Below are 55,774 nucleotides of genomic sequence, written 5' to 3'. Positions count from 1 at the left end.
TCGTCGTGCCCGGGTTCGCGATCGCCGTCACGGCCGCGCTGTGGATGACGCGGATGACGCCGCAGGTCGGCGAAGCCGCGCTGATCGTCCCGCTGCTGCTGCGCGGATTGCTGCTGCTGTTCATCGTGCTGCCGGTCGCGAACCTCACGTTCCGGATCTTCGCGATCGACGAATACACGCACGGCTACCGGCTGAAGAACATCGTGCGGCAACTGACGATCTCGTTCGCGACGTCGTCGGTGATCATCGTCGAGCAGCATCGCGTCGCCGTGCACCAGACGCGGCTCGTCGAGCGCGCGAACCTGTTCGACCCGCTGTTCCAGCAGACCGTCGACGCGCTGACGCGCAGCTACGCGGCAGCCGGCCACGCGCTGAACGACGCGCATGGCCTCGCGATCGCGTCGATCGCGCGAATGGTCGCGCAACAGGCGTCGTTCCTCGCGTCGCTCGACGGCTTTTACTTCCTCGCGGGCGTGGCGCTCGTCGGCGGCCTCTTCGCGGCATGGCAAAAACAGATCGATTGAGTTAAAAGACAGGCTTTGGATTTTCGTCCGCAGCCTCCATGCTTTCGAAACTGACCCGCTGGTTCGACGACCGCCGCCGCGACCGCGCGCTGCGCAGCCATCCGATTCCCGATCCGCTGTGGCAGGAAACGGTCGAACGCCTGCCGTTCCTCGCCGCCCTGCCGCCCGACGCGCTCGGGCGGCTGCGCGAGCTGACGAGCCTGTTCGTCGCGAAAAAATCGTTTTCGACCGCGCACGGGCTCGAACTGACCGACGCGATGATCGTCGCGATCGCCGCGCAGGCCTGCCTGCCGGTGCTGAATCTGGACCTGTCGCTGTACGACGGCTGGGTCGGCGTCGTCGTGTACCCGGGCGAATTCGTGATCCGCAAGACCGTGCAGGACGAGGACGGCGTCGTCCACGAAGTCGAGCAGGATGCGAGCGGCGAGGCCTGGGAAGGCGGCCCGGTGATCCTGTCGTGGGAAGACGCGCAGATGACGGACGGCCGGGACGCGTACAACGTCGTGATCCACGAGTTCGCGCACAAGATCGACATGGTCAACGGCGCGGCCGACGGCTATCCGCCCCTGTTTCGCCGCTGGCATGCGCCGCACCTCGACGCGCAGGCGTGGGCCGACGTGTTCGAACATGCGTACGACCAGTTCTGCGCGCGCGTCGACGCGGTGCCGGATCGCGCATGGGCGCGCTTCGAGCGGGATTCGCTGATCGATCCCTATGCGGCCGATCACCCGTCGGAATTCTTCGCGGTATGCAGCGAGGCGCTGTTCGTGCGACCGAAAGCGTTCGAGTCCGAATTTCCGGAGCTGTACCGGCTCCTCGCGCGCTACTACCGACAGGATCCGGCCGGCACCGGCGCGCTCGACGCACCGTGAAAATTATTCGTCAACCGTCTGATTTTCTGGCATAATCGCCGTTTTTCGACCTTAGGCAAGTGGCTCGCGCCGGGCTTGACGTCAGCCGAATCGCTCCATCGGGGCGGCTCGACACGGCAAGCGGCGGGTTGGCTACCGCTATCACCAAGGAAAATCATGAAACCTGGCATTCACCCGGACTACCGCGAAGTCGTCTTCCAAGACATGTCGAACGGCTTCAAGTTCATCACGCGCTCGACGATCCAGACGCGCGAAAACATCGAACTCGACGGCAAGACCTACCCGCTCGCCAAGATCGAAGTGTCGTCGGAATCGCACTCGTTCTACACGGGTCAGCAAAAGATCATGGACACGGCAGGCCGTGTCGAGAAGTTCAAGAACAAGTTCGGCGTACGCGCCAACGGCAAGGCGAAGTAAGCTTCGTACCGTATCCGGTGGTTGCAACGTACCGGTATCGCACAAAAGGGCAGCCCAGGCTGCCCTTTTTTGTCTCTGCTCGCCCGACGACGCGCCGCCCGGCGCCCGGGCAACGACCTGACGCACAACAGCGGGCGCGACTACAATGCCGGATGCTCGAAACCGGCTCGACCGCGCGCAACCGCGCTGGCCGCCCGCCCATAACAAATCGCTCATCTGCATGAAGCCTGTCGTCCGTCTCACCGCCTCCGCCACGCGTGCGCTGCCGCGCTGGCTGCTGCTCACGCTCTGCCTCGTCTACGCGGCGTTCGGCCTGTTCGGCCGCGACCCGTGGAAAAACGAGGACGCGGCAGGCTTCGGCGTGATGTGGACGATGGCCAAGGGCGGCTGGCACGACTGGCTGCTGCCGAACCTGGTCGGCAAGTTCATCACGACCGACGGGCCGCTCGGCTACTGGCTCGGCGCGCTGTCGATCCGCGGCCTCGGCCCGTGGGTCGACGCGAGCAACGCGTCGCGCGTCGCGACCGGCGTGCTGTTCTGCGTCGCATGCGCGTTCGTCTGGTATGCGGCCTACCTGCTCGGCCGGCGCGCCGAGGTCCAACCGTTCAAGTACGCGTTCGGCGGCGAGCCCGAGCCGCGCGACTACGGCCGCACGCTCGCGGACGGTGCGCTGCTGGTGCTCGTCGCCTGCTTCGGCCTCGCGGAACGCGGGCACGAAACGACGCCGCAGCTCGCGCAGTTCGCGTGGATCGCGATGCTCGTGTACGGGATCGTGCGCGGCATCGACAAGCCGCTGCAGGGCGCCCTGTGGTGGGGCCTCGCGATCGGCCTCGTCGCGCTGTCCGGCAACCCGGTGCTGGTCGTCGCGCTGCTCGCGGGCACGGCCGCGCTGTGGCTCGTCACGCCCGAGATGCGCAACCTGCACCTGCCGCTGCTCGGCGTGCCGCTCGCGGCCGCGATCTTCGCGCTGTGGCCGCTCGCCGCCATCGTCGCGGCGCCCGACGACGCCGCGTGGTTCTTCAACCAGTGGATCCACGGCAGCCTGATGCGCTTTTCGGGCCCGCCGACGGCCGTGCTCGGCTATGCGGCGAAAAACCTGCCGCTGTTCACGTGGCCCGCGTGGCCGCTCGCGATCTGGGCGTGGTGGAGCTGGGCCGGCATGCGCCGTCGCGCGCACATCGCGATTCCGCTGTCGGTCGCCGTGCCGCTCGTCGCGCTCGTGATCCTGCAAAGCCAGCAGTCGAACCGCATGTACATGCTGCTGCTGCCGCCGCTCGCGGTGCTCGCGACGTTCGCGCTGCCGACCCTCAAGCGCGGCGCGATCAACGCGATCGATTGGTTCGCGGTGCTGAGCTTCACGATCCTCGGCACCTTCGTGTGGCTCGTGTGGCTCGCGTCGCTCACCGGCTTCCCGCATCCGCTCGCGCGCAACCTCGCGCGCCTCGTGCCCGGCTACGAGCCGCATTTCAAGATCCTGTCGTTCATCTGCGCGGTGATCGTCACCGTGTGCTGGTGCTTCCTCGTGCGCTGGCGTGTGTCGCGCCAGCCGAAGGTGCTGTGGCGCAGCGTCGTGCTGTCGAGCGCGGGCACCACGTTGATGTGGGTGCTGCTGATGACGCTGTGGCTGCCGATCGTCAACTACGGCCGGACCTATCGCGATGTCGCGCAACAGATCGCCGTGCACCTGCCGTCCGACTACGAGTGCATCTCGCCCGTGCGGCTCGGCGACGCGCAGATCGCGACCTTCGCGTACTTCGGCGACATGCACTTCGATTTCTCCGGCGACTGCGACGTGATCCTGCGCCAGGACCGCGCCGACTTCGGCGAGCCGAGCGCGATGTCGCAATACGTGTGGCGTCTCGTCTGGGAAGGCCGGCGCGTCGCCGACCGCGACGAGCGCTTCCGCCTGTACGAGCGCATCGAACGGCCGAAAGCGCCCGTCAAGCGGCGTCCGCCGCGCCGCCCGACGGCCGATTGACGATGCTCGGCGACATCCGCCGGATCGTCGGTCTCGCGTGGCCGGTGCTGGTCGGCCAGCTCGCGATCATCGCGTTCGGCGTGATCGACACCGCGATGGTCGGCCGCTACTCGGCCGTCGATCTCGCCGCGCTCGGGCTCGGCTCGTCGATCTACGTATCGATCTACATCGGCCTGACGGGCATCCTGTCCGCGCTGCAGCCGATCACCGGGCAACTGTACGGCGCGCGGCGTTATGCGGAGATCGGCGAGGAAGTGCGCCAGGCGCTGTGGCTCGCGCTGCTGCTCGCGATTCCCGGCTTCCTGCTGCTGCATTTTCCCGAGCCGCTGCTGCGCGTCGCGCATGCGCCCGCCGCGCTGCACGACCGCACCGTCGACTACCTGCGCATCCTGTCGTACGGGCTGCCCGCCAGCCTCGTATTCCGCATCTACAACGCGCTGACCAACGCGGCCGGCAAGCCGCGGCTCGCGATGATCCTGCAGATCGGCGCGCTGCTGCTCAAGTTCCCGCTGAACGTGTGGTTCATCTTCGGCGGCTTCGGCGTACCGGCGCTCGGTGGCCCCGGCTGCGGGCTGGCCAGCACGCTGATCAACTGGGCGCTCGCGCTGATCGGCTACACGCTGCTCGCGAAGCTCGACGTGTTCGCGCCGCTCGCGATCTTCTCGCGCTTCTGCTGGCCCGTCTGGGAACGCCAGAAGGCGATCCTGAAGCTCGGCGTGCCGATGGGCCTGTCGTACCTGATCGAGGTCACGTCGTACACGTGCATGGCGCTGTTCATCGCGCAGTTCGGCACGACGACGCTCGCCGGCCACCAGATCGCCGGCAACATCGGCGCCGTGCTGTACATGACGCCGCTGTCGATCGGCGTGGCGGCGTCGACGCTGGTCGCGCGCGCGCTCGGCGCCGGACGCGCCGAGGAAGCCCGGCTGCTCGGCCGACACAGCGTGATCTTCGCGTGCGGCGTGGCGGCCGCCTACGGCCTGCTCGTGTTCGCGCTGCGCCCGCTCATCATCGGCGGCTACACGCCGAACCCCGCCGTCGCCGCGGCCGCGATGCCGCTCGTCGCGATCGTCGCGTGCTATCACGTGTTCGATGCGCTGCAGGTCACGTCGGCGTTCGTGCTGCGCGCGTACAAGGTGGCGGTCGTGCCGACCGTGATCTATGCGGTCGCGCTGTGGGGCGTCGGACTCAGCGGCGGCTACGTGCTCGGCTTCGACGTCGGCGGCATCGCACCCGCATGGCTGACCGGCGCGCGCGGCTTCTGGTTCGCGAACACGGTCAGCCTGATGCTGGCGGGCGCGGGGCTCGTGCTGTACCTGCGCCGCATCGGTCGCGCGCACGCCACCGCGGCTGCGTGATGCGCTACGCGTCCTCCAGCACGTCAGCCGCGTGATATGACGAGCGCACGAGCGGGCCGGCGACGACTTCCCTGAAACCGAGCGCAAGCGCCTCGTCGTGCCACGCGGCGAACGCCTCCGGGCTCACGTAGCGCCGCACCGGCAAATGATGCGCGGACGGCGCGAGATACTGGCCGAGTGTCAGCACGTCGACCTCGTGCGCGCGCAGGTCGCGCAGCGTGTCGCGCACCTCGTCGTCGCGCTCGCCCAGCCCGAGCATCAACCCCGATTTCGTCACGAGCGTCGGCCGCGCGGCCTTCGCCTGCGCGAGCAGCTCGAGCGAGCCGCGATAGTCGGCGCCCGGCCGCGCCGCCCGGTACAGCGACGGCACCGTCTCGATGTTGTGGTTGAACACGTCGGGCCACGCCGACGACAGCGCGTCGAGCGCGCGGACCGCGCGGCCGCGAAAGTCCGGCGTCAGCACCTCGACCCCGATGCCCGGCACGCTCGCGCGCACCGCCGCGATGCACGCGGCGAAATGCGCGGCGCCGCCGTCGCGCAGATCGTCGCGGTCGACCGACGTGATCACGACGTAGCGCAACCCGAGCGCCGCGGCCGCGTCGGCCAGCCGCGCCGGCTCGTCGGGATCGAGCGGTTCGGGACGGCCGTGCGCGACATCGCAGAACGGGCAACGCCGCGTACACAGCCCGCCCATGATCATGAAAGTCGCGGTGCGCTGCGCGAAGCATTCGCCGATGTTCGGACACATTGCCTCCTCGCAGACGGAATGCAGCCGATGCTCGCGCAGCACGGCGGCCATGTCGGCCACCGCCGCGCTCATCATCGGCCGCGCGCGCAGCCACGGCGGCTTCGGCAGCGCCGTGCCGGCCGCCGGCTCGACGCGCACCGGAATGCGCGCGAGCTTGTCGCGACTTCTGGCGCCGGGCTGGCCGAGCGCCGTGAGGCTGGGTCGTTCGAGCGCGGCGGCCATCGTCAGTCTCCGAGGAACGCGACGATCAGGCGGTTCACGTCGGCGGCCGCCTCCATCTGCACCATGTGCCCGCTGCCGGCGATCACCTCGGCACGCACGCCGTCCGGCAAACCCTGCGCATGTTGCGCGGGAATCACCTCGTCGCGCTCACCCCAGATCACCAGCGTGCGCGGCGCAAGCGTCGCGAGCCGGTCGCGGAACACGCGCCGCTGTGCGGCGCCGTCGAACGCGGCATCCGCGATCTTCTCCAGTGCGGCCTGCACGCCTTCGAGCCGCTTGTACTTGACGAGATCCTCGACGAGCTGCCGCGTGACCAGCGCGTGGTCCGCGAACAGCGCGCCGAGGTGCGGCTTCAGCGTGTTGCGGCTGTTGCCGGCGACGAAGCCGTCGATGTACGCGCGATTGATGTCGGTGCCGAGCCCCGCGCTCGCGATCAGCGTGAGCGACGCGACGCATTGCGGCGCGCGCTCGGCCACCGTCATCGCGACCGCGCCGCCCATCGAATGGCTGATCAGGTGCGCGCGCTCGATGTGCTGCGCATCGAGCAGCGCGAGCACCGCGTCGGCCAGTTCGTCGAGGCTGCCGTTCTCGACCGCCTTGCCCGATTCGCCGTGGCCCGGCAGATCGAGCGCCCACACCGGCCGGTGCGCGGCGAGCTCCGCGTGATTGAACAGCCAGTTGTTCAGGTCGCCGCCGAAGCCGTGGATCAGCACGGCCGGCGTGCCCGAACCGTCGCCCAGCTTCAGGAAGCGGATTGTGCGTCCGCCGATCTGCGCCTTCTCGGGCTGCGGGCCGGCCGCCTCGTCGGACGCCGCGCTCGGCACGAAATCGCGCTGGAAGTCGGCGATCGCCGCGTCGATGTCGACATCGCTTGCATCGGCCGCCGCGACCACACCGAGCAGCGCGCCGACCGGCAGCGTCTCGCCCTCCTGCGCGACCTGCCGGCGCAGCGTGCCGTCGAACGCGCATTCGACGCCCGACGAGATCTTGTCGGTCTCGACGTCGAGCACCTCGTCGCCCTTCGTCACGCGCTCGCCGACCGCCTTCAGCCAGCCGTTGACCTGCCCCTGCTCCATCGACAGCCCCCACTTGGGCATCGTGATCATGTGAATCGACATCGTGTCAGCTCCTCGTCTTCAGGACCGCCTGCGCAATTGCATCGGCGGACGGGATATACAGGTCTTCCAGCACGCCGGCGAACGGCGCGGGCGTATGCGGCGCGGTGACGAGCTCGATCGGCGCCTTCAGCGACCGGAACGCGCGCTGCGCGACGAGCGCGGCGATGTCGGTCGCGATCGAGCAGCGCGGATTCGCTTCGTCGACGACCACCACGCGCCCGGTACGCTCGGCGCTGTCGAGGATCGTTTCCTCATCGAGCGGCGACGTCGTGCGCAGGTCGATCACCTCGCACTGGATGCCGTCCTTCGCGAGCTTGGCGGCCGCGTCCATCGCGAGATGCACCATCCGGCCGTACGTGACGATCGTCGCGTCGTCGCCGTCGCGCATCACGTTCGCCTCGCCGAACGGAATCGCATAGGATTCCTCCGGGACGTCGCCCTCGCGCGTGTAGAGCAGCTTGTGTTCGAGGAAGATCACGGGATCGTTGTCGCGGATCGCCTGGATCAGGAGCCCCTTCGCGTCGTACGGCGTCGACGGGCACACGACCTTCAGCCCCGGGATGTGCGTGAACAACGACGTGAGCATCTGCGAGTGCTGCGCGGCCGCGCGCAAGCCGGCGCCGTACATCGCGCGGATCACGACCGGCGTCACGGCCTTGCCGCCGAACATGTAGCGGAATTTCGCGGCCTGGTTGAAGATCTGGTCGAAGCACACACCCATGAAATCGATGAACATCAGTTCCGCGACGGGCCGCATCCCGCACGCGGCGGCGCCGACCGCCGCGCCGATGTAGCCGCCCTCCGACAGCGGCGTATCGAGCACGCGGCCCGGAAACTTGTGGAACAGCCCCTTCGTCACGCCGAGCACGCCGCCCCATGCGTCGTCCTCGCCCGGCGCGCCCGCGCCGCCCGCGTTGTCCTCGCCCATCACGATCACGCTGTCGTCGCGCGCCATTTCCTGCGCGAGCGCCTCGTTGATCGCCTGCGAATAAGTGATCTTCCTTGCCATGTCTGTCTCCTGGAATGTTCGGTTCGCCGTGCCGGCTGCTGGGTCAGGCCGCGCTCACGGATACGACACGTAGACGTCGGCCAGCAGGTCGGCGGCATCCGGCAGCGGCGCCGCCTTCGCCTGCGCGACCGCGTCGTCGATCAGCGCCTTCACCTGTGCGTCGACCGCGCGCAGGTCGTCGGTCGTCAGCGCTTCGGCGCGCACGACGCGCGTTTCGAAATGTTTCAGGCAATCCTTCTCGTCGCGCAGCTTCTGCACTTCGCCCGGCGCCCGGTAGGTTTGCGCATCGCCCTCGAAGTGGCCGAAATAGCGCGTGAACTTCACCTCGACGAGCGTCGGGCCGCCGCCGTTGCGCGCACGCTCGACGGCCTCGCCGAGCGCCTCGTGCACCGCGAAGAAGTCGAAGCCGTCGACGATCACGCCCGGCATCCCGAACCCGTTCGCGCGATCGGCGATGTTGTCGGTCGCGACCGACCAGCTCGACGACGTCGCTTCCGCATAGCCGTTGTTTTCGGCGACGAAGATCGCGGGCAGCCGCCACACCGACGCGAGGTTCATCGATTCGAAGATCACGCCCTGGTTCGACGCGCCGTCGCCGAAGAAGCACACGCCGACGCCGCCCGTCTTCTTGTGCTTGGCCGCGAGCGCCGCGCCGCACACGAGCGGGCCGCCCGCGCCGACGATGCCGTTCGCACCGAGCATCCCCATCGACAGGTCGGCGATGTGCATCGAGCCGCCCTTGCCGTGGCAGACGCCCGTCTTCTTGCCGTAGATCTCCGCCATCATCCCGTGCACGTCGACGCCCTTCGCGATGCAATGGCCGTGGCCGCGGTGCGTGGTGGCCACGTAGTCGTCGAGGCCGAGATGCAGCATCGTGCCGACGGCGGACGCCTCCTCGCCCGCATACAGGTGAACGAAGCCGGGTATCTCGCCGGTCGCGAATTCGACGTGCAGGCGCTCCTCGAATTCGCGGATCGTGCGCATCAGCCGATAGGCGTCCAGCAGCGTGTCCCTGCTGAGCTGTGTCGAAGCGGTCATGTGTGTCTCCTGGGTGGGTCTGACTGCGAATGCCGCCCCGGCCATGCCGTGGCGGCGGATTGCACGGCCTGCGGCCGTCAGTGGAACGTGAAGCCGCCGTCGACGTTCACGGCCTGGCCCGTCACGTTGTCCATCGTCGCGAAGAACAGCGCGAGCCGGCCCATGTCCTCCGGCGTCTGCGCGCGGCCCTGCGGAATCAGCGTCAACTGGTGCCGCTGCCACGACTGCTCGACCGATTCGCCGTCGGTCTTCCATTCGTCGGACAGCCGGTCCCACATGTAGGTACGGACGATGCCGGGGCAGATCGCGTTGACGGTCACGCCGTCGCGCGCGAGCTCCTTCGCCAGCGCGTTGGTGAAGCCGACGACCGCGAATTTCGATGCGCTGTAATGCGCGAGATTCGGAAAGCCTTCCTTGCCCGCGATCGACGCGACGTTGATGATCCGGCCGCGCCCCTGCGCCTTCAGGTGGGCAAGCGCCGCCCGGCAGCCGAGGAACGTGCCCTTCGCGTTCACGTTCATCACGAAATCCCAGTCGCGCTCAGTCAGCTCGGCGACCGGATGAATGCTGATCACGCCCGCGCAGTTCACGAGGATGTCGAGCCCGCCGAGGTCGGCGAGCGCCTGCGCGACCATCGCGTCGACCTGCGCGGCCTGCGTGACGTCGACCTTCGCGATCGCCGCGCGGCGGCCGAGCGCACGCACCTCGCGCGCGGTGGCGTCGAGCGCGTCGTCGAGCAGGTCGGCCAGCAGGATGTCGGCGCCGGCGCCGGCGAGCGTCAGCGCGATGCCGCGGCCGATGCCGCGCGCGCCGCCGGTGACGATGGCGACCTGTCCTTCGAGAGGGGCTGTCATGGCGATGTCTCCTTGTTGATCGTGATGGATGGCGAAATGCCGTTGCGTACCGCGAAGCGTTAGTCGTGCCATGCACCGGCGTCGCGCAGCAGTTGCCGCGACGACGCGTAGCGCAGCGTGCGGCCGACGTCGACCGTCAACGGTCCGCGCCAGTCGAGCGCAATCTCGTAGCGATCGCCGCGCGCGACCTCGATCTCGCGCTCGCCGTCGAACGCGAGCGTGCCGCGCTCGAACGGAATCGCGTGCCACGAACCCGGTTCGAGCCGCTCGCAACTGCGCATCACGACACGGTCGACGCGCCCCGGCGCGATCGGCGCGACGAGCGGCGTGCCGGCCGTCCTGCCGGCTTCCGCGAAGCGCATCGCGAGCCCGTGCGGCGCGCTGCGTTCAAGCGGCGCCCATGCGCCGCCGAGCGCGGACAGGCCGATGCCGTCCGGTTCCGCGAACGTCAGGTAGAGCGAATCGATGTCGTCGGAGCCGGAAATCGCGCGTGCGCCGATGAAGCGTTGCCGCGCGGCGCACACGTCGACGAGCGCGATCTCCTCGCGCCCCGGCTGCGCGCCCGCGACGCAGCGCACGACGAGCCGCTTGTTGCGCACGAACGCGACCTCGGCCGGCACGGCGCCGGTTGCAGCAAGCCCGGCCGCGACGCCGGCGACGGTCGCCTCGCGATGTTCGGGAAACGCGTTGTTGGTGCCGGTGGACAGCGCGACGAGCGGCGTCGCGCCGCAATGCGCGGCCACCGCGCGATGGGTGCCGTCGCCGCCGAGCACGACGATCAGCGACACTTCCATCCGGTGCAGATAGGCCGCGCCGGCTTGCGTGTCGGCGACGGTATCGGTGATCGGCAGGTCGACGAATTCGACCTCGGGCCAGCGCTCGTGCGGCGCGACCGCGCGATGCGTGTCGATCGCGCGCAGCAGCAGCGTCGCGATGCCCGTGCGGTCGCGCAGCGTCAGCACGCGCTCGACGCCCATCGCGCCAAGGCCGGCCAGGAGGCGCACGATCATGTTCGCCTTCTCCGCGGTCGGGAACACGGATGCATGCGTCGTGAGGCGGCGGATGTCGCGCCCCGATGCGGGGTTCGCGATCACACCGACGGTAACGGGCGTCGTCACGGGTTTGTCTCCATCCAGTCGGCGGGGCCGGCGCATTGGCGCGTGCGTCGGCTCCACCTGTTTCGTCCGCTGCCATCGACGGGCGGCGGATCGTCGTCGCCGACACGATCGCGCCGGCTTGCCCGTGATCTCTGCAAGCGGCGTGCCATCGTGCGTGCGATAGCCGTGAAACCCGCGTGCACGCTGGCGTGGCGGGTGGGTGCCTGTTCCGGATGGGCGGCCGGGACGACGCCGCGCGCGGCGAATTCATCGGTGCGTCTCACGTCGTCGATACGTCGACGCGATCATCGCGGCCCCCGCGCAAGCCCGGCGTTCCACCCGCAAACCCCTGCATTTGCGCGGCGTCACGCAGGCGATGCGTGGCCGAACCAGCGCCGCACGCCACGCACGGGGTCGTCTCAACTGCGCGAGACATGGCGCGATACCGGTGAGACGACCGTCTCACGCGCGCCGCGTGCTGCGATGCAATGTGATCTGCCGGAACGGATGTGCTACAAGAACAGCGACATCCCCGCCGTACGGAACCGGAGCCGACCATGCCCTACGCCGTCCCCCAGGCCCAGCACGCCGACCGTGTCCTCGGCGCGCTCGCCGGGCGCCTGCCCGCGCCGGCCGATTCCGCGCGCCTCGTGTCGTCGTGGCAACGATCGCTGGAGCGCTACCGTCTCGACCCCGCTTCGTCGATCGGCCCGCGCGTGCTGACCGCGGCCGAACTGCGCGAAGTGCGCGACAAGGAGGAAGCCTTCCTGCGCGCGTCGGGCCAGTGCCTGACGCGGCTGCACGACATGATCCGCGTCGCCGACTACTGCGTGATGCTGACCGACGCGCACGGCGTGACGATCGACTACCGGATCGACCGCGAACGCCGCAACGACTTCCGTCACGCGGGGCTGCACATCGGCTCGTGCTGGTCGGAAAGCGAGGAAGGAACCTGCGGCGTCGCGAGCGTGCTGACCGATCTCGCGCCGATCACCGTGCACAAGACCGATCACTTTCGCGCGGCGTTCACGACGCTCACGTGCAGCGCGGCGCCGATCTTCTCGCCGGGCGGCGAACTGATCGGCGTGCTCGACGCGTCGGCCGTGCATTCGCCCGACGGCCGCGACAGCCAGCGCCTCGTCTACCAGCTCGTACGGCAGAGCGCGGCGTTGATCGAGGACGGCTACTTCGTGCACAGCACCGCGCAGCACTGGATATTGTTCGGGCATCCGAATCGTCACTACGTCGAGGCGCAACCGGAGTGGCTGATCGCGTTCGACGAATGCGGCAACATCGTCGCCGCGAACCGGCACGCGCGCGACGCGCTGCCGGCGCTGCGCGAGCCGCGTCATATCGACGAGATCTTCGACGCGACCGAGATGCCGCTGCGCGACGCCGCGCGGCTCGATGCGATCGTCGCGCTGCGGCTGCGCGCGACCGGCGCGCCGCTCTACGCGCGGCTGCGTGCGCCGCTACGGCGCGCCGGCCGCGAGCCCGGCGCGGCATCGCGCCGCCCGGGCAGCGCCGCGCCGCGTCACGTCGGCGCGCTGACGCCGTTCCTGCACAGCAGCGACCCGCGCATCGCGCAACAGGCCGAACTCGCGCTGCGCGTCGCGAGCAAGCGGCTGCCGATTCTCGTGCTCGGCGAGACCGGCGCCGGCAAGGAAGTATTCGCGCGCGCGATCCACGACGCCGGCGCGCGGCGCGCGCGGCCGTTCGTCGCCGTCAACTGCGGCGCGCTGCCCGAAGCGCTGATCGAGAGCGAACTGTTCGGTTACGCAGCCGGCGCATTCACCGGCGCACGCAAGCACGGCGCGCGCGGCAAGATCGCGCTCGCCGACGGCGGCACGCTGTTTCTCGATGAAATCGGCGACATGCCGCTCGCGCTGCAGACGCGCCTGTTGCGCGTGCTGGCCGACGGCGAGGTCGTGCCGCTCGGCAGCGATACGCCCGTGCGCGTCGATCTCGACGTGATCTGCGCGACGCACCGCGATCTCGCGCGGATGGTGGCCGACGGTACGTTCCGCGAGGATCTGTACTACCGGTTGAGCGGCGCGACGTTCGACCTGCCGCCGCTGCGCGAACGCGCGGACGTGCGCGACGTGATCGCCGCCGTGTTCGCCGAGGAAGCGCAGGCGACCGGCCACGTGCTCACGCTCGACGCGACGCTCGCCGAACAGCTCGCCGCCTACCCATGGCCGGGCAACGTGCGGCAACTGCGCAACGTGCTGCGCTATGCGTGCGCGGTGTGCGACGCCGCGCGCGTGACGCGGCGCGACCTGCCGGCCGACCTCGCCGCGCAACTCGGCGGCGCGCCGGCGGGCGCGCTGCCCGACGATGAACGCAGCCGCATCGTCGCCGCGCTCACCGCGCATCGCTGGCGGCCCGACGCGGCCGCCCGGGCGCTCGGCATCTCGCGCGCGACGCTGTACCGGCGCATCGCGAAGCACCGGATCGTCGCGCCGCACCGCGCGTGACGCACCGGCGCACGCGCCGTCATGCGGACTGCCCGGCCGCTTCGTTCGCGTCGTCTGCCACGCCGGCCGCTGCGTCGCGCCGCGTGAACACCTCGTGCGCGGCGAACAGCGCGTTGAGCGCAGCCGGCATCCCCGCATACACGGCCATCTGCATGAACACCTCGACGATCTCGTCGCGCGTGCAGCCGACGTTCAGCGCGGCCTCGATATGCACCTTCAGTTGCGGCTGTGCGTTGCCGAGCGCGGCCAGCGCCGCGATCGTCGCGATTTCGCGCGCCTTCAGGTCGAGCTGCGGCCGGCTGTAAATGTCGCCGAAGCTGAATTCGACCAGCAGCCGTCCGAAGTCCGGTGCGATCGGCGCAAGCGCCGCGATCACGCGCTCGCCCACTTCGCCGTCGATTTCCTTCAGCTTGTTCCAGCCGCGCGTGTAGCGATCCTCAACGAGTCGTTCCATCGTGTCCGTCCTGTTCCGGTAAAGAGTGAGAAGGATTCGCCCGTCGTTCCATTTCCCGTTCCTGCGCCTCGTAGTACGCGATCTTGTCGCCGATCGCGTCGAGGCTCGCCTGCAGTTCCGCGATATGCGCGCGCACCGCGTCGCGATGCGCGACCAGCAAGTCGCGCCGCGCGCCGAACGTCGACTCGCCCTGCTCGCGCAGCACCGCGAACGCCTGCATCTGCGCGATCGGCATGCCGGTCGCCTTCAGGCGCATCACGAAAGCCAGCCAGTCAAGGTCGGCCGGCGCATAGAGCCGGTGCCCGGCCGCCGTGCGCGAGATCGCGCGCAGCAGCCCAGCCTGCTCGTAATACCGCAACGTATGCGTCGACACGCCCGTCAGTTCGGCGACTTGCCCGATCGTCAGCGGACCGGCGGCGGAGGGTTGGGATACGGTTTTCGACATGGCAGGAACGAGGTTAGGAGTTAGAGTTCACTCTAAGTCAAGCCCTGTCTGACGGCCAGCGCGACGTTCTCCCGGGACACACCCTCGGACACCGTAAAGAATGGTCAAAATCGGCCCCCGGCACCGGTTTCGGCCTTTACAGCACCGCAAGCCTTCAGCAAGATTCGGTCAGCCTGTCTTAAAAAGGGCACGCATTTGTCCTATGCTTAACGGCGACGCCCGGCCACCTCGCGCGTCGTCATCCGTTGCAACAGCCATTCATCCGTCAGAACCAGGGAGCCTTTGCCATGCTGAAAAAGCTGCTGATGCTGTTCGTCGCGCTATCGCTGTCGCTCGCCGCCGGCCTTGCCGCGGCCGTCGAAGTCAACACGGCTGACCAGGCCGCGCTCGAATCCGTGAAGGGGCTCGGGCCCGTGAAGTCGAAGGCGATCATCGACGAACGCACCAAGAACGGCCCGTTCAAGGACGCCGACGATCTCGCGAACCGCGTGAAGGGCCTCGGCACGAAGTCGGTCGGGCATCTCGAGGAAAACGGCCTGACGATCGGCGGCGCATCGACGCCGCCGAAGGGCGTGAAGCTGTCGAAGCCGGCCGCGACGACGTCCGCGACCACGTCGACCACGACGTCGGCAGGCACCGCGTCGACGTCCACGACCGCGACGGCCGGCACGACGACCGCGGCGCCGGCGCCGACGGCAAGCGCACCGGAAGCGGCCGCCAAGCCGGCCAAGACCAAGCGTGCGTCGAAGAAGGAAAAAGCGGCAGCGGCGGCGGCGGCATCCGCCGACGCGGGTGCGAGCGCACCGGCGGCCGCGTCGTCCACGAAGGCGACGAAGGGTTCGAAGAAGAAGAGCAAGAAGGACAAGGCAGCCTCCGCCGCCGCGGCGTCGGGCGCCTGATGTGCGCCGCGCGCGCGACGGCGTGCGCGCGGCATTCGTTCAACGGGCGCCGTCGTCACGGCGCCCTTTTCAGTGAAGGTGAAGAACCATGGGTCTCCTCGACATCGTTGGCGGTCTGATCGGCGGCCAGGCCGGCGGCAACTCCCAAAGCGCGCTGATCACGACCGCGCTCGAATTCATCAACAACCAGCCGGGCGGCCTGAACGGGCTGATCGAGAAGTTCAAGGCCGGCGGCGCCGGCGAGATCATCGGTTCGTGGGTCGGCACCGGCGAAAACCAGCCGATCTCGGCCGATACGCTGCAGAACGTGCTCGGCTCGGACGTCGTCGGCTCGCTCGCGAGCAAGGTCGGCATCGATCCGTCGCAGGCGTCGTCGATCCTCGCGCAGGTGCTGCCGCACGTCGTCAACGGCGCGACGCCGAACGGCGAAGTGCCGGCCGGCGGCCAGGTCGACACGTCGAACGTGCTCGGCACGCTCACGCAACTCGCCGGCATGTTCGGCGGCAACAAGCAGGCGTAAGCCCGCCGCGCAGCGCGCCGACATCCCGCGCAGCGGTTTCGGTCGCTCCATATGCAAACACCCCGCCGAGGCGGGGTGTTTGTTTTTGCGCGCCCGGCGCGAACCGGGGACGCTGCCGATGGCAGGCGATCAGTGCACGACGCGGTCGAACACGAACTGGCCGTCGTTGACGTCGACCGGGATCACGTCCTTCGGACCGAAGCGACCCGCGAGGATCAGCTTCGCGACCGGGTTCTCGATCTCCTGCTGGATCGCGCGCTTCAGCGGCCGCGCACCGAACACCGGATCGTAGCCGACCTTCGCGATCTGTTCGAGCGCAGCGGGCGACACGTCGAGCGCCATGTCCAGCTTCGCAAGCCGGTCGTGCAGGCGCGCCAGCTGGATCTTCGCGATCGACTCGATGTTGCTGCGGTCGAGCGCATGGAACACGACGACGTCGTCGATCCGGTTCAGGAACTCGGGGCGGAAATGCTGCTTCACCTCGAGCCACACGGCGTCCTTGATCTCGTCCTGCGGCGAGCCGGTCATGGCCTGGATCACCTGCGAGCCGAGGTTCGACGTCATCACGATGACCGTGTTCTTGAAGTCGACCGTGCGCCCCTGCCCGTCCGTCATGCGGCCGTCGTCGAGCACCTGCAGCAGCACGTTGAACACGTCCGGATGCGCCTTCTCGATCTCGTCGAGCAGGATCACGCTGTACGGCTTGCGGCGCACGGCTTCCGTCAGGTAGCCGCCTTCCTCGTAGCCGACATAGCCGGGCGGCGCGCCGATCAGGCGCGCGACGCTGTGCTTCTCCATGAACTCGCTCATGTCGATGCGGATCAGGTGCTCTTCCGAATCGAACAGGAACGACGCCAGCGCCTTGCACAGCTCGGTCTTGCCGACCCCCGTCGGGCCGAGGAACAGGAACGAGCCGTACGGACGGTTCGGATCGGCGAGACCCGCGCGCGACCGACGGATCGCATCGGCCACCGCGCTGATCGCCTCGTCCTGGCCGACCACGCGCTCATGCAGCTTTTCCTCGATGTGCAGCAGCTTCTCGCGTTCGCCCTGCATCATCCGCGACACGGGAATCCCCGTCGAACGCGACACGACTTCCGCGATTTCCTCGGCGCCGACCTGCGTGCGCAGCAGGCGCGGGCGCGTCGGGTTGTGCTGCTCCTGCTCTTCGGCCTGCGTGACCTGCTTCAGTTGCGACTCGAGCTGCGGCAGCTTGCCGTACTGCAGCTCGGCGACCTTCTCGAGCTTGCCTTCACGCTGCAGGCGCGCGATGTCCGCCCGCACCTTCTCGATCTCTTCCTTGAGCTGCGCGCTGCCCTGCACCGCGGCCTTCTCGGCGGTCCAGATCTCTTCCAGGTCCGCATATTCGCGGCCGAGGCGTTCGATCTCTTCCTCGATCAGCTGCAGGCGCTTCTGCGACGCTTCGTCCTGCTCCTTCTTCACGGCTTCGCGCTCGATCTTCAGCTGGATCAGACGACGGTCGAGCTTGTCCATCTCTTCGGGCTTCGAATCGATTTCCATCTTGATCTTCGAAGCGGCTTCGTCGATCAGGTCGATCGCCTTGTCGGGCAGGAAGCGGTCGGTGATGTAGCGGTGCGACAGCTCGGCCGCGGCGACGATCGCCGGGTCGGTGATGTCGACGCCGTGGTGCAGTTCGTACTTCTCCTGCAGCCCGCGCAGGATCGCGATCGTCGCCTCGACGCTCGGCTCGTCGACGAGCACCTTCTGGAAGCGGCGCTCGAGCGCGGCGTCCTTCTCGATGTACTTGCGGTATTCGTCGAGCGTGGTCGCGCCGATGCAGTGCAGCTCGCCGCGCGACAGCGCCGGCTTCAGCATGTTGCCCGCGTCCATCGCGCCTTCGGCCTTGCCCGCGCCGACCATCGTGTGGATCTCGTCGATGAAGACGATCGTCTGGCCTTCGTCCTTCGCGATGTCGTTGAGCACCGCCTTCAGGCGCTCCTCGAACTCGCCGCGATACTTCGCGCCGGCGAGCAGCGCGGCCATGTCGAGCGACAGCACGCGCTTGCCCTTCAGCGTCTCGGGCACTTCGCCGTTGACGATCCGCTGCGCGAGCCCTTCGACGATCGCCGTCTTGCCGACGCCCGGCTCGCCGATCAGCACCGGGTTGTTCTTGGTGCGGCGCTGCAGGATCTGGATCGAGCGGCGGATTTCGTCGTCGCGGCCGATCACCGGATCGAGCTTGCCCGCGCGGGCGCGCTCGGTCAGGTCGACCGTGTATTTCTTCAGCGCCTCGCGCTGGCTTTCCGCATCCTGGCTGTGCACCTGCGAGCCGCCGCGCACCGCGGCGATCGCGGCTTCCAGCGCCTTGCGCGTGAGGCCGTGCTGACGCGCGAGCTTGCCGGCATCGCCCTTGTCGTCCGACACCGCGAGCAGGAACATCTCGCTCGCGATGAACGTGTCGTTGAGCTTCTGCGCTTCCTTGTCGGCCTGGTTCAGCAGCCCGGCCAACTCACGGCCGATCTGGATGTCGCCGCCCGTGCCCGTCACCTGCGGCAGGCGCGAGATGGCTTCGTTCAGCGCGCCTTGCAGCGCCTGCACGTGCACGCCCGCACGCGACATCAGCGAGCGGGCCGAGCCGTCCTGTTGCGCGACCAGCGCCGCGAGGACGTGAACGGGTTCGATGTATTGATTGTCGCGGCCTGCCGCGAGGCTTTGCGCGTCCGCGAGTGCTTCCTGGAACTTGGTGGTGAGCTTGTCGATTCTCATTTAGTCGAGACCTCCAATTTTCGATTAACACCAAGATGAGGATGGTTATGCGGCTTTCAAGCGAAATTCGGGTTGATTCAGCGCAAAAAATGCCGGATCGCCTGATAACGGCCGGCGGCGTGACGGGATGGGGGGCGCCCGCGTGTCAGTGGGCCTTGGACGACGGCTCGGCGGCCGCCGACACCTCGTCCGGCTCCGGCGCCGCACGCACGAGCGCGACCGGGCGAATGCCGAGCAGCGCCACGAGCGGCGACGCAGGCTCGGCCAGTTCGCCGATCGTGTGACGATCGAGCTCCGCGAAGAAGGCATCGCGCGCGGCCGCGAGCACACCCTTCAGCCGGCACTGCGGCTCGATCACGCAGCCGCGCGATTCGCTGTCGTCGGGCGAAAAGCAACCGACCAGCGCGAAGTCGTTTTCGGTCGCCCGCACCACCTGGCCGACCGTCAGTTGCAGCGAATCGGCGAACAGCCGCAACCCGCCGTTACGGCCCCGAACGGTGTCGACCCAGCCCAGCTCGCCGAGCTGCTGCACCACTTTCATCAGATGGTTCTTCGAGATGCCGTAGGCGTCCGAGATCTCCTGGATCGTCGCGAGCCCCTCGCCGCGCACGGCCAGGTACAGCATCACGCGCAGCGAATAGTCGGTGTAGTCGGTGAGTCTCATGAGCGAATACGGAAAAGATCGATCGTGCCCCGATTACCTGAACCGAGCCGATCGCGATGCGTGCAGGGGCCGATCGATGGTGCCGTTGCGCGGCCCCGGGTTGCCGGGATCGCGTGCGCGCAATAAGATGCGTGACATCTACACGTTTTCCAGGGGTTATTGGACGCTATTTTGCGTCAAAATCCGGCCGGCGTCCTGCTCGTCACCCGTGCCGCCGCGCCGTCGCTGCCCCGATCCACCGGCCATTTTCGTCATGACTGCCCTGCCCGCCTCGCCCGAATCCGCACCGGCCCGCCCCCGCGACGCCGAGCCGACCGAAGACAACATCCGCGATCTCGTCTACGCGTTCTACGACCGCGTGCGCGCCGATCCGCTGCTCGGACCCGTGTTCGACGCGAAGCTGGCCGGCCGCTGGGACGATCATCTGCCGAAGATGATGACGTTCTGGTCGAGCCTCGTGCTCGGCACCAAGGGCTATCGCGGCAACGTGCAGCAGGCGCACCAGCCGCTCGACGGGATCGAGCCGGCCCACTTCAGCCGCTGGCTGTCGCTGTTCCTGAAAACCGTCGAAGCGCGCTACGCGCCGCCGGCGGCGCTCCGTTTCATGGAGCCCGCGCTGCGGATCGCGCAGAGCCTGCAGTTGAGTCGGTTCGGCTGGGATTACCAGATTCCGCCCGAGCAGCAGGCGCTGCTCGACGCGATCGCGCCGCGCCGTCGCGACGCGGGCGACGATCCGCACGCGTTGCCGTCGCGGGCCCGCGGCGAGCCGTTTCCGACCAAGATCATCGGGCGCAGCGTCGACCCGGACGCGTAACGCCCGTCACCCGCGGCGCTCGCGCGCATGCGGCACATCGCCGCATCGTTCGCGCGCCGCGCTCAGCGCCGCGTGTTGCCCGACTCGACGCCCCAGCGCGCGAGCGCGGCGTCGTCGGTGCTGCGCGCATCGACCCAGCGCTCGCCGTCGGGCGTCGTTTCCTTCTTCCAGAACGGCGCTTCGGTCTTCAGGTAATCCATCACGAATTCGCACGATGCAAACGCATCGCCGCGGTGCGACGCGACCGTCGCGACCATCACGATCTGGTCGAGCGGCAACAGCCTGCCGACGCGATGCACGATCGCGACGTCGATGCCCGGCCAGCGCCGGCCGGCCTCGGCCGCGATCTTCTCGAGCGCCTTCTCGGTCATTCCGGGATAGTGCTCGAGCTCCATCGCGGCGACCGACTCGCCTTCGTTCAGGTCGCGCACCGTGCCGACGAAGCACGCGACCGCACCGATCTTCGGGTTGCGCGCCCGCAATGCCGCCACTTCGGCATTCAGATCGAAATCGTCGGTCTGGACTCGTACCGTTGCCATCGCCCGGCCCTCAACCGCCCGTCACCGGCGGAAAGAACGCGACCTCGCAGCCTTCGGTGAGCCGCGTGTCGGGATCGGTCATCTCGTGGTTGCACGCCATGCGCAACGCGCGCCCTTCGGCGAGCGTGTCGGCCCACGCGCCGCCGCGCACGCGCAGCCACGCCCGCACGTCGCCGACGGTCGTCACGCCGTCCGGTACGGTGGCTTCTTCATCGGCGACGCCCAGCGCTTCGCGCACGCTTGCAAAAAATTTCAGCTGAATCTTCATGGTTCGGGAAGCCGTCGCGTTACGACAGCAGTTCGGAAAACGGAATGAAACGCACGGTCTCGCCGGCGCTGATCGCGTGCTGCGGCGGATTGTCGATCAGGCCGTCGCCCCAGACCGTCGACGTGAGCACGGCCGAGCTCTGGTTCGGGAACAGGTCGAGGCCGCCGGCCGCATTCACGCGCGCACGCAGGAATTCGTTGCGCCGGTCGCCCTTGCTCTGCGAAAAATCGGCACGCAGCGACAACGCGCGCGGCGCGACGTCGCGCATGCCGGACAGGCGCAGCAGGAACGGTCGCACGAACAGCAGGAACGTGACGAAGCTCGAGACCGGGTTGCCGGGCAGCCCGATGAAATGCGCGTCGGCGCGCTCGTCGCCGCGGCGCACGGCACCATACGCGAGCGGCTTGCCGGGCTTCATCGCGATCTGCCACAGCGCGAGCCGCCCTTCCGCCTCGACGGCCGGCTTCACGTGATCCTCGTCGCCAACCGACACACCGCCGCTCGTCAGGATCACGTCGTGATCGCGGGCGGCCTCGCGCAGCGTGTCGCGGGTCGCGGCCAGCGAGTCGGGCACGATGCCGTAGTCGGTCACGTGACAGCCCAGCCGCTCCAGCAGCCCGCGCAGCGTGAAGCGGTTCGAGTTGTAGATCGCGCCGGGTTTCAGCGGCTCGCCGGGCATCGTCAGTTCGTCGCCGGTGAAGAACACCGCCACGCGAATCCGCCGCGCGACCGACAGCTGCGCGCAGCCGACCGATGCGGCGAGACCCAGCGCCTGCGGCGTGAGCCGCGTGCCGGCCGGCAGGATCACCGCCCCCTGGCGGATGTCCGCGCCCTGCGCGGTGATCCATTCACCGGCCTTCGGCGTGTGCAGGATCTCGACCGCGTCGCCGTCGGCCGACGCCTGCTCCTGCATCACGACCGCGTCGGCGCCGGGCGGCACCGTCGCGCCGGTGAAGATCCGCGCGGCCGTGCCGGCCGCGAGCGGTTGCGCCGGATGGCCAGCCGGAATGCGCTGCGACACCGGCAACCGCCGATCGCCGTGCAGCAGGTCGGCGACGCGCACCGCATAGCCGTCCATCGCGCTCGTGTGCATCGGCGGCACGTCGAGCGGCGAGCTGACGTCGGCCGCCAGCACGCGGCCGAGCGCGTCGAGCGTGGCGACGGTTTCGGCGCCGGACAGCGGCTTCGCGGCATCGAGCAGCGCGGCGAGCGCCTCGGCGGTCGACAGCATCGGCGCGCGCGGCGCCGCGGGATTCGGGTTCGACATCGATGGAATCGGGGATCGTTGGAATCAAACCGTCATTGTAGCGACGCCGTCACGCGCACGCGCGATATGGCGAGCATGCGAAGACTGTGATCGGCGCGAACGCGCGGGTCTGGCACTTGTTTCGCGCGGAGAACGATGCCCGGATGCCGAGCCCGCGAACCAAACGAAATGGCCGGAACCCGATCCGTTCGACGAATCGGCGTTCCGGCCGTCCTGCGCCGCCGGGCCTGCGGGCCCGGCCGTGCGTCATGCGCCCGTATGGGCGGCGATGAAGTCCTTCACCTGCTGCGCGTCGGCCTTCACGACCTCGAAGCGCTGCGGCAGCGCCTCGAGCCCGTCGAATGCGGCCGGCCGCTCGGCTTCGCGGTCGAGCGCTTCGCGGATCGTCTCGCCGAACTTGATCGGCTGCGCCGTCTCGAGCACGACCATCGGCACGCCGGCTTCCAGGTGCTCGCGCGCGACCTTCACGCCGTCGGCCGTATGCGTGTCGATCATCGTGTCGTAGCGCGAGAACACGTCGCGGATCGTCGCGATGCGGTCGGTGTGGCTGCTGCGGCCCGACACGAAACCGAATTCGGCGACGCGCGCGAAATCGCCGCTCGCCGCGAGATCGAAGCCGCCCTTCTCCTCGACGTCGCGGAACAGCTGCATCACGCGGGCCGGATCGCGGCCGAGCAGGTCGAACACGAAGCGCTCGAAGTTCGACGCCTTCGAGATGTCCATGCTCGGGCTGCTCGTGTGATAGGTGTTCTCGGCGCTGCGCACGCGATACGCGCCCGTGCGGAAGAACTCGTCGAGCACGTCGTTTTCGTTGGTCGCGACCACCAGCTTCGCGATCGGCAGCCCCATCATCCGCGCGATGTGGCCCGCGCAGACGTTGCCGAAGTTGCCCGACGGCACCGTGAACGACACGCGCTCGTCGTTGGACTGCGTCGCCGCGAAGTAGCCCTTGAAGTAGTAGACGACCTGCGCGACGACACGCGCCCAGTTGATCGAGTTGACGGTGCCGATCTTCTGCTGCGCCTTGAATGCATGATCGTTCGACACGGCCTTCACGATGTCCTGGCAATCGTCGAACACGCCTTCGACCGCGAGGTTGAAGATGTTCGGATCCTGCAGGCTGAACATCTGCGCCGTCTGGAACGCGCTCATCTTCTTGTGCGGCGACAGCATGAACACGCGCACGCCGGCCTTGCCGCGCATCGCGTACTCGGCCGCGCTGCCGGTGTCGCCCGACGTCGCGCCAAGGATGTTCAGCGCTTCACCGTGCTTCGCGAGCGTGTACTCGAACAGGTTGCCGAGCAGCTGCATCGCCATGTCCTTGAACGCGAGCGTCGGGCCGTTCGACAGTTCGAGCAGCGACAGCGCCGCGCCGTGCTCGGTGCCGAGCGTCTTCAGCGGCGTGATGTCGGACGCGTTCTCGCCGTGGCGCGTGTTGCTGTACACGGCGGCCGTGTACGTGCGGCGCGTGATCGCGCGCAGGTCGTCGGCCGGCACGTCGTCGCAGAACTTCGACAGGATCTCGAACGCGAGATCCGCGTACGACAGCGTACGCCAGCGCGCGAGCTCGTCGGCCGACACCTTCGGATACTCGGCAGGCAGGTAGAGCCCGCCGTCCTTCGCGAGACCGCCGAGCAGGATGTCGGAGAACGTATGGCGCTCGCCGATGCCGGCGCCGCGCGTGGAAATGTAGTTCATGTCGTCCTCGGCTCAGTTCAGCGCTTCCATGCGCAGCTTCGTGACCTTCGAGACCACCGTCGCCAGGCTCTCGATCTGCGCGATCGCCGCGTTGACGTTCTTCTCGACCGTCTCGTGCGTGATCAGGATGATGTCGGTCTCGCCGTTCGCGCCGTCGATCTGCTCCGATTCCTTCTGCAGCAGCGCGTCGATCGAGATGCCCGATTCGGCGAGGATGCGCGTAATCGCGGCGAGCACGCCGGTCTGGTCGGCGACGCGCAGGCGCAGGTAGTAGCCGCTCGTCACTTCCTCGATCGGCAAGATCGGCGTGTTCGACAGGCTGTCCGGCTGGAACGCGAGATGCGGCACGCGATGCTCGGGGTCGGCCGTGTGCAGGCGCGTGACGTCGACGAGATCCGCGACGACGGCCGACGCGGTCGGCTCCGCGCCCGCGCCCTTGCCGTAGTACAGCGTCGTGCCGACTGCGTCGCCGTGCACGACGACCGCGTTCATCGCGCCCTCGACGTTCGCGAGCAGGCGCTTTTCCGGAATCAGCGTCGGGTGCACGCGCAGCTCGATGCCGTTTTCGGCGCGGCGCGTGATGCCGAGCAGCTTGATCCGGTAGCCGAGCTCCTCCGCGTAGCGGATGTCGGTCGCGTCGAGCTTGCTGATGCCCTCGACGTACGCGCGGTCGAACTGCACCGGCACGCCGAACGCGATCGCGCTCATGATCGTCGCCTTGTGCGCGGCGTCGACGCCTTCGATGTCGAAGGTCGGATCGGCTTCCGCGTAGCCGAGCTCCTGCGCGGCCTTCAGCGCGGTCGCGAAGTCGAGCCCGCGGTCGCGCATTTCCGACAGGATGTAGTTGGTCGTGCCGTTGATGATGCCGGCGATGTACTGGATGCGGTTCGCGGTCAGGCCTTCGCGCAGCGCCTTGATGATCGGGATGCCGCCGGCGACGGCCGCCTCGAACGCGACCATCACGCCCTTCTCGCGCGCGGCTTCGAAGATCTCGGTGCCGTGCACCGCGAGCAGCGCCTTGTTCGCCGTCACGACGTGCTTGCCGTTCGCGATCGCGCGCAGCACGAGCTCGCGCGCGATACCCGTGCCGCCGATCATCTCGGCGATGATCGCGATCGACGGATCGTCGACGACCGCGTTGAAATCGTCGGTGATCTGCGCGGCGGCGGCGTCACCGCCGAGCGCAGCCTGCGCCTTGGCCGGGTTGCGCACGGCAATGCGCGCCACCTCGATGCCGCGCCCCGCGCGTCGCTTGATTTCTTCCTGGTTGCGGCGCAGCACCGTGAAGGTGCCGCTGCCCACCGTGCCGAAGCCCAACAGGCCAACTTTGATCGGTTCCATGCTGCGTGTGATCGATGAGTAAGAAGTAGTGAGTTCCGTGTGGTCCTGCCCGCTCAGACCGAATGGCGCTTGCGGTAGCCGTCGAGGAAGCGTGCGATCCGGTTGATCGAATCGGTCAGGTCGTCGAGGTTCGGCAGGAAGACCACGCGGAAGTGGTCGGGCGTCGTCCAGTTGAAACCCGTGCCCTGGACGAGCAGCACGCGCTCCTCGAGCAACAGGTCGAGAATGAACTGCTGGTCGTTCTGGATCGGATAGAGCTTCGGGTCGAGGCGCGGGAACATGTACAGCGCGGCCTGCGGTTTCACGCAGGTCACGCCCGGGATCGACGTCAGCATGTCATACGCGAGTTCGCGCTGCTTGTACAGGCGCCCGCTCGGCACGATCAGCTCGATGATGCTCTGATAGCCGCCGAGCGCCGTCTGGATCGCGAACTGGCCGGGCACGTTCGCGCACAGGCGCATCGACGACAGGATGCCGAGCCCCTCGAGGTAATCCTTCGCGCGCCGGCGGTTGTCGCCGCCGAGGCCCGACACGGCCATCCAGCCCGCGCGGTAGCCGCACGAGCGATAGCTCTTCGACAGGCTGTTGAACGTGACGGTGATCACGTCCTCCGACAGCGCACCGAGCGCCGTGTGCTCGAGGCCGTCGTAGACGATCTTGTCGTAGACCTCGTCGGCGAATACGATCAGCCCGTGCTGGCGCGCGATCTCGAGCAGCTCCAGCAGCAATTCGTCGGAATAAAGCGCGCCGGTCGGATTGTTCGGGTTGATCACGACGATCGCCTTCGTGTTCGGCGTGATCTTGCGGCGGATGTCGTCGAGATCGGGCATCCACGCGTTCTGCTCGTCGCACACGTAGTGGACCGGCGTGCCGCCCGACAGGCTCACGGCCGCCGTCCACAGCGGGTAGTCGGGCGCGGGCAGCAGCACTTCGTCGCCGTCGTTCAGGAGCGCCTGGGTCGCCATCACGATCAGCTCGGACGCGCCGTTGCCGATGTAGATGTCGTCGAGGCCGACGCCGACGACGCCCTTTTCCTGCGTGTAGTGCATCACGGCCTTGCGCGCCGAGAACACGCCCTTCGAATCCGAATAGCCGGACGACGCCGGCAGGTTGCGGATCATGTCCTGGATGATCTCGTCGGGCGCGTCGAAACCGAACGGCGCGAGGTTGCCGATGTTCAGCTTGATGATGCGGTGGCCTTCTTCCTCGAGGCGCTTCGCGTGCTCGAGCACCGGGCCACGGATGTCGTAGCAGACGTTGAGCAGCTTGTTCGACTTCTGAATCGGTTTCACGACGACACGGTTCCTGGGTTGGCCTTGCGGCCGGGGGGACGGGATCAAAACTGGAAAGCGGCCGGTCTGTGCGCGCTGTCTAGACTGGGAAAAAGCGGCGGTCGGACGCGGCTTGTGGCGACGCACGACGCAAGTGGCGCCCGGGGGCGACCAAAAAGTTATAATTTAGCGGATTTTGGCCGACTTTCGCAATGCACCATAGCCGCGCCGGGCCCGCGCCGTCAGGCGTCCCCGCGTGCCCGGGCGCGCGAAACCGGCCAGCCGGGCCCGCACGGCCCGGCCAATCCATTCCCCTACGGAACCGCGGAATACCGATTTGAAACTGCACCAGGACGCGAGCGGCGCGCTCAACACCGTCACCGGCTACGGCCCCGATTATGTCGACGTCAATCTCGAACGCCACGAAACGAGCGTCATCGTGCTGCCCGGCGCGCCGGTCCAGGCCTGGCCCGTGTCGTCGTTCGACGCGCTCGCGCCCGAGCATTTCGCGATGCTGCTCGAGCCGACGCCCGAACTCGTGATCTTCGGCAGCGGCGCGCGGCTGCGCTTCCCGCACCCGCGGCTCGTCGCGGCGCTCACCGCGCAGCGGATCGGCGTCGAAACGATGGATTTCCAGGCCGCCTGCCGCACCTACAACATCCTGATGGCCGAGGGCCGCAAAGTCGCCGCCGCGCTCTTAATTGAACGTTAATCCCCGATGCGGTAAAACTCGGGCCGGCGCAGCGGGTCGATCCCCCGATCGGCCCGGCCAGGCCGCCCGCCCCCGGCGCCACCCGCCGGCGGCCCGTCACAACAACCAACAGGCTGAAAACCCATGAACGATACGCCGTCGAGGCTACCGCTCAATCGCATCACGCTCGTCCTCCTGCTCGTCGCGCTCGCGATCGTCTGGTTCGCGCCGCTCGGGCTGCGCCACCTGATCCCGAGCGACGAAGGCCGCTACGCGGAAATGGCGCGCGAGATGTTCGTCACCGGCGACTGGATCACGCCGCGCTACAACGGTTACAAGTACTTCGAGAAGCCGCCGCTGCAGACCTGGCTGAACGCGCTGACGTTCGCGTGGTTCGGCATCGGCGAATGGCAGGCGCGCCTCTATACCGCCGTGGCGAGCTTCGCCGGCGTGCTGCTCGTCGGCTACACCGGCGCGCGCCTGTTCAACCCGCTGTCGGGCTTCCTCGCCGCCGTCGTGCTGGCCAGCTCGCCGTACTGGAACCTGATGGGCCACTTCAACGCGCTCGACATGGGGCTCGCGTTCTGGATGGCGCTGTCGCTCTGCTCGCTGCTGCTCGCGCAGCGGCCCGGGCTACGCCCGGCCGCGGTGCGCGGCTGGATGTGGGCGTGCTGGGCCGCGATGGCGTTCGCGGTGCTGTCCAAGGGCCTCGTCGGCCTGATCCTGCCGGGCGCCGTGCTCGTGCTGTACACGCTGGTCGCGCGCGACTGGGCGCTGTGGAAGCGCCTGTACCTGGTCAGCGGCCTCGTGATCTTCTTCGCGATCGTCACGCCGTGGTTCGTGCTCGTCCAGCAGCGCAACCCCGAGTTCTTCAACTTCTTCTTCATCGTCCAGCAGTTCCGCCGGTACCTGACCCCGGAACAGAACCGCCCGGGTCCGCTGTACTACTTCGTGCCCGTGCTGCTGGTCGGCTTCCTGCCGTGGCTGTCGGTCGCGTGGCAGAGCATCCGCCATGCGGTGCGGATGCCGCGCCAGCCGAACGGCTTCGCGCCGATGCTCGTGCTGCTGATCTGGAGCGCGTTCATCTTCCTGTTCTTCAGCGCGTCGCATTCGAAGCTGATCTCGTACGTGCTGCCGGTCGCGCCGGCGCTCGCGCTGATCATCGGCGCGTACCTGCCGCTGATGACGGCCGACCGCTTCCGTCGCCACCTGCTCGGCTACCTCGTGTTTTTCGTCGCCGCGGCGTTCGGGATCGTCTTCCTCGCGTACCAGGGCGACGCCCGCACGCCGAACGCGCTGTACCGGGCGTTCCAGATGTGGCTGTACGCCGGCCTCGCGGTCGCGGCCGCGCTGACGCTCGTGGCCGCGTGGCTGAACCGTCGCGCGGGCGTGGCCGCCGCGCTCGCCACGTTCGGCGCCGCATGGCTCGTGTTCGGCACGATCGGCGGCACCGGGCACGACGAGTTCGGCCGCTACAGCTCGGGCGCGCTGCTCGCGCCGGCCGTGCGCGCCGAACTGGCGAAGCTGCCGCCCGACACGCCGTTCTACTCGATCGAAATGCTCGACCACACGTTCCCGTTCTACATGGGTCACACGACGATCATGGTGCAGCGCCAGGACGAGCTCGCGTTCGGGATCTCGGTCGAGCCGAACAAGTGGATTCCGACCGTCGGCGAATGGATCACGCGCTGGAAGCAGGAAACCCGCGCGCTCGCGATCATGCCGCCCGGCCAGTACGACGCGCTGGTCAAGGAAGGCGTGCCGATGCGCGTGATCGCGCGCGACAACCGGCGCGTGATCGTCGAGAAACCGCAATCGTAAGGACGCCTCCCGCATGAACCCCGTTTCGTTCGTCTGCATCGTCACCGGCGTGATGCTCAACGCCTGTGCGCAACTTCTGCTGAAAGCCGGCGTCAACGCCGTTGGACACTTCGAATTCAGCCGTGCGAACATCATCCCGGTCGGCCTGAAGATCGCGACCCAGTTGCCGATCATCGGCGGCCTCGGCTGCTACGTGCTGAGCGTCGTCGTGTGGATCGTCGGGCTGTCGCGGGTCGACGTGTCGATCGCGTACCCGATGCTGTCGCTCGGCTACGTCGTCAACGCGTTCGCGGCGTGGTACCTGTTCGGCGAGGTGCTGTCGGTCCAGCGGCTCGTCGGCATCGGCATCATCCTGATCGGTGTGCTCGTGCTCGCGCGCAGCTGAGCACGGCGCGCGGCGTTAAGCGTCCGCCTACAAAAAATCACGGTACGAATCCGCCAACCGGTGTTTAATGCCGGTTTCGGACGGATCGCCCGACCCTTTTATTACACGCCATTACAGGCCAAACGCGTTCATGAGCCAGACTACCGCCCCGTTTCTGCCGTTCACCCGCCCCGAGATCGACGAGGAAACCATCCAGGGCGTCGTCGAGGTGCTGCGCTCGGGCTGGATCACCACCGGCCCGCAGTGCCAGAAATTCGAGGCGGCGCTGTCCGAGTACTGCGGCGGCCGTCCGGTCCGCGTATTCAATTCGGGCACCTGCACGCTCGAGATCGGCCTGCGCATCGCGGGCGTCGGCCCCGGCGACGAGGTGATCACGACGCCGGCGTCGTGGGTCTCGACCAGCAACGTGATCATCGAAACGGGCGCGACGCCCGTGTTCGCGGACATCGATCCCGTCACGCGCAACATCGACCTCGACAAGCTCGAGCAGGCGATCACGCCGCGCACGAAGGCGATCATCCCCGTGTTCCTGTCCGGCCTGCCGGTCGACATGGACCGCCTGTACGCGATCGCCCGCGCGCACAAGCTGCGCGTGATCGAGGATGCCGCGCAGGCGTTCGGCTCGACGTGGCACGGCAGGCGCATCGGCGCGATCGGCGACCTCGTGTCGTTCAGCTTCCACGCGAACAAGAACCTGACGACGATCGAAGGCGGCGCGCTCGTGCTGAACAACGAGGACGAAGCGGTGCTCGCGCAGAAGTACCGGCTGCAGGGCATCACGCGCACCGGCTTCGACGGAATGGACTGCGACGTGCTCGGCGGCAAGTACAACCTGACCGACGTCGCCGCGCGCGTCGGCCTCGGCCAGCTGCCGCACCTCGAGCGCTTCACCGCGCAGCGCCGCGCACTCGCGCGCGCGTATTTCGCCGCGTTCGACGGCGGCGCGGCAGCGAAGCTCGGCGTCGGCCTGCCCGTCGCCGAATTCGAGAACGGCAACTGGCACATGTTCCTGGTCACGCTGCCGCTCGAGCGGCTGACGATCACGCGCGCCGAATTCATGGCGCAGATGAAGGAACGCGGCATCGGCACGGGCATCCACTACCCGGCGATCCATCTTTTCACGCTGTACCGTGCGCGCGGTTTCAAGGAGGGCATGTTCCCCCACGCCGAACGGTACGGCGCGTCGACCGTCACGCTGCCGCTGTTTACGCAGATGACGGAAGGCGACGTGCGTCGCGTGGTCGACGCCGTCAATCAGATTTGCGAACAATACGGAAAATAAGCGTACATGAGTCACCTTGAAGCACGCGCCGGACATCCGGGCGCCGCGCATCTGGACACCGGCCGGCCCGAAGTCTCGGTCATCATCCCCGTGTACAACGAGGAAGACGGTCTCGCCGCGCTGTTCGCGCGGCTGTATCCGGCGCTCGACGCCCTCGACACGTCGTACGAAGTGATCCTGATCAACGACGGCAGCCGCGACCGCTCGGCCGCGATGCTCGCCGATCAGTTCCACGTCCGGCCCGACACGACGCGCGTCGTGCTGCTCAACGGCAACTACGGCCAGCACATGGCGATCCTCGCGGGCTTCGCGCAGTCGCGCGGCGAGATCGTCATCACGCTCGACGCGGACCTGCAGAACCCGCCCGAGGAAATCGGCAAGCTGATCGCGAAGATGCGCGAGGGCTACGACTACGTCGGCTCGATCCGCAAGCAGCGCCAGGACAGCCTGTGGCGGCGCAAGGCATCGCAGATGATGAACCGGCTGCGCGAGCGCATCACGCGCATCAAGATGACCGACCAGGGCTGCATGCTGCGCGCGTACAGCCGTCGCATCATCGACACGATCAACGTGTGCGGCGAAGTCAACACGTTCATCCCCGCGCTCGCGTACACGTTCGCGCAGAACCCGACCGAAATCGAGGTCGCGCACGAGGAACGCTTCGCGGGCGAATCGAAGTACTCGCTGTACAGCCTGATCCGGCTGAACTTCGACCTCGTGACGGGCTTCTCGGTCGTGCCGCTGCAGTGGCTGTCGTTCATCGGCGTGATCCTGTCGCTCGGCTCCGCCGCGCTGTTCGTGCTGCTGCTCGTGCGCCGCTTCATCGTCGGCGCGGAAGTGCAAGGCGTGTTCACGCTGTTCGCGATCACGTTCTTCCTGCTCGGCGTGATCATCTTCGCGCTCGGCCTGCTCGGCGAATACGTCGGCCGCATCTACCAGCAGGTGCGCGCGCGTCCCCGCTACCTGATCCAGGCCGTGCTCGAGCAGCACGACGGCATGCCGCCGGTGCCGGCCGCCGCGAACCGCCCGGGAGCCGCGCAATGAAGCCGCGCGCGGTCGTCTTCGCGTATCACAACGTCGGCGTGCGGTGCCTGCAGGTGCTGCTCGCGCGCGGCGTCGACGTCGCGCTGGTCGTCACGCACGAGGACAATCCGAACGAGAACATCTGGTTCGGCAGCGTCGCGTCCGTCGCGGCCGAGCACGGCATTCCGGTCGTCACGCCGGCCGACCCGGCCGATCCGGCGCTGCGCCGCGCGGTGGCCGACGCGCAGCCCGATTTCATCTTCTCGTTCTACTACCGCCACATGCTGCCGGTCGACCTGCTCGCGATCGCGCCGCGCGGCGCGTACAACATGCACGGTTCGCTGCTGCCGAAATACCGGGGTCGGGTACCGACCAACTGGGCCGTGCTGAACGGCGAGACCGAAACCGGCGCGACGCTGCACGAGATGGCCGCCAAGCCGGACGCGGGCGCGATCATCGGCCAGACCGCGGTGCCGATCCTGCCGGACGACACGGCCGCGCAGGTGTTCGACAAGGTCACGGTGGCCGCCGAGCAGACGCTGTGGCGCGTGCTGCCCGCGCTGCTCGCGGGCGAGGCGTCGCACCTGCCGAACGATCTCGCGACCGGCAGCTACTACGGCGGGCGCAAGCCCGAGGACGGCCGCGTCGACTGGTCGAAGCCGGCCGCGCAGGTCTACAACCTGGTGCGCGCGGTCGCGCCCCCGTATCCGGGCGCATTCACGGACATCCACGGCGCCCGGTTCGTGATCGCGCGCGCGCGCCTCGCGGCGCCCGGCAGCGCGGCAGCGGCCGCCGCGGCAGATTTGCCGCCCGGCCTGCACGTAAGCGATAATGCGCTATTCGGCGTCTGCGGCGACAGCCGCGCCCTATCCATTCTCGAGCTCCGGCAGCAGCGCGACGGCAGCGAAACCGTCGTGACGCCCGCGGAATTCGCGCAGTTCATTCATTCTTCCCGTCATTCATGAAAGCAAAAAAAGTCCTGATCCTGGGTGTGAACGGCTTCATCGGCCATCACCTGTCGAAGCGCATTCTTGAAACCACCGATTGGGAAGTGTTCGGCATGGACATGCAGACCGACCGGCTGGGCGACCTCGTCAACCACGAGCGGATGCATTTCTTCGAAGGCGACATCACGATCAACAAGGAGTGGGTCGAGTATCACGTGAAGAAGTGCGACGTGATCCTGCCGCTCGTCGCGATCGCCACGCCGGCCACCTACGTCCAGCAGCCGCTGCGCGTGTTCGAGCTCGACTTCGAGGCGAACCTGCCGATCGTGCGCTCGGCCGTCAAGTACGGCAAGCACCTCGTGTTCCCGTCGACCTCCGAGGTCTACGGGATGTGCTCGGACGAGCAGTTCGACCCGGACGCGTCGGCGCTCACCTACGGCCCGATCAACAAGCCGCGCTGGATCTACGCGTGCTCGAAGCAGCTGATGGACCGCGTGATCTGGGGCTACGGGATGGAAGGCCTGAACTTCACGCTGTTCCGCCCGTTCAACTGGATCGGCCCGGGCCTCGACTCGATCTACACGCCGAAGGAAGGCAGCTCGCGCGTGGTCACGCAGTTCCTCGGCCACATTGTGCGCGGCGAGAACATCAGCCTCGTCGACGGCGGCTCGCAAAAGCGCGCGTTCACCGATATCGGCGACGGCATCAGCGCGCTGATGAAGATCATCGAGAACAAGGACGGCGTCGCGTCGGGCAAGATCTACAACATCGGGAATCCGAAGAACAACTTCTCGGTTCGCGAGCTCGCGCACAAGATGCTCGAACTGGCCGCGGAATTCCCCGAGTACGCCGATTCGGCCAAGCAGGTGAAGCTCGTCGAAACGACGTCCGGCGCCTACTACGGCAACGGCTACCAGGACGTGCAGAACCGCGTGCCGAAGATCGACAACACGATGCAGGAGCTCGGCTGGGCGCCGCAGGCGACGTTCGACGACGCGTTGCGCAACATCTTCGAAGCGTATCGCGGCCACGTCGCCGACGCGCGCGCGCTCGTCGAACAGCAAGGCTGACCGGGACGTTCGCTTGGCTCGTATCGTCCTCAAGATCGACGTCGACACGCTGCGCGGCACGCGCGAAGGCGTGCCGAACCTCGCGCGCATCTTCGACCGCTTCAATGCGCGCGCGACCTTCCTCTTCAGCCTCGGGCCGGATCACACCGGCTGGGCGTTGCGGCGCGTGTTCCGCCCGGGCTTCCTGAAGAAGGTGTCGCGCACGTCGGTGGTCGAGCACTACGGCGTGAAGCAGCTGATGTACGGCGTGCTGCTGCCCGGCCCGGACATCGGCCGCCGTGCGATCGCCGACATGCGCGCGATTCACGAGGCCGGCTTCGAATGCGGGATCCACACGTGGGATCACGTGTACTGGCAGGACAACGTGCGCGTCCGCGATCGCGACTGGACCGCGCGTGAAATGCAGAAGAGTCACGCGCGCTTCGGCGAGATCTTCGGCGCGCCGCCCGTCACGCACGGCGCGGCCGGCTGGCAGATGAACGATGCCGCGTTCGAGCAGATCGATGCATGGGGGATGCGCTACGCGTCCGACGGTCGCGGCCATTCGCCGTACCTGCCCGTCGTCGGCGGCCGCACGCTGTCGCACGTGCAGATGCCGACCACGCTGCCCACGCTCGACGAAGTGCTCGGCATCGACGGCGTCGACACGCACAACGTCGCCGCGCACATCCTCAAGTTCACCGAAACCAATCCGCACGACCAGGTGTTCACGCTGCATGCGGAACTGGAAGGGCAGAAACTCGCGCCCGTGTTCGAACAGCTGCTCGCCGGCTGGCGTGCGCAAGGCCACACGTTTGCGACGATGGGCGACTACCACGCGACGCTGGACCGCGACTCGCTGCCATCGTACCCTGTCACGTGGGGCGAAATCCCCGGCCGCTCCGGCGAACTGATCGTCCAGCCCGACTGAAGTTCGCACGCGAGCCGGCGTCGCCGCTCCGCCCCCCGCGGCGCGCTGCCGCGACGCCCCGCCGAACCGCGCCGCCGCAGCGGCGCCCTTCCATAACAACAGGAGAAACACGTGTCTGTCGAAGTTGACCGTCAAGTTCCCGATTTCACCGCACCGGCCACGGGCGGCGACATTTCGCTGTCCGACCTGAAGGGCAAGAAGCTCGTGCTGTACTTCTATCCGAAGGACAACACGCCGGGCTGCACGACCGAAGGGCTGCAGTTCCGCGATCTCTATCCGAAGTTCAAGAAGGCCGGTGCGGAAGTCATCGGCGTGTCGCGCGACAGCCTGCGCTCGCACGACAATTTCAAGGCCAAGCTCGAACTGCCGTTCCCGCTGATCTCCGATGCCGACGAAGCGCTGTGCGCGTTGTTCGATGTCATCAAGATGAAGAAAATGTATGGCAAGGAAGTGCGCGGAATCGAGCGTTCGACGTTCCTGCTCGACGCCGACGGCGTGCTTCGCCAGGCATGGCGCGGCATCAAGGTGCCGGGTCACGTGGACGACGTGCTAAAGGCTGTACAAGCGCTTTGAGGCGCGTTATATTGGGCCGCAATGAATGCCAGTTCGCCCCATATTTCTCGTAGCTGCGCCGGTGCCCGTTGCAATGCTTCCCGGCACCTGACGCGCATCACGACGGCATCAGCCGAGCCGCATGTCCCTGTCGACGGGGCAGCGGCTTTTTTTATGGAACGCGCGCCGGCCCTCCCCGGTCCGGCCCTTACCGCATCGAGGAGCTGATCGACACTTAGGCGAACCGGCTAGACGAAATTCCTGTGCGCCACCGCGCGCAAACTGCATGCGTCTACGTCACGCAGGATGCGATCAGCGGCGCACGCCATGCGACACGATTCCTCCCGAGGGACACCATGCCTTTGCCTACTCCCCCCAGCAAGCTCGGCAGCCTGCTGCCGCCCGACGAATACAAGGCGAAAGCGCGGCCCGCGAAAGCCGCGAAGAAATCCGCCGAAGGGGACGCATCCACAGCCGGTGACTATGGTCCGGCCAGCGTGGCCCAACCGATGATCGAAGCCGCGAACACGGCCGCGCCGCTGCGTGCCGTCGCGTCTTCGGCGCCCGACGCCGCGAGCGCACCCGCGCGCGGCCGCAAGACCAAACAGACGGCCGCGCTGCTGCAGCCGCTGCCGGCGCCCGCCGAACCCGCGGCGCCGGTCGTGGCACGCCATGACAAGCCTGCCGCCGGGAAACCGGCCACGGCGCCCGCGCGCGATGCCGGCGCCGCGACGAAGTCGCGCAGCCGCAAGCCCGCCGAAGCCGAACTGCAGAAACTGTTCGTGCTCGACACCAACGTGTTGATGCACGACCCGAGCAGCCTCTTCCGCTTCGAGGAACACGACGTCTATCTGCCGATGATGACGCTCGAGGAACTCGACAACCACAAGAAGGGGATGTCCGAAGTCGCGCGTAACGCTCGCCAGGTCAGCCGCACGCTCGACGCGCTCGTCGCCGACGGCGGCCCGATCTCGGACGGCATCCCGCTGTCGCGCCTCGGCAGCCGCGAGGCGCTCGGCCGCCTGTACTTCCAGACGAAGCTCGCCGACATCGCGCCGGTCGAAGGCTTGCCCGAGGGCAAGGCCGACAACCAGATCCTCGGCGTCGTGCGGGCGCTGCAGCGCGACCGGCCCGACCGCCAGGTCGTGCTGGTGTCGAAAGACATCAACATGCGGATCAAGGCGCATGCGCTCGGCCTGCCCGCGGAAGACTACTTCAACGACCAGGTGCTCGAGGACAAGGATCTCCTCTACACCGGCGTGCGCGAACTGCCGCAGGACTTCTGGACCAAGCACGCGAAGGGCATGGAGAGCTGGCAGGACACGAAGACGGGCACCACGTACTACCGCGTGACCGGCCCGCTCGTCGCGTCGATGCTCGTCAACGAGTTCGTCTATCTCGAGCCGCAGAACGGCGAGCCGACGTTCCACGCGATCGTCCGCGAGCTGAACGGCAAGACGGCGCTGCTGCAGACGCTGCGCGACTACAGCCACCACAAGAACAACGTGTGGGGCATCACCGCGCGCAACCGCGAGCAGAACTTCGCGCTGAACCTGCTGATGAACCCCGAGATCGACTTCGTCACGCTGCTCGGCCAGGCCGGCACCGGCAAGACGCTCGTCGCGCTCGCGGCCGGCCTCGCGCAGGTACTCGACGACAAGCGCTACAACGAGATCATCGTGACGCGCGCGACCGTGCCCGTCGGCGAGGACATCGGTTTCCTGCCCGGCACCGAGGAAGAGAAGATGCAGCCGTGGATGGGCGCATTCGACGACAACCTCGAAGTGCTGCAGAAGACCGACGATGCCGCCGGCGAATGGGGCCGTGCCGCAACGCAGGAGCTGATCCGTTCGCGCCTGAAGGTGAAAAGCATGAACTTCATGCGCGGCCGCACGTTCGTCGACAAGTACCTGATCATCGACGAGGCGCAGAACCTGACGCCGAAGCAGATGAAGACGCTCGTCACGCGCGCGGGCCCCGGCACGAAGATCGTGTGCCTCGGCAACATCGCACAGATCGACACGCCTTACCTGACCGAAGGCAGCTCGGGCCTGACCTACGTCGTCGACCGCTTCAAGGGCTGGGGCCACAGCGGCCACGTGACCCTCGCGCGCGGCGAACGCTCGCGGCTCGCCGATTACGCGTCGGACATTCTGTAACGCGCAGGCCGGCCGAGCGGCCGGCTTTCGACGCCACGCGGCGCTCCGTTTCCGGAGCGCCGTTTTTATTTGGGGTCGAAGACAAAGATAACGCTTCGTCACGCAACAACGCAGTTTACGCGCGAAACTTCAAGTAAATTCTCAAGAATGGTTGCTTAAGCCCCGCCGGAACGTCTACCATCGGGTCTGTCTGTTGTCATACGATTCGCGAGCGCGCCGCGCTCGCCCGCCTTGCCATGCTTCGAATCTGGGTTCCCGTCGCCGTCGTCTCCCTGCTTGCGGCCTGCTCCAGCGTGCCGCCGCAGTCAGCATCGCGCTCCGCTTCGGGGATGAAGATCACGACGCCGCGCGCCTTCCCGGCGCCGGCCAATTTCCCGAAATTCGTCGACCACAGCGTCGGCCAGGAAGAAATCTCGATCCAGGCGATGAGCCTCGTCGGCGTCCCGTATCGCTGGGGCGGCAACACGCCGACGAGCGGCTTCGACTGCAGCGGGCTCGTGCGCTACGTGATCGGCCGCGCGGCCGATGTCAACCTGCCGCGCACGACCGCCGACATGAGCGGCCGCGGCGTGTCGATCGAACCCGACCAGATCGCGCCGGGCGACCTGATTTTCTTCAATACGACCGGGCGGCCGCATTCGCATGTCGGCATCTACGTCGGCAAGCTGCGCTTCGTCAACGCACCGTCGACGGGCGGCACCGTGCGGCTCGACTACCTGACGAACCCGTACTGGGCCAAGCGTTTCGACGGCATTCGCCGCGTCGCGCCGCCGCGCTCGGCCCCGACGCCGTTCGATGCGCCGACCTACGAGGCCAAGCGCGACGAGCCGCGCAACCCGACCGCGGTCGCGGCCGCTCCGGTGGTCGTGACGGCCGCCGCCGCGCCGCGGCAGCCGACGTATGCGCCGTCGCAAGCAAGCGTGACGCAGGCGCAGGCCATTCCGACCACGCCGGTCGTGACGACGGCCGCAGCGGCACCGCCGGCAACGGCCGCCGATCCGTACGAACCGCCGCCCCCGCGGATGCAGGCGGCGCAACAGCAAGCGACGTCGGCGAATGGCGCCGCGCCGGCGATGACGGCCAATGCAGCACCTGCCGCCCCGGCCGAGGTCGGTACGCAGATTCCGACGACCGCACTGACGGCCGCCCAGGCCGCCGCCTTCGATGCGGAGCCGCCGCCCGCTACCGCGTCGACGCCGACACGCAGTATCGAGCCTGCGCCCGTGCAGGTATTGCGTGCGTCGACGCAATCCGCACCCGTCAGCCCGCGCACCAGTACCGCGGACGATCCGATCGCGCGGTTTGCGACCGGCAGTTACTGACCCGTTGCTCGACCCCGACCGTCACGACGTGGGCGGCATTTGCCACCCGCCACCACTTCGCCGCCCCCCTCTCCCCCCCAAAAGAAAATGCGCCGCAGCCTTTCGGCTTGCGGCGCATTTCGTGTCAACCGGAAAGCGTCGACGATCAGAAGATCTGGTGCCCGAGCCACCACCCGCCGGCCGCGAACAGCGCGGCCGCCGGCAGCGTCAGCACCCACGCCCACACGATATTGCCGGCGACGCCCCAGCGCACGGCCGACAACTTCTGCGTCGCGCCGACACCGACGATCGCGCCGGTAATCGTGTGCGTGGTCGACACGGGAATGCCGAGGAACGACGCGACGAACAGCGTGATCGCACCGCCGCTTTCCGCGCAGAAGCCGCCGACCGGCTTGAGCTTCGTGATCTTCTGGCCCATCGTCCGCACGATGCGCCAGCCGCCGAACAGCGTGCCGAGGCCCATCGACAGGTAGCACGCGCCGATCACCCATGCCGGCGGCGCATCGGCGGTGGCCGACGCGTAGCCGCTCGCGATCAACAGCATCCAGATGATGCCGATCGTCTTCTGTGCATCGTTGCCGCCGTGGCCCAGGCTGTACAGGCCGGCGGACAGCAGTTGCAGCCGGCGGAAGCGCCGGTCGACCTTGCTGGGCGCGGTACGGAAATACAGCCACGACACGCCGAGCATGAACAGCGAACCGAGAATGAAACCGAGCAGCGGCGAAATGAAGATGAACGCGATCGTCTTCAGCAGCCCGTCGACGTTCAGCGAACTCCAGCCCGATTTCGCGAGCGCCGCGCCAACGAGACCGCCGATCAGCGCGTGCGACGAGCTCGACGGAATCCCGTAGTACCACGTGATCACGTTCCAGCCGATCGCGCCGACCAGCGCGCCGAACACGACGTAATGGTCGACGATTTCGGGATCGATCGTGCCTTTACCGACGGTCTGCGCGACTTTCAGGTGGAAGATGAAGTACGCGATCACGTTGAACGCGGCCGCGAACACCACGGCCTGCTGGGGCTTCAGCACCCCGGTCGACACGACGGTGGCGATCGAGTTCGCCGCGTCGTGAAAGCCGTTCATGAAGTCGAATACGAGCGCGACGAGCACCAGCGTCGCGACCATCCATAGGGCGAGTTGTATCGAATGCATCGTGGTCCGCTCAGGCGTTTTCCAGCACGATGCCTTCGATGATGTTCGCGACGTCCTCGCACTTGTCGGTGATCTCTTCGAGCAGCTCGTAGATCGCCTTCAGCTTGATGAGCGTCTTCACGTCGTCTTCCTCGCGGAACAGCTTCGACATCGCCGCACGCAGCACGCGGTCGGCTTCCGATTCCCAGCGGTCGATTTCCTCGCATTGCTTGAGGATCTGCGCCGATTGTTTCATGTCGGACAGCAATCCGACGGCCTGCTGCACGTGCTGCGCCGACTGGGTGACGATGTGCGCGAGCTGGCTCGCCTCGGACGTGACGGACTGCACGTCGTACAGCGACACGGCCGTCGCGACGTCTTCCATCAGGTCGAGGATGTCGTCCATCGTCGTGATCAGCTTGTGGATCTCGTCGCGATCGAGCGGCGTGATGAAGGTCTTGTGCAGCAGATCGATCGCCTCGTGCGTGAGCTTGTCGGCGGCCTTCTCGGCGATTTGCACGTTTTGCTTGTGAATCTCGGCGTCGGCGAGATTGTCGATCAGCAGTTCGAGCTCGCGGCCACCGGAAACGATGTGCTTCGCGTGCGAGTTGAAGAGTTCAAAGAACTTGCCCTCGGTGGGCATGAATCGACCGAACATGGGATTCCTGAGAGATTGTCAAACTACTGTCACGAAAACGGGCGACATTGTACCGGTTCCGGTCGCGACGCGACGTGCGCATATGCGCACGCCGGGATTGGATACAACATTTGGCGAAATAGGTGTTTACAACCGGCTTTACTCGCCGTAGAAGGTCTGCGCCCCGGCAAAATTGTCGAACTTCGTGTATTGCCCCAGGAACGTGAGCCGAACGGGCCCGATCGGGCCGTTACGCTGCTTGCCGATGATGATTTCGGCCGTCCCCTTGTCAGGGCTGTCGGGATTGTAGACCTCATCGCGGTAAATGAACAGGATCACGTCCGCATCCTGTTCGATTGCGCCCGATTCGCGCAAATCCGACATCACCGGACGCTTGTTGGGGCGCTGTTCGAGGCCGCGGTTCAGCTGCGACAGCGCGATCACCGGCACGTCGAGCTCCTTCGCGAGGCTCTTCAGCGATCGCGAAATTTCCGAAATTTCGGTTGCCCGGTTCTCGCCCTGCGACGAACCCGACATCAGCTGCAGGTAGTCGACGATGATCAGGCCGAGCTTGCCGCATTGCCGCGCCAGACGCCGCGCGCGCGAGCGCAATTCCATCGGATTCAGGCCGCCCGTCTCGTCGATGAAGAGCTGCGCCTCGCTCATCTTCTGCACCGCGTGCGTCAGTTTCGGCCAGTCCTCGTCCGTCAGGCGGCCCGTACGCATCCGGTGCTGGTCGAGCCGGCCGATCGAGCCGAGCATACGCATCACGAGCTGGGTGCCCGGCATTTCCATCGAGAACACCGCGACCGGCAACCCGTACTCGACCGCGACGTATTCGCCGATGTTCATCGAGAACGCGGTCTTACCCATCGACGGGCGCCCCGCGACGATGATCAGCTCGCCGCCGTGCATCCCGGACGTCATCCGGTCGAGGTCGACGAAGCCGGTCGGCGTGCCGGTGACGTCGCTCGGGTTCGCGGTGTGGTACAGCGTGTCGATGCGCTCGACCACCTGCGTGAGCAGCGGGCCGATCTCGAGGAAGCCCTGGTTGCCGCGCGCGCCCTCCTCGGCGATCGAGAACACCTTCGATTCGGCTTCGTCGAGCAGTTGGCGGACTTCCTTGCCCTGCGGATTGAACGCGTCGGCCGAGATCTCGTCGGCGACCGACACGAGCCGGCGCAGCACCGCGCGGTCACGCACGATTTCCGCATAGCGGCGGATGTTCGCCGCGCTCGGCGTGTTCTGCGCGAGCGCGTTCAGGTATGCGAGCCCGCCGACATCGTCGGCCTTGCCGGACGTGGTCAGCGCTTCGTACACGGTCACGACGTCGGCCGGGCGCGTCGACGCGATCAGGCGGCCGATGTGCTCGTAGATGATCCGGTGGTCGTAGCGGTAGAAGTCGCCCTGCGACAGGAAGTCGGCAATCCGGTCCCATGCCGCGTTGTCGAGCAACAGGCCGCCGAGCACCGACTGTTCGGCTTCGACCGAATGCGGCGGGACTTTCAGCGATTCGATTTGGGGATCTTGCGGCGCGTTCATGGGTTGGGATTATCGCGAATAGATGGCGGCAGCGCTACCACCGCTTGCCCGCGATCGGGCAATAAAAAAGGCAGGCCCCGGTTGCCCGGGCGCCTGCCCTTGTCCGGACGGCGGAAGCCGCCCGGCAAGCTTGCATACGCTTACGCGTGGTCGCCGATCACGTTGATCGTGACGTCGACGACGACGTCCGTGTGCAGCGCGACCTGGACGTTGTGCTCGCCGATCATCTTCAGCGGGCCTTCCGGCATGCGCACTTGCAGCTTCTCGACTTCGTAGCCTGCCTTCTTCAGCAGTTCCGCGACGTCGCCGTTCGTGACCGAGCCGAACAGACGGCCGTCGACGCCCGACTTCTGCGTGATTTCGAACGACTGGCCGTTCAGCTTCTCGCCGACTGCCTGCGATGCGGCCAGCTTTTCAGCGGCGATCTTTTCGAGTTCAGCGCGGCGCACTTCGAATTCGGCGATCGCTTCCTTCGTTGCACGGCGAGCCTTGCGGTTCGGGATCAGGAAGTTGCGAGCGTAACCGTCCTTGACCTTGACGATATCGCCGAGGTTACCCAGATTGGCGACTTTTTCCAACAGAATGATTTGCATTCGAATTCTCCTTATTGCGTCGCCTGATTACGCCTTGTGCTGATCGGTGTACGGCAGCAGCGCGAGGAAACGCGCACGCTTGATGGCCGTATCCAGCTGACGCTGATAGTGCGCCTTCGTACCCGTCAGACGAGCCGGCGTGATCTTGCCGTTTTCGCCGATGAAGTCCTTCAGCGTTTCCGTGTCCTTGTAGTCGATCTGCTCGACGCCTGCAGCCGTGAAACGGCAGAACTTCTTGCGCTTGAAGAGCGGGTTTTGTTGCTGACGACGCTTGTCGAATTTCTTACCAGTCGGGCGGGGCATGATTTCAGTCCTTTCCAATGTCCTGCAATGCTGTGATGTGAAACACCAAGGTTCTCGCGTTGCGGCTTTTCTTGGCCAGGAAGCCCGTGAACAGCGTTTCGACGCCCATTTCACGGCTTTCCAGCTTGCCGCTCGCCTCACCGGCCGCCACCGCCTCGATCGTCATTTCGACCTGACGGGGAATGCCTGCTTCGACGACTTCCGTGCGGTGATGCAACGTGGCGCTTGCGATCGGAACACCGGCCGGCGTATATCGCACCGGTGCGCGTTCGACGACGCTCGCCGTCAATTGCAACCTGTTCACGTGAGTGGCGCGCTCCTTGATGGCTTAATGAGTGACGAACTTAAGCCTGCGCTTCGGCCGGCTGAGCTGCAGCCGCCTTCTTGGCTTCTTCGCGCTGAACTTCCTTCATCATCGGCGACGGGCCGGTTTCGGCCTTCTTCATCTTGACGATGAGGTGGCGCAGCACGGCGTCGTTGAACTTGAACGCGTGTTCGAGTTCGTCGAGCGTCGTCTGGTCGCACTCGATGTTCATGCAGACGTAGTGAGCCTTCGCGAGTTTCTCGATCATGTAGGCCAGTTGGCGACGACCCCAGTCTTCGACACGGTGGATCTGGCCGCCGTGCGACGTGATCGTGGACTTGTAACGCTCGATCATCGCGGGCACTTGCTCGCTTTGATCGGGGTGCACGATGAATACGATTTCGTAATGACGCATTACACACTCCTTGTGGATTAAAGCCACCCGGGCGTCTGAACCGGTGTGGCAAGTGAGAAGCCGAAGATTCTAACCCGGTTACGGGACGCATGCAAGGCCAATCGACGATTCGCGGACGGATTCGGCCGTGTTTTCAAAGACTTGAGCGGGAATGTCGGCCAAGCGGCCGCCCGCTCGGCCCTTCTGCAGTCGGGGTCGGAGCGCAAGCGCGCCGGCCGCGCGGCGCAACGGTCACTCGTTATGCGTGCCGGCAAGTCGCGCGTCGAGCGCCGTCCGGAACGCCGCCAGCGCCGACGGCTCGGCGTCGGTCACGGCCCACCACGTCATCCCGGCCGCGTTCCAGCGGTCGAGCGCATAGCCCTGCGACACGGTCGTGTACGGGGCCGCCGGCCGCTCCCCGGCCGGCTGCACGTAGACGTCGACCACGTGCTGCCGGTGGCGGTAGACGAGCACCGCGACGCGGCGCCGCCCGACGTAGTCGAGCCGGCCGCCGACCAGCGCGAAGCCGCTCGCCGCGAGATCCTCGACCGGCGGCGCATAGTCGAGCCGGCCGTTGAACCACGGCTTGACCGTGTGCCGGTCGGTCGAGATCACGTCGATGTCGCGCGCCGACAGGTCGGCCCGCACGTGGCTCGCGACCAGTTCGTCGACCGTTCGGTCGGTGTCGGCGTGGCGGGCCGACCATGCCATTCCGCCCGCCGCCGCGAGCGCCATCAGCAACGCGACGCCCCAGCCGAGGCCCGGCAGCGCGGCCACGCGCGGGCCGGTGCCGGTCGATACCGGGCGTGCCGCCCCGCCCCGCCCGGTCAGCCACGCGAACCAGTCGCGCCCGCGCGGCCGCCGGGGCGGCGGTGACGGGGACTCCGGCCGCGGCTCGGCCCGCGACGGCGCATCGGCACGCGCGTCGGCCGCTGCCGGCAGGCTCGCGAGGAGGCTTGCCCGCAGCGCGTCCGGCGCGCGGTGATAATCGGCCTGCCGCACGGCCTGCCCCAGCGTGACGATCCGCGCGCGTTCGCGGCGGCACGCATCGCACCCGTCGACATGCTGCTGGACCCGCAACGCATCGGGCGCCGACAGCTCGCGGTCGACGTCCGCGTCCAGCAACGCTCGCGCTTCGTTACAGTCCATCGATAGCCTCCGATGCGGTTCCGCCCGCCGGCGCACGGCCCGGCCGGCCTTCGGTCGCCGGCGCGGGCGCGCCGCCCAGCAGCGCGGCGAGCTTGCGCCGGCCGCGCGCGAGCCGCGACATCACCGTGCCGACCGGCACGTCCACGATCGCCGCGATCTCGCGGTAGCTCAGGTCCTCCATCTCGCGCAGCACGAGCACCTCGCGGTATTCGGGCGGCAGCTTCGCGAGCGCCGCATTCACGAGCCGCACGTTCTCGCCGCGCAGCAGGTGCGCGAGCGGGTCCTCCGTCGCCGGCTGCCAGTCGTCCGGGACGTCGGCGTCGTCGAGCGTGTCGGGCAGCGCGACCTCGTGCGCCTGCGTGCGCCGCCGCCACTCGGTGTACCAGGTGTGGCGCACGATCGTCAGCAGCCACGGCCGCGCGTTGTCGCCGCGACACGAATCGACGAAGCGCAGCGCGCGCATGCACGCGTCCTGCACGACGTCGTCCGCATCGCCGGCGCTGCCGCTCAGCCAGCGCGCGAGGTTGTACGCGGCGTCGAGATGCGGCAGCACGAGCGCGCGAAACCGCTCGCCGCGCGCGCGCGCATCGTCCGCCGCCCGGTCATCGACCGCCTGTCCGGCTTGCCCCACATGGCCTCCCTGGTCCCGGCGGCCGACGCCGCGCCCGTTCCGCGCACGGCACCCGGACAGACCGGCAACGTGCGCGCTCGATGACCTTACCGCTGCTGCGTCGAGTTTATTCCCGCGCCGTGCGCATGAAGCGTAAAAAATCGCCGGACGGCCCAGCCGGCCGCCCGTTACGGCGTGGTGCTCCAGTAACCGGGGCGCGCGTACGCGGCGCGCAGATAGTCGATGAAATAGCGCACGCGCGCCGGCACGTAGCGCTGCTGCGGGTAGACCGCGAGGATGTCGTAGTCGGGCAGCGCGTATTCGTCGAGTACGGTCTCGAGCTCGCCCGTTTCGAGCTGCGCGGCGATTTCCCACGTCGAACGCCAGCCGAGCCCGAGCCCCTCGGCCACCCAGCGGTGCAGCAGCTCGCCGTCGTTGCAGTCGAGATTGCCGGTCACGCGCATCGTCGCGATCTTGCCGTGACGCTGGAAGTACCAGCCGCGGTTCTGCCCGCCCTGCAGGTTGAACGCCAGGCAGTTGTGCTTCAGCAGGTCGTCGAGCGACTTCGGCCGCCCGTGCTTGCGGAAATAGTCGGGCGTGCCGCACACGACGCGCCGGTTCGACGCGAGCTTCACCGCGACGAAGTTCGGATCGACCGCGCCGCCGATCCGGATCGACAGGTCGTAGCCTTCGCGCACGAGATCGACGACACGGTCGGTCAGGTTGAACGACAGCTGCATCTCCGGCTTGTCGGCCAGGAAGCCGGGCGCGTGCGGCGCGACGTGCTTGCGTCCGAACGCGGCCGGCGCCGACACGATCAGGTGCCCGCTGACCGCGCGCCGGCCGGCGGCCAGCTCGTTCTCGGCCTGATCCCATTCGGACAGCAGCCCGCGGCAGCGCTCGAGGAACGCGGCGCCCTCCTCGCTGACGACCAGCCGCCGCGTCGAGCGGTACATCAGCTTCACGCCGAGGCGTTTCTCCAGCGCGTCGATGCGCCGCCCGAGCACCACCGGCGACACGCCCTCCTCGAGCGCCGCCGCCGCGAGGCTGCCCGCGTCCGCGACCCGCACGAACGTCTCGATCTGCTTGAAGCGATCCATCTCCCGTCTCCGTCTCCGTTCCGACACCGGCGGGAAGCCCCGTCCGGCCGTCATTCCATACTTTTAGTTTCGAAATAAGCGACTTCGGCTGATCTTATCAAACCTTTCCTGCATCCCTAAAGTGTCCTCAACAGACCGATTCGCAAGATTCCACTATCCAAGGAGACATTCATGGCCAAGATGAGAGCCGTCGACGCAGCCGTACTCGTGCTCGAGAAGGAAGGCATCCAGACCGCGTTCGGCGTGCCGGGCGCAGCGATCAACCCGTTCTACTCGGCCATGCGCAAGTCGGGCGGCATCAGCCACGTGCTGGCGCGCCACGTCGAAGGCGCGTCGCACATGGCCGAAGGCTTCACGCGTGCGGCACCGGGCAACATCGGCGTGTGCATCGGCACGTCGGGCCCCGCCGGCACCGACATGATCACCGGCCTCTACTCCGCGTCCGCCGATTCGATTCCGATCCTCGCGATCACCGGCCAGGCACCGCGCGCGCGTCTCTACAAGGAAGACTTCCAGGCCGTCGACATCGAATCGATCGCGAAGCCGGTCACGAAGTGGGCCGTCACCGTGCGCGAACCGGCGCTCGTGCCGCGCGTGTTCCAGCAGGCATTCCACCTGATGCGCTCGGGCCGTCCGGGCCCGGTGCTGGTCGACCTGCCGATCGACGTGCAGCTCGCCGAAATCGAATTCGACATCGACACGTACGAACCGCTGCCGGTCTACAAGCCCGCGGCCACCCGCGCGCAGATCGAGAAGGCGCTCACGATGCTCAACGACGCGGACAAGCCGCTGATCGTGTCGGGCGGCGGCGTGCTCAACGCGGCGGCCGAAGACCTGCTCGTACAGTTCGCCGAAACGGTCGGCGTGCCGGTGATCCCGACGCTGATGTCGTGGGGCGCGATTGCCGACGACCACCCGCTGATGGCCGGCATGGTCGGCCTGCAGACGTCGCACCGCTACGGCAACGCGACGATGCTCGCATCGGATTTCGTGCTCGGCATCGGCAACCGCTGGGCGAACCGCCACACGGGCAGCGTCGAGGTCTACACGAAGGGCCGCAAGTTCGTGCACGTCGACATCGAACCGACGCAGATCGGCCGCGTGTTCGGCCCGGATCTCGGCATCGTGTCCGACGCGAAGGCGGCACTCGAGCTGTTCGTCGCGGTCGCGCAGGAATGGAAGGCCGCCGGCAAGCTGAAGGACCGCAGCGCGTGGGTCGCCGACTGCCAGGAACGCAAGCGCACGCTGCAGCGCAAGACGCACTTCGACAACGTGCCGGTCAAGCCGCAGCGCGTGTACGAAGAGATGAACAAGGTGTTCGGCCGCGATACCTGCTACGTCAGCACGATCGGCCTGTCGCAGATCGCCGCCGCGCAGTTCCTGCACGTGTTCAAGGCACGCAACTGGATCAACTGCGGCCAGGCCGGCCCGCTCGGCTGGACGATCCCCGCCGCGCTCGGCGTGCGTGCGGCCGATCCGAGCCGCCCGATCGTCGCGCTGTCCGGCGACTACGACTTCCAGTTCATGATCGAGGAACTGGCGGCCGGCGCGCAATTCAAGCTGCCGTACGTGCACGTCGTCGTGAATAACTCGTACCTCGGGCTGATCCGCCAGGCGCAGCGCGCGTTCGACATGGACTACTGCGTGCAGCTCGCGTTCGACAACGTGAACGCGCCGGAACTGAACGGTTATGGCGTCGACCACGTGGCCGTCGCGGAAGGCCTCGGCTGCAAGGCGCTGCGCGTGTTCAAGCCGGAAGAGATCGAGCCGGCGCTGCGCCAGGCGCAGACGCTCGCGGAAGAGTTCAGCGTGCCGGTGGTCGTCGAAGTGATCCTCGAGCGCGTGACGAACATCTCGATGGGCACCGAAATCGATGCGATCAACGAATTCGAGGATCTCGCCGAAAAGGCCGAGCATGCCCCGACCGCGATCTCGATGCTCGACTGACCTGCAAGACTTTTTTGACTGACCGACCGAAGAGGCTTAGCTCATGCCGAAGTTTGCTGCAAACCTGACCATGCTGTTCAACGAAGTGCCGTTCCTCGACCGCTTCAAGGCGGCCGCGGACGCGGGCTTCGACGCCGTCGAGTTCCTGTTCCCGTACCCGTATGCGAAAGAGGAACTCGCCGAACGGCTCGAGACCAACCGTCTGCGCCTCGTGCTGCACAACCTGCCCGCCGGCAACTGGGATCAGGGCGAGCGCGGCATCGCGTGCCTGCCCGATCGCGTCGGCGAATTCCAGGAAGGCGTCGGCCGTGCGATCGAGTATGCGAAGGCGCTGAAGGTGCCGCAGCTGAACTGCCTCGTCGGCATCCCGTCGGCGAGCACGGCGCGCGACAAGACGTTCGTCACGATCGTCGACAACCTGCGCTTCGCGGCCGACGCGCTCAAGCGCGAAGGCATCCGCCTGCTCGTCGAGCCGTGCAACAGCTTCGACATCCCGGGCTTCGCGCTGAACCGCTCGTCGGAAGGGCTCGACGTGATCCGCGCGGTCGGCTCGGACAACCTGTTCCTGCAGTACGACATCTATCACATGCAACGCATGGAAGGCGAACTGGCCGCGACGATCGAACGCAACCTCGCATCGATCGGCCACGTCCAGCTCGCGGACAACCCGGGCCGCAACGAGCCGGGCACCGGCGAGATCAACTATGCGTTCCTGTTCGCGCTGCTCGACCGGCTCGGCTATGCCGGCTACGTCGGCTGCGAATACAAGCCCCGTACCACCACGACGGAAGGCCTCGGCTGGCTGCAAAGCGTAGCCGGCTGCGCACCGGCCTCGGCGCGTCGCGCCGCCTGAGTCGCGCCCTTTCCGTTTTCAGCCCTATAGGAGACTTTCACATGGCAACCATCGGTTTCATCGGCCTCGGCATCATGGGCGCGCACATGGCGCGCAACCTGCTCAAGGGCGATCATCAACTCGTCGTGAACGGCGCGTTCCCGATCCCGGACGACCTGCGCGGCAGCGCGAAGGTCGTCGCGAACTCCACCGAAGTCGCGCAGCACGCCGACATCATCATCTCGATGGTGCCGGACACGCCGGACGTACGCAACGTGCTGTTCGCCGACGACGGCGTCGCGAAGGGCCTGACGGCCGGCAAGCTCGTGATCGACATGAGCTCGATCTCGCCGCTCGACACGCAGGCATTCGCGAAGCAGATCAACGCGCTCGGCTGCGACTACCTCGACGCGCCGGTGTCCGGCGGCGAAGTCGGCGCACGCGAAGCGACGCTGACGATCATGGTCGGCGGCCCGGAGAAGGCATTCGAGCGCGCGAAGCCGCTGTTCGAGAAGATGGGCAAGAACATCACGCTCGTCGGCGACAACGGCGCGGGCCAGACCTGCAAGGTCGCGAACCAGATCATCGTCGCGCTGAACATCGAGGCGGTCGGCGAGGCGCTGCTGTTCGCCGCCCGTTCGGGCGCCGATCCGGAGCGCGTGCGCCAGGCGCTGATGGGCGGCTTCGCCGCGTCGCGCATCCTCGAAGTGCACGGTGCGCGCATGACCAAGCGCACGTTCGATCCGGGCTTCCGCATCGAGCTGCACCAGAAGGACCTGAACCTCGCGCTCGACGGCGCGCGCAAGCTCGGCCTCGCGCTGCCGCACACCGCGAGCGCGCAGCAGTTGTTCAGCGTGTGCGCGTCGCACGGCGGCAAGGCATGGGATCACTCGGCACTCGTGCGCGCGCTCGAAATCATGTCGAACTTCGAGATCGGCCAGACGCCGGCCGCGTAACGCGGATGCCGCAACGCGCGTTTGTGCTGCGATGGCGCAGGCGTGCGACGGATACACGCGACTCGGCCGCGGCCGGTCGCATCGATGCGCGCCGCACGCGCGCATCAAGGTGGGGCGCCCCGCCCTGCATCGCCAACGGCATGCGGGACGGGGCGAAAAACGCCGCTCTGGGCTGAGAGCGGCGTGGTGGGGTCCGCAGCGGCACCCGGCGGCGCCGGGGAAGCCTTGGTCGGTCAGACGTCGTCGTCGGGTGTCCGCCTGTCGGATTTCGCGTATTACATTTCTTTACGTTCGAGCGTGCGATTTTTCATGCAATCGTCGCGTTGAACGCCTACACTTTCGCCACGCCTTTCGAGAAAACCGCCGCGCTTGCGCGCCCTTCCGGGCACGCCCCCAGCGCGGTGTTTTTTTCGCCACTTCACGGCGCGTTTTCTTTTCAACCACCTAAGGAGTGCAACGATGGGTCTTCTTTCGTTTATCAAGGAGGCGGGTGAAAAACTGCTGGGTCACGCCGATGCACAGGCAGCGGAAGATCCGAATGCCGCGAACCAGACTGCGGCCGATGCCATCAAGAACTACATCAGCTCGCAAGGTCTCGACACGTCGAACCTGACCGTCGCGTTCGACGGCGCATCGCGCACCGTCACGCTGTCGGGCAGCGTCGCCGATCTCGACACGAAGGCGAAGGTCAAGGTCGCGGCCGGCAACGTGCAGGGTGTCGCGGGCGTCAACGACGACGATCTGCAGCCAGACGATCCGGAAGTGCAGTACCACGACGTGAAGCCGGGCGATACGCTGTCGGCGATCGCCAAGGAAGTGTATGGCGACGCGAACAAGTATCCGGTGATCTTCGAGGCGAACAAGCCGATGCTGTCGAGCCCGGACCGGATCTACCCGGGCCAGAAGCTCGTGATTCCGCCGCAGTCCTGAGCGTTCGCGCAGCACTGACGCAAAAATGGCAGGCCATTGGCCTGCCATTTTTTTATGCACGCTGCGCGACGTCCGCGCGGCGACCGTCGGTCACAGCGTATCGAACGCGCGCTGCAGGGCGTCGCGATCGTGGATGCCGTTCGCGAGCGCGAGCATCAGCAGCACGCGCGCCTTGAACGGGTGCAGCGAGCCCGCGCTCACGAAACCGAGCGCATCGTCGCTCGCGGCGCCGTTGCGCATCACGTGCCCCGAACCCACGCGCGACGCGCGGACCACCGCCACGCCCGCCTTCACCGCATCGGCGAGCGCCGACTGCAGCGTCGCATGGATCGAGCCATTGCCGGTACCCGCGACGACGAGGCCGCGCACGCCGGCCGCGACGAGCGCGTCGACGGCCGTGCGCGTCACGCCCGCATAGCTCGCGACGACTTCGACCAGCGGCCAGCTCGCCGCGATCGCCAGTTGCGTGTCATGCGTGCGCGTGACGCGGCGCGCGAATTCGACGCGGCCGTCCTGCACCCAACCCAGCGCACCGAGCTCCGGCGACTGGAACGCGTCGACCGCATAAGTGCTCGTCTTGACGACGTCGCGCGCGCCGTGGATCCGGTTGTTGAAGGCGACCAGCACGCCCTGCCCGCGCGCGGCCGGATGGGCGGCCACCGTCACCGCGTTCAGCAGGTTCAGCGGGCCGTCGGACGACAGCGCGGTTGCCGGCCGCATCGCGGCCGTCAGCACGACCGGCTTGTCGCCTTTCACGACCAGATGCAGCGCATACGCGGTCTCCTCGAGCGTATCGGTGCCGTGGGTGATCACGATGCCGTCGATCGCCGGGTCGGCCATCAGCGCGTCGATCCGCGCGGCGAGCGTGTTCCACAGCGGCAGCGCGAGATCCTTGCTGTCGATGCTGGCGACCTGCTCCGCGTCGATGCGCGCGACGGACGCGAGCGCCGGCACGGCGTCGACCAGGAAACTGACGCCGAGCGCGCCGGCCTGGTAGCCGGCCGTGCTGGCCGCGTCGGGCGCGGCGCCGGCGATCGTGCCGCCGGTGGCGAGGACGGCGATGCGCGGCAGCGCCGGCGCGGACGAAGGGGATGCGGTGTTCGGTGTATTCATGGCCGCGATTGTAATGGCTCGCGGCCGCGAGCCGGCGGGTTCCGGCGCGGCAGCCGGCCGTTGCCGGCGCGCGTCATGGTTTGTCCCGATCCCCGCGCCGCACGCGCCGTCAACGGCCGTGGCGTCCGCAACGTTATAGGAAGTGCCGTTTTGGTGTTTTCACATTGATTTGCCATAATCGGAACGCGTGGTGCGATGTGGCCCTGTCCTCATCGCGTCGTGCTTCGTGACGGCGTCGATCACGCGCAATTCACCCCATGGGAGTGTCGAAATGAAAATCCAATCGCTCGTAGCCGCAGTGCTTCTCGGCGGCATGCTGGCTTCCCCCGCATTCGCGGCGAACAGCCAGCAGGACAAGATGAAGGCCTGTAACACGCAGGCAGCCGGCAAGACGGGCGACGAACGCAAGGCGTTCATGAAGGACTGCCTGTCGGCGAAGCCCGCAAAGGCAATGACGCAGCAGGAGAAGATGAAGGCATGCAACACGCAGGCCACCGGCAAGAAGGGTGACGATCGCAAGGCGTTCATGAAGAGCTGCCTGAGCAACCAGCCGGCCGCCTGAGTCCCGGCGCTCCCGTCCCGAATGCCGCGTCCCGCTTCGGCGGGCGCGGCATTTTCGTTTTCGTTGCACGCGCATCGACGTGCGCCATTCGGCCTTTTCCGCCCCGTTTTTCCGGCCCGCCGTCACGACGCCGCCACATGGTGCGGCAATTCGCCGCGTTTTCTTCTATGATGGCTGCAACGCGGCCCACCCAAGACCAAGAAGCGCCATCGGGCCGCCCTCGAGACGGACGCGCACGCGCGTCAAACGGAGGCTTTGGATGGCATGGAGACAACACCGCTGGTTCCGCCGCTGGCTGATCGTGATCGTGTTCTGGGCGGTGCCCGTCGCGATCATCGCCGTGCGCGAGATCCGCGAGGAAATGGCCTATAACAAGGCGGACCTGCAGCTCGCGCTGACCACCTGGCAGCTCACCGATGCGCAGCAGGCCGCCGGCGCCGCCGCGAAGTGCCACGGGGATCCTGACGACGCGCGCGCGGCCGGCTGCCCGGCCGACGTGCTCGCCGCCAACGCGCCGCGCCAGCAGGCGGCCCGCGACGAATACGTGGTGCGCCGCAATACGCTCGCCGGCTACCTGTGGCATGCGTTCGTCGGCTACTGGGTCGTCCCGGCCGCGTTCCTGTTCGCCTGCGGCGTCGTGATCGCGCTGATCCGCCGCGCGCTGCGCCGCCCGCCGATCAAGCCGCCCGTTCCGCCTGTCACGCACTGACCCCGACACGCGCCGCGGGCGCCGCCGCCCCCCGCTCGACCACTGCGTTCCCCGCATGCCGCCCCCGCGCGAAGCGCGCCTGGCGCTCGGGCGCCGCTCCGTCCGTTGGCGCGCCGCGACACCCTCGCGCGATTTGACGCTTTTTCACGTGGCAACGAAAAGAGGCCGTAATCCGCTGTGATATAACTGCCGACGTGATCCGCTCCTTGAGCGAGACTCACTCCGAACATCATCCGATGGAGAACAACGATGCAAAAACGGAATCTTGTGCTGAAAGCCGCCGCTGCGCTCATCGTCGGTAGCCTCGCGCTCACCGGTTGCACCACCACCCCGGACAAGCCGGACAACGCCGCGACCAACGCGTCGAAGCGTCAGTCGATCGACGCGAGCGTCGACGCGACGCTGTCGCGCATGTACTCCACGGTCAAGGGCTCGCGCGAGCTCGTCGCGAAATCGCGCGGCGTGCTGGTGTTCCCCGAAGTGATCCAGGCCGGCTTCATCGTCGGCGGCCAGTCCGGCAATGGCGCGCTGCGCGTCGGCGGCAGCACGGTCGGCTACTACAACACGTCGTCGCTGTCGGTCGGCCTGCAGGCCGGCGCGCAGTCGAAGGCGATCGTGTTCCTGTTCATGACGCAGCAGGCGCTCGACGAATTCCGCGGCTCGGACGGCTGGGCAGCCGGCGCCGGCGCATCGGTCGCGCTCGTGAAGATGGGCGCGAACGGCGCGGTCGACTCCAACACGGCTACCGCGCCGATCCAGGTCGTCGTGCTGACCAACGCCGGCCTGATGGGCGACGTGTCGATCAACGGCACCAAGGTCACCAAGCTCAAGATCTGACGTTGACGCACTGCCCGCGCGTGCCGCGCGCGGGTCATGCGCAAACGGCGATGTCCTTGCGGGCATCGCCGTTTTTTTATCCGCCGGCGCGGCGCCGGGTCGGTCGGACTGCTCGGGCCGTTCAGGCCGCTCAGGTCGTCGAATCGATCACCTTGAAGCGCGAGCGCTTCTGCGCGCGGATCACCGACTGGTACACGTCGACGTACTGCTGCGCCATCCGGCGCGACGTGAAGCGCTCCTCGAAACGCTGCCGCACGCGCGCACGCGGCAGCAGGTGCAGCCGGTTCACGGCGGCCACCGCGCTGATTTCGTCCTCGACGATGAAACCGGACACGCCCTCGTCCACCACTTCGGGCACCGCGCCGCGGTTGAACGCGATCACCGGCGTGCCGCACGACATCGCCTCGATCATCACCAGGCCGAACGGCTCCGGCCAGTCGATCGGAAACAGCAGCGCATGCGCACCCGACAGGAATTCGGCCTTCTCGTGATCGGCGATCTCGCCGATGTATTCGACGTGCGGCAACGCGAAAAGCGGCTTGATCTCGCGGTCGAAGTATTCCTGGTCAGCCGCGTCGATCTTCGCGGCGATCCGGATTGGCAACCCGCACTGGCGGGCGATGCGGATCGCGGTATCGACGCGTTTTTCCGGCGAGATGCGGCCGAGGAACGCGAGATAGCGCGGCTCGACGGGCTGCGGCATGTACAGCGTATCGGGCAGCCCGTGATAGACGGTCGTCAGCCATTTCGCCTGCGGCAACGGCTGGCGCTGCGAATTGGAAATCGAGATCACCGGCGCCGTGTTGAACGTGTCGAACACCGGTTGCTGCTCGGGCAGGTCGAGCCGGCCGTGCAGCGTCGTCACGTAAGGCGTTTCCTGCCGGTTGAAGACCGAGAACGAGTAGTAGTCCATGTGGAAATGGAGCACGTCGAAATCCTTCGCGCGGCGCGCGACCGTCTCCATCAGCAGCATGTGCGGCGCGACCCGGTCGCGGATCGACGAATCGAGCCGCAGCGCGCGCGGCCACACGGGCTCGAGCTTCGCCCGCGTCGTCGAATCGCCGCTCGCGAACAGCGTCACGTCGTGGCCGAGGTCGACGAGCGCCTCGGTGATGTAGGACACGACGCGCTCCGTGCCGCCGTACAGCTTCGGCGGCACGGATTCGGTCAGCGGGGCGATCTGGGCAATTCTCATGGTCCACGTCTCCTGTGTCCTGTCCGTTGCGGTACGGCCGGCGGAGTCCGCGCTTGCGCGCGCCCCGCCCTGCGTCCATGCCGCGCCGGCCGGCATGGCGCCAGCCGGATATCTCATTATTATTCGCGATCCCGATGAGCGGAAC

General features: G+C 67.4%; 55 protein-coding genes and 1 pseudogene (1 of these 56 only partly in view). 27 read left to right on the top strand and 29 right to left on the bottom strand.

Annotated elements, in window-relative coordinates; translation table 11 throughout:
- The 5 genes from H0X90_RS08115 to H0X90_RS08095 form a co-directional block, all read left to right on the top strand.
- Nucleotides 1–524, top strand: the 3' portion of a protein-coding gene (locus tag H0X90_RS08115) for an MFS transporter (protein ID WP_077190647.1). The gene continues 1,033 nt to the left of window position 1, outside the view; the window shows 524 of its 1,557 coding nt (coding positions 1,034–1,557); the start codon falls outside the window, past its left edge; it ends in the stop codon at nt 522–524.
- A 38-nt stretch (nt 525–562) separates the two neighbouring features.
- Nucleotides 563–1,396, top strand: a complete 834-nt coding sequence (locus H0X90_RS08110; protein WP_006496402.1) for a zinc-dependent peptidase — start codon at nt 563–565, stop codon at nt 1,394–1,396.
- Nucleotides 1,397–1,552: 156 nt separating this feature from the next.
- A complete protein-coding gene (locus H0X90_RS08105) occupies nt 1,553–1,813 on the top strand; it encodes a type B 50S ribosomal protein L31 (RefSeq protein WP_006485080.1) in 261 nt (86 codons plus the stop codon).
- Between the two features lie 220 nt (nt 1,814–2,033).
- Complete coding sequence (locus tag H0X90_RS08100) at nt 2,034–3,791, top strand: glycosyltransferase family 39 protein (RefSeq protein ID WP_034178645.1); 1,758 nt, start codon at nt 2,034–2,036, stop codon at nt 3,789–3,791.
- Between the two features lie 2 nt (nt 3,792–3,793).
- The gene (locus H0X90_RS08095) at nt 3,794–5,149 is read left to right on the top strand and encodes an MATE family efflux transporter (protein WP_059720647.1); all 1,356 of its coding nucleotides are present in this window, start codon (nt 3,794–3,796) and stop codon (nt 5,147–5,149) included.
- Nucleotides 5,150–5,153: 4 nt separating this feature from the next.
- Here the strand turns inward: H0X90_RS08095 and lipA are convergent, their stop codons facing one another.
- The 6 genes from lipA to H0X90_RS08065 form a co-directional block, all read right to left on the bottom strand.
- Nucleotides 5,154–6,119, bottom strand: coding sequence for a lipoyl synthase (lipA, locus tag H0X90_RS08090; protein ID WP_060211294.1), 966 nt, complete (start codon nt 6,117–6,119; stop codon nt 5,154–5,156).
- 2 nt (nt 6,120–6,121) lie between these two features.
- Nucleotides 6,122–7,237: an acetoin dehydrogenase dihydrolipoyllysine-residue acetyltransferase subunit gene (locus H0X90_RS08085; RefSeq protein WP_077190648.1), complete on the bottom strand. Its 1,116-nt coding sequence runs from the start codon at nt 7,235–7,237 to the stop codon at nt 6,122–6,124.
- Nucleotides 7,238–7,241: 4 nt separating this feature from the next.
- A complete protein-coding gene (locus H0X90_RS08080) occupies nt 7,242–8,246 on the bottom strand; it encodes an alpha-ketoacid dehydrogenase subunit beta (RefSeq protein WP_006485069.1) in 1,005 nt (334 codons plus the stop codon).
- A 54-nt stretch (nt 8,247–8,300) separates the two neighbouring features.
- Entirely contained in the window at nt 8,301–9,284 is a 984-nt protein-coding gene (locus tag H0X90_RS08075; protein ID WP_006485077.1) for a thiamine pyrophosphate-dependent dehydrogenase E1 component subunit alpha, read from the bottom strand.
- 77 nt (nt 9,285–9,361) lie between these two features.
- Nucleotides 9,362–10,138, bottom strand: a complete 777-nt coding sequence (locus H0X90_RS08070; protein ID WP_006496398.1) for an SDR family NAD(P)-dependent oxidoreductase — start codon at nt 10,136–10,138, stop codon at nt 9,362–9,364.
- Nucleotides 10,139–10,197: 59 nt separating this feature from the next.
- Nucleotides 10,198–11,256, bottom strand: coding sequence for an ATP-NAD kinase family protein (locus H0X90_RS08065; protein WP_077190649.1), 1,059 nt, complete (start codon nt 11,254–11,256; stop codon nt 10,198–10,200).
- Between the two features lie 536 nt (nt 11,257–11,792).
- On the opposite strand from H0X90_RS08065, the gene H0X90_RS08060 reads away from it, so the two are divergent.
- Nucleotides 11,793–13,712, top strand: coding sequence for a sigma-54-dependent Fis family transcriptional regulator (locus H0X90_RS08060; RefSeq protein WP_048985924.1), 1,920 nt, complete (start codon nt 11,793–11,795; stop codon nt 13,710–13,712).
- 19 nt (nt 13,713–13,731) lie between these two features.
- On the opposite strand, the gene H0X90_RS08055 is transcribed toward H0X90_RS08060, so the two are convergent.
- Complete coding sequence (locus H0X90_RS08055) at nt 13,732–14,166, bottom strand: carboxymuconolactone decarboxylase family protein (protein ID WP_034201641.1); 435 nt, start codon at nt 14,164–14,166, stop codon at nt 13,732–13,734.
- Nucleotides 14,150–14,611, bottom strand: coding sequence for a MerR family transcriptional regulator (locus H0X90_RS08050; protein WP_006484054.1), 462 nt, complete (start codon nt 14,609–14,611; stop codon nt 14,150–14,152). Before H0X90_RS08050 ends, H0X90_RS08055 begins: the two co-directional genes overlap by 17 nt.
- A gap of 287 nt (nt 14,612–14,898) precedes the next feature.
- Here H0X90_RS08050 and H0X90_RS08045 point away from each other — a divergent pair, with 287 nt between their 5' ends.
- Both H0X90_RS08045 and H0X90_RS08040 read left to right on the top strand, forming a co-directional pair.
- Complete coding sequence (locus H0X90_RS08045; RefSeq protein ID WP_006496393.1) at nt 14,899–15,510, top strand: helix-hairpin-helix domain-containing protein; 612 nt, start codon at nt 14,899–14,901, stop codon at nt 15,508–15,510.
- A gap of 88 nt (nt 15,511–15,598) precedes the next feature.
- Entirely contained in the window at nt 15,599–16,030 is a 432-nt protein-coding gene (locus tag H0X90_RS08040; protein WP_006484058.1) for a YidB family protein, read from the top strand.
- A gap of 129 nt (nt 16,031–16,159) precedes the next feature.
- Here the strand turns inward: H0X90_RS08040 and clpB are convergent, their stop codons facing one another.
- Both clpB and H0X90_RS08030 read right to left on the bottom strand, forming a co-directional pair.
- Nucleotides 16,160–18,757: an ATP-dependent chaperone ClpB gene (gene clpB, locus H0X90_RS08035; RefSeq protein WP_006496391.1), complete on the bottom strand. Its 2,598-nt coding sequence runs from the start codon at nt 18,755–18,757 to the stop codon at nt 16,160–16,162.
- Between the two features lie 145 nt (nt 18,758–18,902).
- On the bottom strand, nt 18,903–19,421 hold the full coding sequence (locus H0X90_RS08030; RefSeq protein ID WP_006484059.1) for an Rrf2 family transcriptional regulator: 519 nt from the start codon (nt 19,419–19,421) through the stop codon (nt 18,903–18,905).
- 253 nt (nt 19,422–19,674) lie between these two features.
- On the opposite strand from H0X90_RS08030, the gene H0X90_RS08025 reads away from it, so the two are divergent.
- The gene (locus H0X90_RS08025) at nt 19,675–20,235 is read left to right on the top strand and encodes a group III truncated hemoglobin (protein ID WP_077190650.1); all 561 of its coding nucleotides are present in this window, start codon (nt 19,675–19,677) and stop codon (nt 20,233–20,235) included.
- A 62-nt stretch (nt 20,236–20,297) separates the two neighbouring features.
- Here the strand turns inward: H0X90_RS08025 and H0X90_RS08020 are convergent, their stop codons facing one another.
- The 6 genes from H0X90_RS08020 to H0X90_RS07995 form a co-directional block, all read right to left on the bottom strand.
- Nucleotides 20,298–20,774: a molybdenum cofactor biosynthesis protein MoaE gene (locus H0X90_RS08020; protein ID WP_006482862.1), complete on the bottom strand. Its 477-nt coding sequence runs from the start codon at nt 20,772–20,774 to the stop codon at nt 20,298–20,300.
- 10 nt (nt 20,775–20,784) lie between these two features.
- Nucleotides 20,785–21,042 (bottom strand): molybdopterin converting factor subunit 1, encoded by a 258-nt coding sequence (gene moaD / locus H0X90_RS08015; RefSeq protein WP_006482857.1) that lies wholly within the window; start codon nt 21,040–21,042, stop codon nt 20,785–20,787.
- A 19-nt stretch (nt 21,043–21,061) separates the two neighbouring features.
- Nucleotides 21,062–22,309 carry a gephyrin-like molybdotransferase Glp gene (gene glp, locus H0X90_RS08010; protein ID WP_077190651.1) on the bottom strand — a complete coding sequence of 416 codons (1,248 nt, stop codon included), beginning with the start codon at nt 22,307–22,309 and terminating at the stop codon, nt 21,062–21,064.
- Between the two features lie 246 nt (nt 22,310–22,555).
- The gene (gene thrC, locus H0X90_RS08005; RefSeq protein ID WP_006482856.1) at nt 22,556–24,007 is read right to left on the bottom strand and encodes a threonine synthase; all 1,452 of its coding nucleotides are present in this window, start codon (nt 24,005–24,007) and stop codon (nt 22,556–22,558) included.
- Nucleotides 24,008–24,019: 12 nt separating this feature from the next.
- A complete protein-coding gene (locus H0X90_RS08000) occupies nt 24,020–25,348 on the bottom strand; it encodes a homoserine dehydrogenase (RefSeq protein WP_006482858.1) in 1,329 nt (442 codons plus the stop codon).
- Between the two features lie 53 nt (nt 25,349–25,401).
- Complete coding sequence (locus H0X90_RS07995; protein ID WP_077190652.1) at nt 25,402–26,640, bottom strand: pyridoxal phosphate-dependent aminotransferase; 1,239 nt, start codon at nt 26,638–26,640, stop codon at nt 25,402–25,404.
- A gap of 316 nt (nt 26,641–26,956) precedes the next feature.
- Here H0X90_RS07995 and H0X90_RS07990 point away from each other — a divergent pair, with 316 nt between their 5' ends.
- The 9 genes from H0X90_RS07990 (at nt 26,957) to H0X90_RS07950 (ending at nt 35,321) form a co-directional block, all read left to right on the top strand.
- Nucleotides 26,957–27,331, top strand: a complete 375-nt coding sequence (locus H0X90_RS07990) for an Mth938-like domain-containing protein (protein WP_006482859.1) — start codon at nt 26,957–26,959, stop codon at nt 27,329–27,331.
- Nucleotides 27,332–27,454: 123 nt separating this feature from the next.
- Nucleotides 27,455–29,131, top strand: a complete 1,677-nt coding sequence (locus H0X90_RS07985) for a glycosyltransferase family 39 protein (protein WP_077190653.1) — start codon at nt 27,455–27,457, stop codon at nt 29,129–29,131.
- 13 nt (nt 29,132–29,144) lie between these two features.
- Nucleotides 29,145–29,516 carry an EamA family transporter gene (locus tag H0X90_RS07980; protein ID WP_006482863.1) on the top strand — a complete coding sequence of 124 codons (372 nt, stop codon included), beginning with the start codon at nt 29,145–29,147 and terminating at the stop codon, nt 29,514–29,516.
- Between the two features lie 130 nt (nt 29,517–29,646).
- Nucleotides 29,647–30,798, top strand: coding sequence for a DegT/DnrJ/EryC1/StrS aminotransferase family protein (locus tag H0X90_RS07975; RefSeq protein WP_006496385.1), 1,152 nt, complete (start codon nt 29,647–29,649; stop codon nt 30,796–30,798).
- Between the two features lie 6 nt (nt 30,799–30,804).
- Nucleotides 30,805–31,842 (top strand): glycosyltransferase, encoded by a 1,038-nt coding sequence (locus H0X90_RS07970; RefSeq protein ID WP_034201635.1) that lies wholly within the window; start codon nt 30,805–30,807, stop codon nt 31,840–31,842.
- On the top strand, nt 31,839–32,786 hold the full coding sequence (locus tag H0X90_RS07965) for a formyltransferase (protein WP_006482868.1): 948 nt from the start codon (nt 31,839–31,841) through the stop codon (nt 32,784–32,786). The genes H0X90_RS07970 and H0X90_RS07965 overlap by 4 nt, the downstream gene beginning before the upstream one ends.
- Complete coding sequence (locus tag H0X90_RS07960; RefSeq protein ID WP_006482864.1) at nt 32,783–33,838, top strand: bifunctional UDP-4-keto-pentose/UDP-xylose synthase; 1,056 nt, start codon at nt 32,783–32,785, stop codon at nt 33,836–33,838. Before H0X90_RS07965 ends, H0X90_RS07960 begins: the two co-directional genes overlap by 4 nt.
- Before the next feature lie 13 nt (nt 33,839–33,851).
- Nucleotides 33,852–34,748, top strand: coding sequence for a polysaccharide deacetylase family protein (locus tag H0X90_RS07955; protein WP_062910575.1), 897 nt, complete (start codon nt 33,852–33,854; stop codon nt 34,746–34,748).
- 111 nt (nt 34,749–34,859) lie between these two features.
- Complete coding sequence (locus H0X90_RS07950; protein ID WP_006482867.1) at nt 34,860–35,321, top strand: peroxiredoxin; 462 nt, start codon at nt 34,860–34,862, stop codon at nt 35,319–35,321.
- A 213-nt stretch (nt 35,322–35,534) separates the two neighbouring features.
- On the opposite strand, the pseudogene H0X90_RS35715 reads toward H0X90_RS07950, so the two are convergent.
- Nucleotides 35,535–35,761 (bottom strand): annotated as a pseudogene (locus tag H0X90_RS35715) (hypothetical protein); the annotation flags it as partial.
- Here H0X90_RS35715 and H0X90_RS07945 point away from each other — a divergent pair.
- A complete protein-coding gene (locus H0X90_RS07945; RefSeq protein ID WP_043205346.1) occupies nt 35,657–37,459 on the top strand; it encodes a PhoH family protein in 1,803 nt (600 codons plus the stop codon). The pseudogene H0X90_RS35715 and the gene H0X90_RS07945 sit on opposite strands and share 105 nt — an antisense overlap.
- A 236-nt stretch (nt 37,460–37,695) precedes the next feature.
- Nucleotides 37,696–38,781: a C40 family peptidase gene (locus tag H0X90_RS07940; protein ID WP_043205345.1), complete on the top strand. Its 1,086-nt coding sequence runs from the start codon at nt 37,696–37,698 to the stop codon at nt 38,779–38,781.
- 145 nt (nt 38,782–38,926) lie between these two features.
- Here H0X90_RS07940 and H0X90_RS07935 read toward each other — a convergent pair whose 3' ends face one another.
- From H0X90_RS07935 to H0X90_RS07890, 10 genes are all read right to left on the bottom strand, one after another.
- A complete protein-coding gene (locus H0X90_RS07935) occupies nt 38,927–39,937 on the bottom strand; it encodes an inorganic phosphate transporter (RefSeq protein WP_006486254.1) in 1,011 nt (336 codons plus the stop codon).
- Between the two features lie 10 nt (nt 39,938–39,947).
- Complete coding sequence (locus H0X90_RS07930; protein WP_006486252.1) at nt 39,948–40,574, bottom strand: DUF47 domain-containing protein; 627 nt, start codon at nt 40,572–40,574, stop codon at nt 39,948–39,950.
- Nucleotides 40,575–40,712: 138 nt separating this feature from the next.
- Entirely contained in the window at nt 40,713–42,095 is a 1,383-nt protein-coding gene (locus H0X90_RS07925; RefSeq protein ID WP_006486249.1) for a replicative DNA helicase, read from the bottom strand.
- Nucleotides 42,096–42,235: 140 nt separating this feature from the next.
- Nucleotides 42,236–42,688, bottom strand: a complete 453-nt coding sequence (rplI, locus tag H0X90_RS07920) for a 50S ribosomal protein L9 (RefSeq protein WP_006486256.1) — start codon at nt 42,686–42,688, stop codon at nt 42,236–42,238.
- A gap of 27 nt (nt 42,689–42,715) precedes the next feature.
- Nucleotides 42,716–42,991 carry a 30S ribosomal protein S18 gene (gene rpsR / locus H0X90_RS07915; RefSeq protein ID WP_006486248.1) on the bottom strand — a complete coding sequence of 92 codons (276 nt, stop codon included), beginning with the start codon at nt 42,989–42,991 and terminating at the stop codon, nt 42,716–42,718.
- A 4-nt stretch (nt 42,992–42,995) separates the two neighbouring features.
- Nucleotides 42,996–43,295, bottom strand: a complete 300-nt coding sequence (priB, locus tag H0X90_RS07910; protein WP_006486250.1) for a primosomal replication protein N — start codon at nt 43,293–43,295, stop codon at nt 42,996–42,998.
- 40 nt (nt 43,296–43,335) lie between these two features.
- Nucleotides 43,336–43,710 carry a 30S ribosomal protein S6 gene (gene rpsF, locus H0X90_RS07905; protein WP_006486255.1) on the bottom strand — a complete coding sequence of 125 codons (375 nt, stop codon included), beginning with the start codon at nt 43,708–43,710 and terminating at the stop codon, nt 43,336–43,338.
- 231 nt (nt 43,711–43,941) lie between these two features.
- On the bottom strand, nt 43,942–44,838 hold the full coding sequence (locus tag H0X90_RS07900) for an anti-sigma factor (protein WP_077190654.1): 897 nt from the start codon (nt 44,836–44,838) through the stop codon (nt 43,942–43,944).
- The gene (locus H0X90_RS07895) at nt 44,828–45,469 is read right to left on the bottom strand and encodes an RNA polymerase sigma factor (RefSeq protein ID WP_006496377.1); all 642 of its coding nucleotides are present in this window, start codon (nt 45,467–45,469) and stop codon (nt 44,828–44,830) included. The genes H0X90_RS07900 and H0X90_RS07895 overlap by 11 nt, the downstream gene beginning before the upstream one ends.
- A gap of 167 nt (nt 45,470–45,636) precedes the next feature.
- Nucleotides 45,637–46,548 carry a LysR family transcriptional regulator gene (locus tag H0X90_RS07890; protein ID WP_006496376.1) on the bottom strand — a complete coding sequence of 304 codons (912 nt, stop codon included), beginning with the start codon at nt 46,546–46,548 and terminating at the stop codon, nt 45,637–45,639.
- 171 nt (nt 46,549–46,719) lie between these two features.
- On the opposite strand from H0X90_RS07890, the gene gcl reads away from it, so the two are divergent.
- From gcl to lysM, 4 genes are all read left to right on the top strand, one after another.
- On the top strand, nt 46,720–48,495 hold the full coding sequence (gene gcl / locus H0X90_RS07885) for a glyoxylate carboligase (protein ID WP_006485953.1): 1,776 nt from the start codon (nt 46,720–46,722) through the stop codon (nt 48,493–48,495).
- Between the two features lie 43 nt (nt 48,496–48,538).
- Nucleotides 48,539–49,348: a hydroxypyruvate isomerase gene (gene hyi / locus H0X90_RS07880; protein ID WP_006485952.1), complete on the top strand. Its 810-nt coding sequence runs from the start codon at nt 48,539–48,541 to the stop codon at nt 49,346–49,348.
- A 41-nt stretch (nt 49,349–49,389) separates the two neighbouring features.
- The gene (locus H0X90_RS07875; protein ID WP_006485940.1) at nt 49,390–50,283 is read left to right on the top strand and encodes a 2-hydroxy-3-oxopropionate reductase; all 894 of its coding nucleotides are present in this window, start codon (nt 49,390–49,392) and stop codon (nt 50,281–50,283) included.
- A 459-nt stretch (nt 50,284–50,742) separates the two neighbouring features.
- A complete protein-coding gene (gene lysM, locus H0X90_RS07870) occupies nt 50,743–51,213 on the top strand; it encodes a peptidoglycan-binding protein LysM (protein WP_006478617.1) in 471 nt (156 codons plus the stop codon).
- A 90-nt stretch (nt 51,214–51,303) separates the two neighbouring features.
- Here the strand turns inward: lysM and H0X90_RS07865 are convergent, their stop codons facing one another.
- Nucleotides 51,304–52,326 carry an asparaginase gene (locus H0X90_RS07865; RefSeq protein WP_077190655.1) on the bottom strand — a complete coding sequence of 341 codons (1,023 nt, stop codon included), beginning with the start codon at nt 52,324–52,326 and terminating at the stop codon, nt 51,304–51,306.
- Between the two features lie 271 nt (nt 52,327–52,597).
- Between H0X90_RS07865 and H0X90_RS07860 the strand changes: the two genes are divergently transcribed.
- The 3 genes from H0X90_RS07860 (at nt 52,598) to H0X90_RS07850 (ending at nt 54,434) form a co-directional block, all read left to right on the top strand.
- Nucleotides 52,598–52,888, top strand: coding sequence for a PsiF family protein (locus tag H0X90_RS07860; protein ID WP_011549641.1), 291 nt, complete (start codon nt 52,598–52,600; stop codon nt 52,886–52,888).
- 259 nt (nt 52,889–53,147) lie between these two features.
- Nucleotides 53,148–53,597 (top strand): membrane protein, encoded by a 450-nt coding sequence (locus tag H0X90_RS07855; protein ID WP_006485938.1) that lies wholly within the window; start codon nt 53,148–53,150, stop codon nt 53,595–53,597.
- A gap of 249 nt (nt 53,598–53,846) precedes the next feature.
- Entirely contained in the window at nt 53,847–54,434 is a 588-nt protein-coding gene (locus H0X90_RS07850) for a YSC84-related protein (protein WP_006496373.1), read from the top strand.
- Between the two features lie 130 nt (nt 54,435–54,564).
- Here the strand turns inward: H0X90_RS07850 and H0X90_RS07845 are convergent, their stop codons facing one another.
- Nucleotides 54,565–55,629 (bottom strand): glycosyltransferase family 4 protein, encoded by a 1,065-nt coding sequence (locus tag H0X90_RS07845; protein ID WP_006485945.1) that lies wholly within the window; start codon nt 55,627–55,629, stop codon nt 54,565–54,567.
- Nucleotides 55,630–55,774 lie beyond the last annotated feature (145 nt).

Source organism: Burkholderia sp. 9775_39 (genome assembly GCF_015712225.1).
GTDB lineage: Bacteria > Pseudomonadota > Gammaproteobacteria > Burkholderiales > Burkholderiaceae > Burkholderia > Burkholderia cenocepacia.
The sequence above is the reverse complement of the archived record's forward strand: the minus strand, read 5'-3'. Positions and strand labels throughout refer to the sequence as shown.

Excerpts from the sequence above, each read along its gene's own strand:
- H0X90_RS08110 (WP_006496402.1), top strand. The coding sequence starts at position 563 with ATGCTTTCGAAACTGACCCGCTGGTTCGACGACCGCCGCCGCGACCGC.
- H0X90_RS08105 (WP_006485080.1), top strand. The coding sequence starts at position 1,553 with ATGAAACCTGGCATTCACCCGGACTACCGCGAAGTCGTCTTCCAAGAC.
- H0X90_RS08100 (WP_034178645.1), top strand. The coding sequence starts at position 2,034 with ATGAAGCCTGTCGTCCGTCTCACCGCCTCCGCCACGCGTGCGCTGCCG.
- H0X90_RS08095 (WP_059720647.1), top strand. The coding sequence starts at position 3,794 with ATGCTCGGCGACATCCGCCGGATCGTCGGTCTCGCGTGGCCGGTGCTG.
- lipA (WP_060211294.1), bottom strand. The coding sequence starts at position 6,119 with ATGGCCGCCGCGCTCGAACGACCCAGCCTCACGGCGCTCGGCCAGCCC.
- H0X90_RS08085 (WP_077190648.1), bottom strand. The coding sequence starts at position 7,237 with ATGTCGATTCACATGATCACGATGCCCAAGTGGGGGCTGTCGATGGAG.
- H0X90_RS08080 (WP_006485069.1), bottom strand. The coding sequence starts at position 8,246 with ATGGCAAGGAAGATCACTTATTCGCAGGCGATCAACGAGGCGCTCGCG.
- H0X90_RS08075 (WP_006485077.1), bottom strand. The coding sequence starts at position 9,284 with ATGACCGCTTCGACACAGCTCAGCAGGGACACGCTGCTGGACGCCTAT.
- H0X90_RS08070 (WP_006496398.1), bottom strand. The coding sequence starts at position 10,138 with ATGACAGCCCCTCTCGAAGGACAGGTCGCCATCGTCACCGGCGGCGCG.
- H0X90_RS08060 (WP_048985924.1), top strand. The coding sequence starts at position 11,793 with ATGCCCTACGCCGTCCCCCAGGCCCAGCACGCCGACCGTGTCCTCGGC.
- H0X90_RS08055 (WP_034201641.1), bottom strand. The coding sequence starts at position 14,166 with ATGGAACGACTCGTTGAGGATCGCTACACGCGCGGCTGGAACAAGCTG.
- H0X90_RS08050 (WP_006484054.1), bottom strand. The coding sequence starts at position 14,611 with ATGTCGAAAACCGTATCCCAACCCTCCGCCGCCGGTCCGCTGACGATC.
- H0X90_RS08045 (WP_006496393.1), top strand. The coding sequence starts at position 14,899 with ATGCTGAAAAAGCTGCTGATGCTGTTCGTCGCGCTATCGCTGTCGCTC.
- H0X90_RS08040 (WP_006484058.1), top strand. The coding sequence starts at position 15,599 with ATGGGTCTCCTCGACATCGTTGGCGGTCTGATCGGCGGCCAGGCCGGC.
- clpB (WP_006496391.1), bottom strand. The coding sequence starts at position 18,757 with ATGAGAATCGACAAGCTCACCACCAAGTTCCAGGAAGCACTCGCGGAC.
- H0X90_RS08030 (WP_006484059.1), bottom strand. The coding sequence starts at position 19,421 with ATGAGACTCACCGACTACACCGACTATTCGCTGCGCGTGATGCTGTAC.
- H0X90_RS08025 (WP_077190650.1), top strand. The coding sequence starts at position 19,675 with ATGACTGCCCTGCCCGCCTCGCCCGAATCCGCACCGGCCCGCCCCCGC.
- H0X90_RS08020 (WP_006482862.1), bottom strand. The coding sequence starts at position 20,774 with ATGGCAACGGTACGAGTCCAGACCGACGATTTCGATCTGAATGCCGAA.
- moaD (WP_006482857.1), bottom strand. The coding sequence starts at position 21,042 with ATGAAGATTCAGCTGAAATTTTTTGCAAGCGTGCGCGAAGCGCTGGGC.
- glp (WP_077190651.1), bottom strand. The coding sequence starts at position 22,309 with ATGTCGAACCCGAATCCCGCGGCGCCGCGCGCGCCGATGCTGTCGACC.
- thrC (WP_006482856.1), bottom strand. The coding sequence starts at position 24,007 with ATGAACTACATTTCCACGCGCGGCGCCGGCATCGGCGAGCGCCATACG.
- H0X90_RS08000 (WP_006482858.1), bottom strand. The coding sequence starts at position 25,348 with ATGGAACCGATCAAAGTTGGCCTGTTGGGCTTCGGCACGGTGGGCAGC.
- H0X90_RS07985 (WP_077190653.1), top strand. The coding sequence starts at position 27,455 with ATGAACGATACGCCGTCGAGGCTACCGCTCAATCGCATCACGCTCGTC.
- H0X90_RS07980 (WP_006482863.1), top strand. The coding sequence starts at position 29,145 with ATGAACCCCGTTTCGTTCGTCTGCATCGTCACCGGCGTGATGCTCAAC.
- H0X90_RS07975 (WP_006496385.1), top strand. The coding sequence starts at position 29,647 with ATGAGCCAGACTACCGCCCCGTTTCTGCCGTTCACCCGCCCCGAGATC.
- H0X90_RS07970 (WP_034201635.1), top strand. The coding sequence starts at position 30,805 with ATGAGTCACCTTGAAGCACGCGCCGGACATCCGGGCGCCGCGCATCTG.
- H0X90_RS07965 (WP_006482868.1), top strand. The coding sequence starts at position 31,839 with ATGAAGCCGCGCGCGGTCGTCTTCGCGTATCACAACGTCGGCGTGCGG.
- H0X90_RS07960 (WP_006482864.1), top strand. The coding sequence starts at position 32,783 with ATGAAAGCAAAAAAAGTCCTGATCCTGGGTGTGAACGGCTTCATCGGC.
- H0X90_RS07945 (WP_043205346.1), top strand. The coding sequence starts at position 35,657 with ATGCCTTTGCCTACTCCCCCCAGCAAGCTCGGCAGCCTGCTGCCGCCC.
- H0X90_RS07940 (WP_043205345.1), top strand. The coding sequence starts at position 37,696 with ATGCTTCGAATCTGGGTTCCCGTCGCCGTCGTCTCCCTGCTTGCGGCC.
- H0X90_RS07935 (WP_006486254.1), bottom strand. The coding sequence starts at position 39,937 with ATGCATTCGATACAACTCGCCCTATGGATGGTCGCGACGCTGGTGCTC.
- H0X90_RS07930 (WP_006486252.1), bottom strand. The coding sequence starts at position 40,574 with ATGTTCGGTCGATTCATGCCCACCGAGGGCAAGTTCTTTGAACTCTTC.
- H0X90_RS07925 (WP_006486249.1), bottom strand. The coding sequence starts at position 42,095 with ATGAACGCGCCGCAAGATCCCCAAATCGAATCGCTGAAAGTCCCGCCG.
- rplI (WP_006486256.1), bottom strand. The coding sequence starts at position 42,688 with ATGCAAATCATTCTGTTGGAAAAAGTCGCCAATCTGGGTAACCTCGGC.
- rpsR (WP_006486248.1), bottom strand. The coding sequence starts at position 42,991 with ATGCCCCGCCCGACTGGTAAGAAATTCGACAAGCGTCGTCAGCAACAA.
- rpsF (WP_006486255.1), bottom strand. The coding sequence starts at position 43,710 with ATGCGTCATTACGAAATCGTATTCATCGTGCACCCCGATCAAAGCGAG.
- H0X90_RS07900 (WP_077190654.1), bottom strand. The coding sequence starts at position 44,838 with ATGGACTGTAACGAAGCGCGAGCGTTGCTGGACGCGGACGTCGACCGC.
- H0X90_RS07890 (WP_006496376.1), bottom strand. The coding sequence starts at position 46,548 with ATGGATCGCTTCAAGCAGATCGAGACGTTCGTGCGGGTCGCGGACGCG.
- gcl (WP_006485953.1), top strand. The coding sequence starts at position 46,720 with ATGGCCAAGATGAGAGCCGTCGACGCAGCCGTACTCGTGCTCGAGAAG.
- hyi (WP_006485952.1), top strand. The coding sequence starts at position 48,539 with ATGCCGAAGTTTGCTGCAAACCTGACCATGCTGTTCAACGAAGTGCCG.
- H0X90_RS07875 (WP_006485940.1), top strand. The coding sequence starts at position 49,390 with ATGGCAACCATCGGTTTCATCGGCCTCGGCATCATGGGCGCGCACATG.
- lysM (WP_006478617.1), top strand. The coding sequence starts at position 50,743 with ATGGGTCTTCTTTCGTTTATCAAGGAGGCGGGTGAAAAACTGCTGGGT.
- H0X90_RS07865 (WP_077190655.1), bottom strand. The coding sequence starts at position 52,326 with ATGAATACACCGAACACCGCATCCCCTTCGTCCGCGCCGGCGCTGCCG.
- H0X90_RS07860 (WP_011549641.1), top strand. The coding sequence starts at position 52,598 with ATGAAAATCCAATCGCTCGTAGCCGCAGTGCTTCTCGGCGGCATGCTG.
- H0X90_RS07855 (WP_006485938.1), top strand. The coding sequence starts at position 53,148 with ATGGCATGGAGACAACACCGCTGGTTCCGCCGCTGGCTGATCGTGATC.
- H0X90_RS07850 (WP_006496373.1), top strand. The coding sequence starts at position 53,847 with ATGCAAAAACGGAATCTTGTGCTGAAAGCCGCCGCTGCGCTCATCGTC.
- H0X90_RS07845 (WP_006485945.1), bottom strand. The coding sequence starts at position 55,629 with ATGAGAATTGCCCAGATCGCCCCGCTGACCGAATCCGTGCCGCCGAAG.